The sequence below is a fragment of the Mesorhizobium sp. M0500 genome, assembly GCF_040321165.1.
GTDB lineage: Bacteria > Pseudomonadota > Alphaproteobacteria > Rhizobiales > Rhizobiaceae > Mesorhizobium.
The window spans coordinates 1-47,466 of the sequence record NZ_JAMYRB010000034.1 but is presented as its reverse complement, the minus strand read 5'-3'; the positions used below and the strand labels follow the sequence as shown (position 1 = coordinate 47,466).

The following is a 47,466-nucleotide window of genomic DNA, read 5'->3' as shown; positions in this document are numbered from 1 at the left end:
TCTCGACCACCTCCCCCCCTCTCCGGGGCGGGTCGGGCGGGTGCTTGTCTTTTGTCGGGGGCCTCCCACACTTTTGGCGGCGCGGGCCCGCGGCGGGGGGGGGGCGGGGGGGCCCCCCCCCCCCCCCCCGCCGCTCTTCGTGCTGTGGCTCGATGCGCACCCCGATTTTCATACGCTCGACACGACGACCAGCGGCAATTTGCATGGTGTGCCGCTGGCTTATGCCAGCGGGCAGCCCGGCTTCGAGGGCTATTTCCCCCGCCTTGCAGCGCAGGTGGAGCCGGCTCGCATATGCGCGCTGGGGATCCGCAGCGTGGACCTGGCGGAAAGGGATGCATTGCGCAGAGCCGGCGTGACGGTCCACGACATGCGTTCGATCGACGAGCACGGCATCGCGCAACTGCTTCGCGCCTTTCTCGAACGGGTGAGCGCCGCCAACGGCATGCTCCACGTCAGCCTCGACGTCGATTTTCTCGACCCGTCGATCGCCCCGGCGGTCGGCACCACCGTCCCAGGCGGCGCCACCTTCCGCGAGGCGCATCTGGCGATGGAAATGCTGCATGACAGCGGCCTCGTCACCAGTCTCGATCTGGTCGAGCTCAACCCTTTTCTCGACGAACGCGGCCGCACCGCCACGCTTTTGGTCGACCTGACCGCAAGCTTGATGGGCCGGCGGATCATGGATCGCCCAACGAGGGGGTTCTGAGCCATGACGGTCAATTTGAACATCGTTCCCTTCGTCAGCGTCGACCGCATGATGAAGCTGGTGCTTGCCATCGGCATCGAGCGCTTTCTGGTCGAGCTTGCCGCCTATATCGAAGAGGATTTCACGCGTTGGGAGCTGTTCGACAAGACGCCGCGCGTCGCCTCGCACAGCATTGACGGCGTCATCGAGCTGATGCCGACCAGCGACGGGCAGCTTTACGGCTTCAAATACGTCAACGGGCATCCGAAGAACACGCGTGACGGCCGCCAGACCGTGACCGCTTTCGGCGTGCTTGCCGATGTCGGCAACGGCTATCCGATGCTGCTTTCGGAAATGACCATCCTGACGGCGCTCAGAACCGCCGCAAGCTCGGCCGTCGCGGCGAAATACCTCGCTCCCGAGGCCGCCCGGTGCATGGCGATCATCGGCAATGGCGCGCAATCGGAATTCCAGGCGATTGCGTTCAAGGCGCTGCTTGGCGTCGACAGGCTGCGCCTCTACGATATCGACCCGGCGGCCTCGACCAAATGCATGAAGAACCTTGCCGGCATGGGTTTCGACATCAAGCTCTGCGCGTCGGCGCAGGAGGCCGTCGAAGGTGCAGAGATCATCACCACGGTGACCGCCGACAAGCGGTCGGCAACAATCCTGACCGACAACATGGTCGGGTCCGGCGTGCACATCAACGCGGTCGGCGGCGACTGCCCGGGCAAGACCGAGCTGCATCGCGACATTCTGCTGCGCTCGAATATTTTCGTCGAGTATCCGCCGCAGACGCGCATCGAAGGCGAGAGCCAGCAGCTCGATGCGGACCATCCGATCACCGAATTGTGGCAGGTGATGACAGGAAAGGCAGCAGGCCGGACGGACGCCGGACAGATCACGCTGTTTGATTCCGTCGGCTTTGCGATCGAGGATTTTTCCGCGCTGCGCTACGTCCGCGATCAGCTTCAGCGGACCGGCCTTTACGAGGAACTAGACCTTCTGGCCGATCCCGATGAACCGCGTGACCTGTTCGGCATGCTGCTGCGCGCCGAAAAAGTGGCCGGGCTGGCGGTTGCCGGCAGCTGAGCTGCGATCCTGTCGGTCAGTCCTTCTTTTCCTGGTACAGGCGCTCGGTGGCGCGGTCGCTTTCCCTGCGCTCCGCCGGGCCGCGACGGCGCTGCGTGAGCAGGGCGTAGGCGATCAGGATTGCCAGCAGCAGTGGACCGCCTGCAACAACGAGCAACCACAAACTAGTCTCAAACATCGAACCGTCTCCTTTCCTTCACAACCGGGAAGGACCAGAACCGTTCCTCCGTCTTATCGGAGGTCGCCCGCACGGCGTGGCGCGATTCAGGATTTAATGCTTCGAGCGGGGCGTTCCACGCCTTGTCTGCACTCAGGATGCCCTTATCTAGAGTCTTATCATTCGGTCACAGGCACTCTCTGCAAAGTGAAGGGAACCACAAGGGCTTTCCGACATTTGGTTGTTCAAGAGACAAACGTGCAGCCACACCGGCTCCGGGGCTAGGAATACCATGCGTGAGAATCAATCCGACGTCTTCGATCTGTTTTCCGAGGTTTACAAGAATGCGGCGCAGGAGGAGATAAGCCTCCAGCAATATCTGCTTGCCTGCCGCGAGGACAAGTCGATGTACGCCTCGGCGCCCGAGCGGATGGTCGAGGCGATTGGCGAGCCGACCTTTGTCGATACCAGCAAGGACGAGCGGCTTGGCCGTATTTTTTCGAACCGGACGATCAAGATCTATCCGACCTTCGCCGACTTTTACGGCATGGAGGATACGATCGAGCGTATCGCCGGTTATTTCCGCTATGCCTCGCAAGGGCTCGAGGAACGCAAGCAGATACTCTATCTCCTCGGCCCGGTCGGCGGCGGCAAGTCCTCGCTTGCGGAGCAGCTGAAAAGGCTGATGGAGCAGCGTCCGATCTATACGCTGAAGGTCGGCGGCCAGGTCAGCCCGGTGTTCGAATCGCCGCTCGGGCTGTTCGACCCCGACCGCATGGGCGACCTTTTGGAGGATAAATACGGCATCGCCCGGCGGCGGCTGAACGGCCTGATCTCGCCCTGGGCGGCCAAGCGCCTCGACGAATTGTCCGGCGACATCTCCAAATTCAGCGTCGTCAAGCTGATGCCGTCCAGGCTTCGCCAGATCGGCATCGCCAAGACCGAGCCGGGCGATGAGAACAACCAGGACGTTTCGGCCCTGGTCGGCAAGGTCGACATCAGGCAGCTGGAAAACTTCAGCCAGTCCGATCCGGATGCCTATTCCTATAGCGGCGGCCTGAACCGGACCACGCAAGGACTGCTCGAATTCGTCGAGATGTTCAAGGCGCCGATCAAGGTGCTGCATCCGCTGCTGACCGCGACCCAGGAAGGCAGCTACAACGGCACCGAGAATTTCGGCGCTTTCCCCTATCAGGGCATCATCGTTGCCCATTCCAACGAATCGGAATGGCTGCAGTTCAAGAACAACAAGAACAACGAGGCGTTCCTCGACCGTATCCTGGTGGTCAAGGTGCCGTATTGCCTGCGGGTCACCGAAGAGCGGCAGATCTACGAGAAGCTGTTGCGCGAAAGCGAATTGGCCTCCAGCCCCTGCGCTCCGGAAGTGCTCGATATCCTCAGCCGGTTCACCGTTTCGACCCGCCTGGCCGAACACGACAATTCGCCGCTCTACACCAAGATGCGCGTCTATGACGGCGAGAACCTCAAGGAAACCGATCCCAAGGCGAAGTCGGTCCAGGAGTACCGAAACGCGGCCGGTGTCGATGAAGGCATGACCGGCGTCAGCACCCGCTTCGCCTTCAAGATCCTGTCGCAGACCTTCAACTACGACACCGAAGAGGTGGCCGCCGATCCGGTGCATCTGATGTACATCCTGGAAGAGGCGATCAAGCGCGAGCAGTTCCCGAAGGAAACAGAGGCGGACTATCTCGATTTCATAAAGTCGGAGCTGGCGACCCGTTATGCCGAGTTCATCGGACACGAGATCCAGAAGGCTTATCTGGAATCCTATAGCGAATACGGCCAGAACCTGTTCGACCGCTACATCGCCTATGCCGATGCCTGGATCGAGGATCAGGACTACAAGGATACCGATACCGGCCAGATCCTCAATCGCGAGGTTCTGGACAACGAACTGTCGCAGGTCGAAAAGCCGGCCGGCATCGCCAATCCCAAGGACTTCCGCAACGAAGTGGTGAAGTTCACGCTGCGCGCGCGGGCCAGAAACCATGGCCGCAACCCATCATGGACAAGCTACGAAAAGCTGCGCGAAGTCATCGAGAAGCGGATGTTCGGGCAGGTCGAAGATCTGCTGCCGGTGATCAGCTTCGGCTCCAAGCAGGACAGCGTGACGGAGAAGCGGCATACCGAATTCGTGCAGCGGATGATCCAGCGCGGCTACACCGAGCGCCAGGTCCGCCGGCTGGTGGACTGGTACATGCGGGTGAACAAGGCGGGTTGAAGCCAGCCCGGGGTAACATATGCCGATCTTCATCGATCGCCGACTGAACCCGAAGGACAAAAGCCTCGGCAACCGGCAGCGTTTCCTGCGGCGGGCGCGCGAAGAGTTGAAGCGCACCATCCGCGATCAGATCCGCACCGGCAAGATCGCCGACGTGGACGCCGAGCATGCCGTTTCGATGCCGGCGCGAGGCACCGGCGAGCCGAGCTTCAAGGATGCCCGGAACAGCGGCAGCCGCCAGCACGTCCTGCCCGGCAACAAGCATTTTGCCCGAGGCGACCGGCTGCCTAAACCCGGCCAGGGCGGCGGCATGGGATCCGCCCCGGGGAGAACCGAATCGGAGGACGATTTCCGTTTCGTGCTGTCGCGCGAGGAGGTGCTCGACCTCTTTTTCGAAGACCTCGAACTGCCTGATATGGTCAAGCTCAACCTCAAGGAGATCCTCGCCTTCAAGCCGCGCCGGGCCGGCTTCGCCGCGACCGGCTCGCCGACCAACATCAATGTCGGGCGCACGATGCGCAACAGCCATGGCCGCCGCATAGCGCTCAGGCGCCCCAAGCAGGAGGCGGTCGACGCTGTCGCGCAGGAGATCGCGACGCTGGAGACGAAGCCGCAAAACGCCGAGATGCGGCAGCGCATCGTGGCGCTGCAGGAAGAGCTTGAGCGGCTGGAGCGCCGCCGCAAGCGGATCGCCTTTGTCGATCCGGTCGATATCCGCTTCAACCGCTTCGACGCCCAGCCGGTGCCGAACGCCAATGCGGTGATGTTCTGCCTGATGGACGTGTCCGGTTCGATGGGCGAACGCGAGAAAGATCTGGCCAAGCGCTTCTTCGTGCTGCTGCACCTGTTCCTGAAACGGCGCTATGACCGCACCGAGGTCGTCTTCATTCGCCACACGCACGAGGCGCAGGAGGTGGACGAGGAAACCTTCTTCTACAACACTCAGAGCGGCGGCACGGTGGTTTCCACGGCGCTCGAGGAGATGCACCGCATCGTCGAGCAACGCTATCCCAGCCGCGAATGGAACATCTATGTCGCCCAGGCCTCGGACGGCGACAATTTCGTCACCGATTCCGAGCGCTGCATCGCCTTGCTCGACGAACAGATCATGCGGCTTTGCCAGTATTTCGCCTATGTCGAGATCCTCGACGAGCGTGAGAGCCACATCTTCGGCGCCACCGACAACGGCACGTCGCTGTGGCGTGCCTACAGTGCGGTCAAGCTGAGGTGGTCGAACTTCCAGATGAGCCGCATCGCCACGGCGGCCGACATCTACCCGGTTTTCCGCCAGCTCTTCGCCAGACAGCCGGGTTATCAAAAGAGCGCTGAAAGAGGGGGCTGATGGCGAGCAAATCCGGGTTGCTGTTTTCCGGTTCCGACTGGGATTTCAGGACGCTGTCGCGTGCCTACGAGACCATCGAGGCGGTCGCCACGGAAGAGCTCCACCTCGACGTCTATCCGGTGCAGATGGAGATCATCTCCTCAGAACAGATGCTCGACGCCTATTCCTCTGTCGGCATGCCGCTGATGTACCGCCACTGGTCGTTCGGCAAGCACTACCTCTACCAGGAATTGCTCTACCGCAAAGGCGGACGGGGGCTCGCCTATGAACTCGTCATCAATTCCAATCCCTGCATCGTCTATCTGATGGAAGAAAACACCATGGCCCTGCAGGCCCTGGTGACGGCGCACGCGGCACTCGGCCATAACCATTTCTTCAAGAATAATTATCTGTTCCAGCAGTGGACTGACGCCAGCGCCATCCTCAGTTATCTGGACTTCGCCAAGGGCTACATTGCCCGCTGTGAGGAGCGGCATGGCGTCGATGCGGTGGAAGAGATCCTCGATGCCGCACATGCGCTGATGGAACAGGGCGTGTTCAGATATCACCGGCCGCCGAAACTGTCGTCGGAAAAGCAGCGCGAGGGCGTTCGCGAGCGCCTGGAATACGAGGAGCGTTCCTACAATGACCTATGGCGCACGCTGCCGCCTTCGAAGGACGGCACCAAGCCCCGCGAGACGGATACAATGGCGGAGCGCAGGAAATCGCTCAAGCTGCCCGAGGAAAACCTGCTTTATTTCCTGGAGAAGAACAGCCTGATCCTGGAACCCTGGCAGCGTGAGGTCATCCGGATTGTCCGCGTCATCGCGCAGTATTTCTATCCGCAGCGCCAAACGCAGGTGATGAACGAGGGCTGCGCCACCTTCGTGCATTACACGCTGATGAACCTTTTGTTCGACCGCGGCCTGATCGGCGAAGGCGCCATGCTGGAAGTGCTGCGCAACCATTCGAACGTGATCTTCCAGCCGGGCTTCGACGATCCGCGCTTTTCCGGCATCAACCCTTACGCGCTGGGCCTCGACATGATGCAGGACATCCAGCGCATCTCGACCGCGCCGACCGCCGAGGACCGCGACTGGTTTCCCGATATCGCCGGCAATGGCGACTGGCGCCAGACCCTGCTGGACGCCTGGGCCAACCATCGCGACGAGTCCTTCATCCGCCAGTATCTGAGCCCTACCCTGATCCGGAAATGGCGGTTCTTTGTGCTTGCCGATGCGGCCAACGATCCGCACTACGAAGTCGCCTCGATACACAATGAGCGCGGCTACGAGAGCATCCGCGCCGCACTCGCCCACAGCTACGACATCGGCGCCAGCCGGCCGGACATCCAGGTGGTGGACGTGGACCTGCTCGGCGATCGGCATCTGCGCCTGCAGCATAAGGTCAAGGACGGCATAGTGCTGGAAGGCGGCAGCCGCGACGCCACGCTGCGCCATATCCGCAAGCTCTGGGGCTACGAGGTCAGCATGGCTGCGGTCGACGCACAGACCGGCGCCACAGTCCACGAACGGTCGACCAGCCAGATCGGGGAATGACCGAACCGGACTTGCCGGCGAAGTCGGGTGTCGTTGCCTTTATAGGATCACCAACCACCCTAAGTACGCGCGCGCCACGAGGGCATCATTCAGGGAGCAGGAAAATGCGCGCATTGATGATCGCCACCCTTCTTCTGGTCGCCGTCTCGATGGCGCTCTCGCTCGCGCACGCACTGGAATTGCCCGGCAAGTTGCGCCTCAAGGAGGCCACCTACAGATCAGTGCAGGCGATCTACTATCCCGGCTTCACGATCGGCGGCTTTGCCGAGATCGGCGGCATCATTGCCCTCGCCATCCTGCTCTACCTGACGCCTTATCCAAGCGCTCGATTCTGGTGGACCTTGGCGGCGCTTGCCTTCTTGCTGGCGGAACATGCGACCTATTGGTTGATCACGCATCCCGTCAATAATTTCTGGGTGCAAGACGTTGCCATGCCGCAATCAGCCGCGACGTTTTTTTCAATGTTCTCTCGAAAGCAGACCGGCGACTGGAGAGACTTGCGCAACGTCTGGGAGGCTTCGCATGTCGCCAAGGCAGGCCTGGCGATGCTGAGCCTCGTCTCAATTGCTATCGCCGCGACATTTTTTGCTGAATAGCGCCAGGGATCAAGACGGCCCTCGTCCGCCAACTTGTCGCCACGAACGCTGCATCCGTCAGATCAGGGAACGGAACCGGCGTACTATCTTAACGTCAAGCGATCCTGCCGTTTCAGCGGTCGGTGCGATGCTTGTTGTGGGCGCTTTCCTGGTGCTCGCCGCGGATGATGTTGCGGTCGTCGGGATCGGCAATGTCCTTCGGGTCCGATCTGAGCTCGGCACCGCGCCGGAACGCCTCGCGCTCTTGCCTGGTCTTTTTCAAATCCGCTTCCGCGTCGAAATCCTTGCCGGCGTTTTTCGTGTTCTCGCGCTCTTCGATGACGCGCAATTGCTGCTCATGAGTCTTTTTTCCGGCCATCGGTGACCTCCTTCTTTTGATTTTCCACTTTCCCAGGGTCCAAATTCGCTACAGCCCGAAAGGATAGGTCTCGGGAAGGCCTGTCCCCGCATGTTCCGGCCCAAGCGGCGTCACGGCACTGGTTTCATCGAACCAGACGAAAGCATCGAACTGGCGGGCGAGCGAGGCGTCCGCATAATGGCTGTGGAGCTCGGTTTCGGGCCGGTAGATGACGCCGATAAAGCGTTCCAGCCGGCGCTCCAGAAGCCGTTCGCGCAGCGTGTCGTCGCGATCGAAATCGAGCAGGAAAGGCGAGACGCCGCTGTCGTGGCAAAGCCGCTCATAGCTGTCGTTGTGGGAAGGCCGAACCGGTTTCACTTCCATGTCGCCGTCCCAGTCGGTGGCGGCGGCCACCGTCCCGGAATGCGTACTGAGCCCGATCAAGGCAACCTCGTCGCCAAAACGCTGGCGGCAGAGCTGGCCGATATTCAGTTCGTCCCTGACGATCCCCATTTCGGTATAGCGGGCATCGCCGATATGGGAATTATGTGCCCACACCACCGCCTTGGCGTTCGGGCCGCGGGCCTGCAGCAGGTGCTCCAGCGTTTCGAACATATGGGTGTCGCGCAGGTTCCAGGATTGCGCGCCGCCGTAATACATGGTGCGGTAATAGCGCTCGGCGGAGGCGACCAGACGGGCATTCTGGCTCGCGTCGAGGAAATCGATGCCGTCCTGCTGCGCGTAGTCGAGCTCTCTGGAAAGCAGTTCCCGGCATTGCTCGAGCACGGCCTTCTCGCATTTCTGGTAACCGGAGGTGAGTGCGACACGGCCATAGGTGGCCGGGTCGTTCTGCCACGGCGTCAGGCAGCCATAGCGTTCGCGCGCGATCCTCGCCGCCTGCGGATCGACCCGGTCGAGATATTGCAGGACCGCCGCAATCGATCCACCCATATTGTAGATGTCGAGGCCATAGAACCCGGCCCGCCGGGAGGATAGCCTGATCCGCTCATTATGCTGTCGCATCCAGTCGACGAACTCGGCGACGTCGGTGTTGCGCCACATCCAGGTGGGAAAGCGCTGGAACGGCGGATCTGCGCCAGGCCGCGGCGGCCGATGGCGGACGTAGCGGTCGATCGCCGCGGCATCGGGCCAGTCGGCCTCGACCGCGGCGATGGTGAAGCCATGCTTCTCGATCAGCCTGCGAGTGATCGCGGCGCGCGCACGGTAGAACTCCGACGTGCCGTGGCTGGCTTCGCCGAGCAAGACGACGCGGCGGTCGGCAAACCGGTCGAACAGCGCACCGAAGGCCGGATCGTCGAAATCCGGAAGCGGTTCGGCGGCGGCCGCGATCATCTGCGGCAGGCTGCTCCTGCGCTGATGCCGGTGCGGAAGATCGGCCGCTATCTGGCTGTCGCTGCCTGGCTCGCCCCAGCCTTGCTCGCCGATCAGCGGAACAAACCGCACGCCGCCGAAATCCTCCTCAGTGTAGGTTGCGGCGCCGGTACGGGTGACCTTGAGCAGGCGCTGCGAGTCGAATTCATCGCCGACCGGGATGACAAGCCGGCCAGCGACGTCGAGCTGTTCCTGCAGAGCGAGCGGTGCGCCGGGTCCGGCGGCCGCAACCAGGATCGCATCGAAGGGTGCCGCCTCGGGCCAGCCTTTGGTGCCGTCGCCGGTGCGGACTTCGATATTGTCGTAGCCAAGCTTTTTGAACCGCTGCCTTGCCGTTTCAGCCAACGCGGCGTGGCGCTCGATCGTGTAGACGCGTTCGACGATCCGGCTCATTACGGCAGCCGCATAGCCCGAGCCGGTGCCAACCTCGAGGACGTGGTCGCCGGCTCCGACCTCGGCCATTTCGATCATGAACGCAACGATGTAGGGCTGCGATATCGTCTGACCTTCGGCGATCGGCAGCGGCCCGTCCTCATAGGCGAATTCTTCAAAGCCAGGATCGACGAAAGCCTCGCGCGGGACCTCGCGCATCGCCTGAAGGACATTGCGGTCGCGAATGCCACGGCGGCTCAAGTGGATGTCGACCATTTGGTTGCGGGCATGGGAGAGATCGAGCATCTTTTTGCTCCTCCTATGGGCCTCCGCTACAATCGCCCAAGCTGCTCAACGCCTCCTCGGCCGGCTCGTATCTCAGGGCCTCGGCAGTCCCTTTGGATCCAAGCAATGCGGTGCATCTCCCTAACCGTTGGCAAGCCCCGAGGTTCCCCAAAAGACCGACCCGCTTTTGTCCGGCGAGGCGGGTTGCAGGATCGGCAATCGCTAGCCACGCCGCCCAAACTTATTTCAAGGCAAATCCTTTCTCCGACGCGACGCCACTCCAGATAACGACGGACGAGGGTATTCCGGAGGCATTTCCATGAACGACGAGGTCCGCACCGCTGCGCACACGACCGGCCTTGACCAGATCGATCTGATGGACCGCTACTGGCGCGCCGCGAACTACATCTCGGTTGGCCAGATCTACCTGCTCGACAATCCGCTCTTGCGCGAGCCCTTGCGGCCCGAGCACATCAAGCCGCGGCTGCTCGGCCATTGGGGCACGACGCCCGGCCTCAATTTCATCTATGTGCATTTAAACCGGATTATCCGTGAACGTGGTCTCGATGTCCTGTTCATCTGCGGCCCGGGTCACGGCGGCCCGGCAATGGTCGCGAACAGCTGGCTCGAGGGCACCTACAGCGAAATCTATCCCGAGGTCGGCGGGGACGAAGACGGCCTGCGCAAGCTGTTCCGGCAGTTCTCGTTTCCCGGCGGAGTGCCGAGCCACGCGGCTCCGGAGACGCCCGGCTCGATCCACGAAGGCGGAGAGCTCGGCTATGCGCTGGTCCATGCCTTCGGCGCCGCCTTCGACAATCCGAACCTTGTGGTTGCCTGCGTCGTCGGCGACGGCGAAGCCGAGACCGGCCCGCTCGCCGCGGCCTGGCATTCCAACAAGTTCCTGAACCCGGCATCCGACGGTGCCGTCCTGCCGATCCTGCATCTCAACGGCTACAAGATCGCCAGCCCGACCATCCTCGGCCGCATGGAAGACGAGGCGTTGCGCAGCCTGTTCCTCGGCTATGGCTACGAAACCTTTTTCGTGGAAGGCCATGAGCCTGCCCCGATGCATCGGGAGATGGCCCGCACGCTCGATACCGTGCTCGGCCGGATCCACTCCATCCAGGAGCCCGCACGAGCCGCGGGCTGGAAGGGAGAGCGGCCGCTGTGGCCGTTGATCGTGCTGCGCAGCCCAAAGGGCTGGACCGGGCCGAAAGAGGTCGACGGCAAGAAGGTCGAGGATTTCTGGCGTTCGCACCAGGTGCCGGTGTCGAATGCACGCGGCGATGCGGCGCACCGGCAGATCCTCGAAGACTGGATGCGCAGTTACGAGCCGGAGATGCTGTTCGACGAAGGCGGCCATCTACTGGCGGAGCTTGCGGCGCTGGCGCCAACAGGACCAAGACGAATGGGCGCTATCCCCTACGCCAATGGCGGCCTGCTGAAACAAGACCTGGTGCTTCCCGACTGGAAAGGCCTGGCGCTCGACGTACCGCGTCCGGGCGGCACTGTCGGGGAGGCGACGCGGACCGTCGGCAGCTATCTTCGCGATGTGATCCGCTTGAACGCCGAGGCCAGGAATTTCCGGCTGATGGGACCCGACGAGACGTCCTCCAACCGCCTCGACGACGTGTTCGAGGTTACGGATCGGGTCTGGATGGAGCGGATCGAGCCTTACGACGTCCATCTTTCCCGTGACGGCCGCGTCATGGAAGTGCTCAGCGAGCATCTTTGCCAAGGCTGGCTGGAGGGCTATCTGCTGACCGGCCGCCACGGCCTGTTCTCGTGCTACGAGGCGTTCGTCCACATCATCGATTCCATGGTCAACCAGCACGCCAAATGGCTGAAGACCTCCGGCGAACTTGCCTGGCGCAAGCCGATCGCCTCGCTCAACTACCTGCTGACCTCGCATGTCTGGCGACAGGATCACAACGGCTTCAGCCATCAGGACCCAGGCTTTGCCGATTTCGTCGCCAACAAGAAGGCCGACACGGTCAGGCTCTATTTCCCGCCCGACGCCAACACGCTGCTGTGGATCACCGACCATTGCCTGAAAACCTACAACCGCATCAACGTCATCGTCGCCGGCAAGCAGCCGGCGCCGCAATGGCTGTCCGCCGAAGACGCGGAAGCACACTGCAAGGCCGGCGCCGGCATCTGGGAATGGGCCGGGACGGTTGCCAAGGGCGAAGATCCGGATGTGGTCCTGGCCTGCGCCGGCGACGTGCCGACGCTGGAGACGCTGGCTGCAGCCGATATCCTGCGCTCGGGCATTCCGGACCTGAATATCCGCGTCGTCAATGTCGTCGACCTGATGATTTTGCAGTCGAATTCCGAGCATCCGCATGGCTTTGCCGATGACAGGTTCGACGCACTGTTCACCAGGGCCAAGCCGGTCATCTTCGCCTATCACGGCTATCCCTATCTCATTCACCGTCTGACTTACCGGCGCGCCAACCACGACAACATGCATGTGCACGGCTTTCGCGAGGAAGGCACGACGACGACGCCGTTCGATATGGTGGTGCTCAACCAGCTCGACCGCTATCATCTGGCGCTCGCCGCGATCGCGCGTGTGCCGGGGCTGGCCGAGCGGGCGAAGGATCTTGCCGCGGCGTTGCACGGGAAATTGGCTGAGCACACGGCCTATGTCCGCGAACATGGCGAGGACATGCCCGAGATCCAGAAATGGTCTTGGCCGCAGGACGGCGCGACGAGGGCCGGCGATTGATGCGACGATCGATCCTTGCGTTGAATGCCGGCTCTTCCAGCATCAAGTTCGGGCTTTACGATCTTGAAGCGTCCGCCGAACTGGATCTTGCCTCGCGCGGTTCGCTGGATCTGGGCGATGCGCCAAGGCTGACCGCGAAAGCCGCCGATGGGGAGCTGCAGTGCGATCGGCCACTTGCCGCGGACGCATCACGCGACATGGGCATCGGCCAGATGCTGCAATGGATCGAGAACGAACTTGGCGGAAGGAAATTGATCGCCGCCGGCCATCGCATCGTCCATGGCGGGCGCGAGTTCGTCGAACCTGTCCGCCTGACGCCGACAATTATCGAGGCTCTCGACAGGCTGACCCCGCTTGCGCCACTGCACCAGCCGCGCAGCCTCGCGCCGATCCGGGCGCTTGCCGCGTTGCGGCCCGACCTGCCGCAGGTCGGATGCTTTGACACCGCCTTCCATCGGACCATCGAGCCTCTGGTCAGCCGTTTCGCGCTGCCGCGCCGCTATGAGGCAGACGGCATCCACCGCTACGGCTTTCACGGGCTTTCCTACGAATATGTCGCGGGCCGACTCGAGCAGATATCGCCCGATCTGGCGGCAAAAAGAACCATCGTCGCCCATCTCGGCAATGGGGCGAGCCTGTGCGCCATGCGCGACGGGCGCAGCGTCGATACGACGATGGGCTTTTCGGCGCTTGACGGCCTGGTCATGGGCACACGCTGCGGCGCCATCGATCCGGGCGTGCTTTTGTACCTGCTGCTGGAAAGAGGCGTTTCAGGAGAGGCGCTGCAAGACATGCTCTACGAGGAATCCGGCCTGCTCGGCGTGTCCGGTATTTCCGGCGACATGCGCTCGCTGGAGGCCAGCGACGACGGCCGGGCCCGCGAAGCGGTGGAGCTTTTCGCCTTCCGCGCCGCCAGGGAAGTTGCCGCCCTCGCCAACACGCTGGGTGGCCTCGAATGCCTGGTGTTCACCGCCGGCATCGGCGAGCACTCGGCCACGGCCCGTAAAGCGATTTGCGACAGGCTTGACTGGCTCGGCGTGGCGATCGACGAGGCCGCCAACAGCTCTCATGCCGCGCTGATGAGCCAGGCGGAGAGCAAGGTGGAAGTCCGCATCGTGGCGACCGACGAAGAAGGTGTCATCGCCCGCCACACGCGCAAGGTGATCGACGGCCCCGGCTGAGGCGGATGGCCTCGAATGGCGGCGCTTGCTCGACCGGCTACGCCGCGAGGGCGGCCGATCTGTTGAACACGATGGTCACCCGCGTTCCTTTGCCGGGGGCAGAATCCACCTCGAACCGGGCTTTGGCATTTTCGGTCAGCGATTGAGCGATCAGTGCTCCGAGCTTGCCGGGTTTCGGCCAGGTCTCGCCTTCGCTCGGTTTTTTCGGCTTCGGCGGACATTCCAAGCTTTCGATGTTTTCGGCGGGGGGATTATGGTCAATATCAGGTCACTCGCCAACTGCGAAGTCCGCTCATTGCGCCGTGCGGCCAGGAATGGCGGACAGCCGAGTTCATGAATGAGAAGCGTCTGAAAGTTCAGCTGGAGTGGCTCTGCTCGATCAGGTGGTATTTGTACCGGTCGCGAATATGCTCGTTGAAGAACCGGCCTTTTGATGAGGATTTGCGGAACGCGGCGTGGACCTGCGGCGGCACGTCCTCGTAATCATAGCGGTTTCCGCTCGGGACGAACCATACGGAGAGGATCCTCGTCGCCGGTTGGTAATCGATGCTTCTGATCGCAGTTGAAGGCATTCTCAACAGGTCCAATCCACGCCGTCGTGTGAATAACCCTGCACGGAGAGCGAAGTTCCTTGCTGCCGAAGCAGCCTTGCCGCTACGGGCCGGCTTCACCAAATACGGTTGATGCCATCGCCCAAGACATCGGCTGCAGCCCGCCAGGGCGATCTCTTTGCCGCCGCCGACGACCTGCCGGAAGGATTCCGCTACCGGCCCGAACTGATCACGCCGGACGAACAAGCAGCGTTGGCGAGCCAGCTCGCAAGCCTGCCTTTTCAGGCCTTCGACTTTCACGGCCATCTGGCAAACCGGCGGGTGGTCGGTTTCGGGCTGCGTTATGATTACGACCGGCGCGAAGTCGTCGAGGCACCGCCGATACCCGGCTTTCTGCTGCCGCTCAGGGAAAAGGTTGCAGCCTTCGCCCGCCTGCCCGCCGAGACCTTCGTGCAGGTGCTGATCAACGAGTACCGGCCGGGCGCCGGTATCGGCTGGCACCGCGACAAGCCTCATTTCGAGGCCGTCGCCGGGGTTTCCCTGCTGGCCGCCTGCAGCTTTCGCCTGCGGCGGAAAAGCGGCACGCGATGGGACCGCAAGACGGTCACCGTCGAGCCAAGATCGGCCTCTCTGATGACGGGTGCTGCGCGCAACGAATGGGAGCACAGCATTCCGCCGGTTGCGGAGCACCGCTATTCGATCACGTTGCGCACGCTGCGGCCGCAACGCGCTTAAAGCAGAGCGGTGAGGAAGCCCGAGCACTGCCCTAAGAACTGGGCTGAAACAAATTCATCCGTCGCCATGCCGGCCGGCAAAGTCCGCCAACATGGCGCGCTGGCCTTTCAGGATCTTGAGGTTGGCTTCAGGCAGGGAGAACCAGCCCGCTTTGTCGACTTCGGCAAATTCCTTCATCGAGCCGGACCTTGGCGGCCATTCCATGACGAAGGTGTTGCTGCTGATGGCGTCGCTGTCGAAATCCGTCTCGACGCACCATGCGATGACGAGCTTGCCGCCCGGCTGCCTGTAGCTGCCAAGGCTTTCGAAATCCCCGTCGATGGCAAGACCGAGTTCCTCTTCGGCCTCGCGTTTTGCCGCCGCCAGCTCGTCCTCGTTCTCGTCGACCAAGCCCTTCGGGATCGACCATGCGCCGTCGTCCTTCTTCGCCCAGAATGGTCCGCCCGGATGCACCAGCAAGACCTGGAGATGTCCTTCCCTTCGGCGAAAGATGAGCAATCCTGCGCTGCGTTGGGCCATTCCGCTATTCCCCTGACGAAAATGAAACAAACGTCCGGGCCGGCATATGGAACAGCCTGCCATGGCGGAACGATTTCCGCGCGCAGCCGTTCCGTCCGTTCGACAAATGAGTGATCGACATGGCGACGCCGCGAGCTGCCTGGAAGGGCTTTATGAAAGTCGGATCGGTTTCCTGTGGCGTCAAGATCATGGGTGCCGTCAGCGAGGCCGAGAAAGTGCATTTCAGGATCCTGAACCGCGAGGACGGTCTCCCGGTCAAGAGCGCCTATCTAGACGAGGAGACTGGCGACACGGTCGAGGCGGCCGAGCAGGTAAAAGGCTATGAGGTCGAAAAGGGTGAGTTCATCCATATAGAGCCGGACGAAATCAAGAAACTGAAGATGGTATCGCAGCATACGCTCGAGATCGGCGAGTTCGTGCCTGCCGCCGAAATCGACGCACGCTACCTCGAAAAACCCTACTATCTCGTTCCGGCCGACGCGCCCTCCACGGAGGCTTTCGCGGTGATCCGGGACGCCATGGCCAGGAAGAAAGTGGCAGCCCGCTCCTGCGTCGTGCTGTACCAGCGAGGCCGAGAGGTGCTGATCCAGCCGCTGGGCAAGGGCATGGTAATGACGGAATTACGCAACCACAATGAAGTGGTCGCGGCGGACGCGGTGTTCGAAGGGCTGAAGGCTCGCAAGGTCGATCCCGAGATGCTGGAAATCGCGCAATTGCTGATCGACAAGAAGCCCGCCAAATTCGACCCGTCGAAGTTCGACGATACTTATGAAAAGGCGCTGGTTGCAATGATCGAGGCCAAGCGCAAGGGCAAGAAACCGCCCAAGCCGGCACCTGAGCCCAAGACGAACGTCATCAATCTCGCCGATGTTCTGCGCAAAAGCCTGGCGCAGGAAGGCGGCAAGGCTCCCAGCAAAAAGCCGAGAACGGCCCCAAAACGCAAATCAGCCTGAATGTCCGAAAGCGGATCGAACGGAACCGAAAACGCTCGCGCGCATTTAGATGACGTAGCAATCCGTCGGCAAGCCAAGCGGAGCGGGGGACTGGTGGACGTCGTTGAACTAAGGACTGGCGGGATCCCGCAAGTTTCCTCCGCCGATCTGATGCAGGCGTTGCCTGTGGCCGTCTACACCACCGACAAACAAGGCTACATCACCTTCTTCAACGAACCCGCTGCCGATCTCTGGGGATATCGTCCGGTTATCGGCCAGGATCGCTGGTGCGGGTCATGGAAGCTTCGCCACCTCGACGGGCGGCCGATGGCGCATGACGAGTGTCCAATGGCCGTTGCGTTGCTCGAGGAGCGGGACGTTCGTGGGGGCCGAGCCATCGCCGAGCGGCCGGACGGCCAACTCATCCCGTTCAGTGCGCATCCGGTCCTGCTTCGCAATGAAGCCGGCGAGGTTGTCGGCGCCATCAACACCCTGCTCGACCTGCGCGTGCAGACGCTGGCCGACGACGCCGGCATAAGGCTCGCCGCCATCGTCGAATCCTCGATGGACGCCATCGTGTCCAAAGACCTGAACGGCATTATCACCAGCTGGAACGACGCGGCACAACGCCTGTTCGGCTATACGCCCGCCGAGGCGATCGGGCGCCCGGTGACGATCCTCATCCCGCCCGACCATCTGGATGAGGAAGCCATGATCATCAGCCGCATTCGCGCCGGCGAACGGATTCCCTCATACGAGACTATCCGGCAGCGCAAGGACGGCACCCTGGTTCCGGTTTCGCTCACCATCTCGCCGATACGCGACGGCATCGGGCGTATCATCGGCGCCTCCAAGATCGCGCGCGACATCAGCCCCCACAAGGAAAGCGAACGGCGCATCCGCACACTCATGCGCGAAGTCAACCATCGCGTTAAAAACCAGTATTCGGTGATCGTCTCGATGATCCGCGAGACCAGCAAGCTGGCGGGTACGCCAGAGGCCTTCCTTTCACGGGTCCGGGAACGCATCATGGCCCTTTCGGAATCGCACGACCTCCTGGTCGATGCGGAATGGCGTGGCGCGACCATCGGCGAATTGATCCATGCACAGACCAAGGCCTTCGCGACACAGGCCCGTCTGTCGATGAGCGGGCCGACGATCATGCTGCAGCCGAACGCCGTGCAATATCTCGGCATTGCCTTTCACGAGCTGGCCACCAATTCGGTAAAACACGGAGCGCTGTCGCACCATGACGGACGGGTCGAGGTCGAATGGACCGTGACCCCAGCCGCCGATGGCAGCGACGGCTTCCGCCTTGTCTGGCGGGAACTGGACGGACCATTGGTGGATGAAAACACGCGACGCGGTTTCGGAACGGTTGTGCTCAAACGCGTCACGCCGCAGGCGCTCAGCGGCACCGGCCGCCTGGAATTCGCCAGGCACGGCATCACCTGGACGCTGGAAGCGCCGCTGCGCTTCGTTCAGATGTCGATGGCTGGCATCGCGGCTGATTGAAGGCCGCTACACCGGCCGCGGCTTGGCGGCCGTGTGGCAACGCAATCCCTTTGGTAGCAATCAGGAGGAGCAGCGATGAGTTGGCTGGGCACCTGGCGGAATCAGTACGGGTCGGTGGTCGAACTGACCACCGAAGAGGGCGGACGGATCAGCGGAACCTTCAGGACGGCGCTAGAGGACAGCGCCTTCTTCGGCATGACCGTGCCGCTGTTCGGAGCCTGCCATGGAGACGTCATCGGCTTCACCTGCGCGGCCGAAGGGCGGGTCGGAGCCGCGGCGGTGAGCTATACCGGCATCCTCAGGAACGGGAAGCTGGAGATGCTGTGGCACACCGTTGCGGATGCCGCTCTGTCGGCGGAACAGGAAGGTGCCCCGGCCCGTGCCAGGAAACTCCCCGCCTGGCGCGCGTTTGGAACCAGCCTCGACAGTTTTGAACGCGTCTCCTGACTATCGCGCCCGCCGCCGCGGCATTCAGCTCGCAAGTGAGGCAGCAGGGTTCCCGCGGTGCATCGGAACTCGCGCTGACGATGGCGCGTTAGCCAGGACATGCGCTGTTCGTTACGGGGTCGACCCAATGAGCGTGCTTTATCGCGCAGCGAAAATCGCCGAACAGGCTCATGCCGGGCAGACGGACAAGACAGGGCGGCCTTATATCGAACATTGCCGCCGGGTCGTCGATGCCGTCGAAACGCTCGACCAGAAAGCCATCGCCTATCTTCACGACGTCGTCGAAAAAGGCGACGGCTGGAACCGCGACCGGCTTGAGGCGGCCGGGTTCGGGCCGTCCATCGTGTCTGCCGTCGACGCCATGACGCGGCTGCCAAACGAGGATGATGCCGCTTTCGTTCGCAGGGCCGCGGCCAATCCGTTGGCGTTGCCAGTCAAGCGCGCCGATCTCGCCGACAATCTATGGCAGGCACGGCAGATCGGTGCCTCGACAGCGAAATACGAAGACGGCCTGCGCATTCTCAGGGAAGAGTTCGCGAGCTGACGGACAGCTGGCGGCTGTCGCCGATGTGGGTTTACTCGGTGACGTGCGGCGTGTGCCGCTTGTCTTCCGCGGGATCGGCGTCGATCCGCGCCCTGCCGGGATCGAACGCACCATGGCGGGCGATCGCCAATGCCGGGGTGTCGGGCGTCTCGTAGGCCCACATGAAGTCTTCTGCCGACGAACCGACCGCATGAACACGCCAATAGCTTGCCGTGCCCTTCAGCGGGCCGTGGCTCGTCGTGTTCGTCTTCTCCAAGAGGTCGAAATAGATGTCCTCGAAGGGTATGTAGAAAACAGGATCATGGCCGTCTTCATAGAGCAGCTTTGCCCGCTCGCTCGACGCAATAATGGCATCGGAGAACCGGACGGTCACGGTTCCATCAAACGGGACAATCCTGAGCGGGCCTGGGCGGGGGGCGGAATCTGCGGCTAAGGACTGCATTCGACTTCTCCGTTGACTGCGCTGCCTTCCCGAAACGTGTTGTTGCCCGTCAGGGTTCCAGACCGCGGGCGCGCCGAGGCCGGGTGGTGGAACGGTTTTGCAAGGTCGTCGTTGTTTCAGACCTCCGCACGCGCCATAATCGCAATGGCCGCCACTCACCGACTCAACAGCAAATGGATAACATGCTGGATCGATCGCCTACCCTTCCAAGGTCGCTTGGCGCTGCGCTGCGAAGGGAAGTGCCGCGGTTTGCGGCACCCGGCAATGAAATTTCATGCACTACGGTCGCATCCTACAATGTGCATAAATGCGTCGGCACCGACGGCAGGTTCGATCCGGAGCGGGTCGCGGCCGTGGTCAAGGAACTCGACGCCGATATCATTGCTTTGCAGGAGGCCGACGAAAGAACCGGAAGCAGGCAGGGATTGCTGGATCTCGCAGCACTCGAGCGCGACAGCGACCTCGTCCCCACACACATCCCGGAAAACCGCCGCAGCCATGGCTGGCACGGAAATCTGATCCTGGCACGCCGCGGCGTGGTCGAAAGCGTGAACCAGATCCGGCTGCCCGGCCTCGAGCCGCGCGGTGCGGTTATCGCGGACTTGGAACTGAAGGGCGTCTCCCTCAGGATCATAGCCGCACATTTCGGCTTGCTGCGGCGGTCGCGCTCGCAGCAGGCCAACGCACTTGTCGAAGCCACGCACCCGGTTCTGCGGCCAACAATCCTGCTCGGCGACCTCAACGAATGGCGGGTCCGCAACAGGTCTTCGCTGCTGGCCCTGCTGCCGCATTTCGGTCCGATCGATGCGGTTCTGCCGAGCTTTCCGTCGCGCTTTCCGCTGTTTGCGCTCGACCGCATCCTGGCCAGGCCGCCGCACCTGATTTCCAGCATCGAGGTGCACAAGACGCCGCTGGCGCAGCGCGCCTCCGACCATCTGCCCATCAAGGCCCGCCTGAACCTTGACGCGATAAGGCAGCCGCGACTGCAACCAGAATGAACCTGGAGGGTTGTTAGTCAGATTCAGATCGTTTGCTTCGCTGATATTTGCCGGTGTATTTCATGGATACGGCCATTTCGCGGGTTGCCCGGGACAAGATCGCGGCCGGCGATAGCGGGCTGCTGCTGATCGCCGACAATTATGATGCATTTGCCGCACGAATCCTTGCCGCGCGCAGTGCCACCAGCAGCCTCGACTTGATGTACTATCTCTGGCACGACGACCATAGCGGCCGGCTGCTGATGCAAGAGGTCGTCAGGGCGGCGGAGCGCGGTGTCCGCGTCCGCATGCTGCTGGACGATATAAATCCGCGCAACAGCGACGCCGCTTACCTGGCGCTCAACAGCTACAAGAACATCGAGCTGAGGCTGTTCAACCCCAGCGGCATGAGGAACGGCAGCATCTTTCGCTCGCTGGAGATGGTCGCCCGGCTGTTTGCGATGACCCGCCGCATGCACAACAAGGCCTGGATCGCCGACGGGAGCCTGGCCATCGTCGGAGGAAGAAATATCGGCGATGCCTATTTCGACGCCGCGGAGACAAATTTCCGTGATCTCGACCTGTTGCTTCTCGGTCCTGCCGTTGGGCAGACGATGCAGATCTTCGAGGCGTTCTGGAATTGCGAGGCGGCAAAGCCGATCCAGCTGCTCAACCCGGCTGCGGTGGGCTCGCGCGCCGATTTCCTCGATAATCTCGATGCGTCGATGGACGGCCAGCTTTTGAACAGCCTCAGTGCCTGGCGCACGATCACGGAGTTCATTGCGGCGCATAACGAGGTCTGCTGGACGAAAGGCGTTCGCGTCATTTCCGATCCGCCGGAAAAGGTGCGCGGCAAGCGGCGCAGGAACTGGCTGACCAAGGAGCTGCTTCCCGCTATCGCGGCGACCAGACAGCGGCTCGAAATCGTCTCGCCCTATTTCATCCCCGGCCGCACCGGGTTGGCCATCCTGTCGAAGCTGGTGGACCGTGGCGCCGAGGTTGCAATCCTGACCAACTCGCTCGCCGCGACGGACGTCGCCGCAGTGCACGGCGCTTATGCCAAATACCGCCGCAAGCTGCTTAAAAAAGGTATCCAGCTTTTCGAATTGCAACCCTTCAACCGCCAGGCCAACATCTCCGTTTTCGGCTCAAAGGGAGCCAGCCTCCATACCAAGGCCTTCACGGTCGACGATACGCTCGGGTTTGTCGGTTCCTTCAATTTCGATCCGCGTTCGGTGTCGTTGAATGCGGAAATGGGCGTGCTTTTCCACGATGCCAATCTGGTGATGGAGTTGCGCCGGCTGTTCGAGCACGAAAAGTCGCCGCAGACGAGCTATCAACTGGTCCTGGACAAAGGCGCCGTGCGGTGGCTCGGCATCGCGGATGGCGAGATGCGGCAATGTTCGCGTGAACCGGAGGCCAGTCTCTATCGGCGTATCGTTGCAGCGTTGGTTGGCTGCCTGCCGATCGAATCGCAATTATAGAAGCGACGGATTTGTCGGAACGCAACTCTTTGTCGGAACGGAAATGCGGGACCACGAGTTGTAACCGTTGTCCGGAGCATGCCGATGAAGACCACGATATACAGTTTTCTTGCCGAGCTCTTGCCGTTCTGGATGGCGCATAAACGCAAAATGCGCGCCGACCGCGCCGCTGAGCGGCCGACACGACCGGCTGCTGCCGATGACGATGGTCGGCCGACAAGCGATCCGAATCGAGCAACACCGGCGCGTCGGCGCAACACGTCTTAGGGCGGGATGCTTTCAAATTAGATCCCGCTCCAACTGTCTGGTTAGACGCAATTCCGCGACGCCAAGTGATTCCATTTGGCTGCAGAAGCTCCAGTTCCTAAGCGATCACGCTATCGTCAAGTATCGCTACCCGAAATCCGGCGTTGCCAAGCATCCATTTTGCAACACGTACGTTAATGTGCACTACAGGGTTGCCGCTATAGGTGAGCGCCATGAGCGACAGTGCGATAGAATTCTTGCAGGACTGGATCCACGAAAACGTTCATGTGCCGCCGCCTCCGATCAAGCTTGAAAGGGAGGCGGAAATCCTCGCCAGGGAATGCAAGGAAGAGGCGGCCGACGCCGGCGTACCCATCGAAGACATCGAGGAAGAGGTTGGCGACCTCAAGGATCTGCTCGTCGCCAAGCTCGAAGACGCAGCCGAGGACGAGGCCAGGCAACTCAACGGCCATGGCCAAAAGATTTCTACGTCGGCGGCCGAGCAAATGCCGGCCCTGTAAGGCCGGTCCGAGCGCAGGCAAGGCATCACGAGGTGCGCCGCTTCGGCCTATTGTCCGATCAGCGTCAGCCCGAACAGGATCATCAGCCAAAACCCGGCAGCAGCGACCGCAAGACGCGGCAGGACGCCGTCGCTGGCCAGATGCATGAACAGGATGGCGATGACGGCGGTCTTGGCCGCGGCGATCACCAGATTGAGTGCCGAATTGAAGCCGCCGAGCGCGAGGAAGGACGAGCCGACGGTCAGGGCCAGCAAGGCTAAAAGCCCTATATAAGCAAGCGTGAGTTTGCGGAACTCGCTCATCTGTTGATCAGATAGAGGACGGGGAACAGGAAGACCCAGACGATATCGACGAAATGCCAATAGAGGCCGATTGCCTGCACGCGCCGGAACCGGCTGGCCTCGATCGTGCGTGGCCACAGCGCGAGGATGCCGCCGATGACGATTACGCCGCAAATCAGATGCAAGGCGTGCAGTGACGTCATCGCGAAATAGAGGCCGAAGAAGAATTCGGCATGAACAGTATCCGGGCCCTTATAGATGAAAGGTGCGCCGAGCACCGGCGCCAGCCCTTCGCTGAATTCCCTGGCGTACTCCGTCGCCTTGATCGCCAGGAAGACGACGCCGAGCAGCGCCGTCGCAGCCAATGCCCAGCCAGCGGCGCGCCATCGCCGCGCGGCCGTGTACATATGGGCGAGCGCCATAGCGAAACTGCTGGTGATCAGGACGACGGTGTTGGCCGTGCCCAACGGCAGCGACAGATGCTTCGCCGCGCCGGCGAAGGCGTCGCCATAACTCAACCGGGCAAACATGAAGACGAGCAGGATGGCGCCGAACAGCATCACCTCGGAGCCGATGAACACCCACATGGCGAAGCTGTCGGCTGCCGTTTCGCGAGCCGGCCGGTCGAAGGCGATGCTTGTCGTTGGTGACTTCAAACCAGATCCTCCACCGGGTCCGACCGTTTCTCGGTCAGGCCTTTCATCGGATAGTCGTAGGCTGGTCTGGTGACGGTCGGCATGCGATCGAAATTATGCGCTGGCGGCGGCGAGCTTGTTTGCCATTCCAACCCGGTCGCTCGCCACGGATTGGCCGGCGCCTGCGCGCCTCGAAACAGCGACCATGCCAAGTAGAGGAGCGGCATCAGATAGCCAATCGCCAGCACCACGGCGCCAGCCGACGACAGGATGTGCCAGAAAGCGAATTCCGGCGGATAGGTATGGTAGCGCCGCGGCATGCCCAGAAAGCCGAGCACATATTGCGGAAAAAAGGTCAGGTTGAAGCCGATGAAGGTCACAGCCGCGGCTATACGGCCCCAAACCTCCGAATACATTCGGCCGGTGAGTTTCGGCCACCAGAAATGCAGCCCTGCCATGTAGGCGGTCACCATGCCGCCTACCATGATGTAGTGGAAATGGGCGACGACGAAATAGGTGTCGTGAACGTGGACGTCGATGGCGAGCGCGGCAAGGAAAAGGCCGGCCAGCCCGCCGAAGGTGAACAATGCCAGGAAGAACAGCGCATAAAGCATCGGCGTCTCGAAGCTGATTTCGCCCTTGCGCAGCGTCAGGCTCCAGTTGAAGACCTTTATCGCCGATGGGATCGCGACGCAGAAGGACAGGAACGAAAACACCACGCCGGCATAGGCCGACTGCCCGCTGACGAACATGTGGTGGCCCCAGACGAGAAAGCCGAAGACGGCGATCGCCATCGAAGCCAGGGCGACGGCCTTGTAGCCGAACAGCGGCCGGCGGCTAAAGCAAGGCAGCACTTCCGAGACCACTCCCATGCCTGGCAGGATCATGATGTAGACGGCGGGGTGCGAGTAGAACCAGAACAGATGCTGGAACAGCAGCGGATCGCCGCCGAGGTCGGGATTGAAGATGCCGATGCCGAAGACGCGCTCCAGCACGATGAGGATCAGCGATGCTGCAAGCACCGGCGTCGCCAGCACCATCACCAGGCTGGTGGCGTACAGCGTCCAGACGAAGATCGGCAGCCGGAACCAGGTGAGGCCAGGCGCTCGCAAGGTGTGGACGGTGACGATGAAATTGATGCCGGTCATGATCGTCGAAAAGCCGACGATGAAAACGCCGAATGCCGCGGTCGAGACAAACCCGTTGGCATAGAGCGTCGACAGCGGCGTGTAGAAGGTCCAGCCGGTGTCGACGCCGCCCAAAACCACCGAGGCGAGCGCGAACAGGCTGCCGAACATGAAGACGTACCAGCTTGCCAGGTTGAGCCGGGGAAAGGCGAGGTCGCGCGCGCCGATCATCAGCGGCAGCAGGAAATTGCCGAGCGTTGCCGGGATCGACGGCACCAGGAAGAACCACACCATGATGATGCCGTGCAGCGAAAACAGCCGGTTGTAGACATCGTCGGAGACCAGGTCGCCGGCCGGCGTCGCAAGCTCGATGCGCATCAGCACGGCAAAGGTTCCGCCGAGGAAGAAGAAGGCCGTCAGCGAGACGAAATAGAGCCACGCCACCCGTTTGTGGTCTGTTGTCAGCAGCCAGGAGCGCGGCCCGGCACCTTCTGCGAGATAGCTTGCCGACGCCAAATCGCTGCTCATTGCGGCGCCTCGTTTTTTGCCGCCGGGAACGAGGGAGATTGGAGCGATAGGGATTTGAGATAGGCCATCAGCATCTGCAGTTCGGCTTCGTCAACGAGACCGTCGAAGCTCGGCATCACCGGCTGGTAGCCGGCGGCGATTTCCTTGTTCGGGACAAGGATCGAATCGCGCAGATAGCGTTCGTCGGCGATGACCGTCTGCCGGTTGGCCAACGCCACCGGCTGGCGGAAAACCCCATCGAGGCCGGGCGCCCGCACTTTGCTGGAATTGCCGTGACAGCCGGAGCAGCCGAGCGCGCGGAACAGTTTCCCGCCGCTCGTGGCAAGGCTTTCGCCTTCACCTTGACTGCCGAGCCATGATGCATATTGCTCCGGCGCCACCACCGTCACCCAGCCGCCCATCTCGGAATGCTGCGTGCCGCAATATTCGGCGCAGAACAGGTGATAACGCCCCGGCTGCGTGGCGATGAACCAGACATTGGCCGTGCGTCCGGGAACGGCATCCTGCTTGACCCGAAAGGCTGGCACGTAGAAGGAGTGGATGACGTCCTGTGATGCCAGCGACACCACCACCGCCTTGCCGACCGGCACGTGCAGCTCGTTGATCTCGCGCTGGCCGCCGGGATGGCGGAATTCCCACATCCATTGCTTGCCGAGGCCGGCGATCTCGACGGCGTCCGGTGGCGGACGGTCGCGCCGGACAAAAAGGACTGCGCCCCAGCCGAAGAAGATGAAGGCCATCACCAGGCTGGCAATGGTCCACGCCATCTCCAGCGGCAGGCTGCGGGCACGCGCCCCTGTACGGTCGGCTGCGGAGCCGATACGATATTTGACGGCGTAGCCGACAACGAGAACGGTCAGGAACAGGCCGAGCGCGACTGCGAAAGCCAGCAATGTGTAGAACAAGGCATCGACGCTGCCTGCGATGGACGAGGCTTCCTGCGGGAAAAACCGGATGCCGAAGCTCACGCCCGCCTCCCGCGCGCCAGCAGTATGGCCGTCGCCAACCCCACCACCATCACGATGCTGGCGAGCTTCAACGCAGCCCAGATCGCCGGCGTATATCGCCCCTTGGACGCATCGAAGCCGGCGCAGAGCAGGAAGACATGATCGGCGATCGAGCCGAGCCTGCCGGAAGATGCCTCGACAAGGGCAAGCTCAAGATCGCGCGGCGTGAAGCTCAGCGCCGGCAGCACCTGCGCTATCCGGCCTTTTGGCGTCAGCGCGATGACCGCGATCGGATGGGCGAATTGGTCGATCCGGGCGCGGGTGTCGAAACTGATGCCGGCTTCCGCGGCAAGGGCGCCGCCGGCGCCGTCGGCACTGGTCAGGAACCGCCACGCCGACAGGTTCCTCGCGTCGGCCGCCGCGGCGACCGTGGCTTGCGCATCGCCCGCATCTTCGGGCGTGTCGGCGGCATCGATCGAGACGAACAAAGCGCGATAGGTGTCGGGGTCGAGCGAGGTCTTTTTCAAATCCGAGGCGACCGCCTGTTGGGTCACACCACAAAGGTTCGGGCATTTGTCGTAGCCGAAAATCAGCAGCGCCGGCCGGCCGGCAAGCATTTGGCCGATCGTGCGCTGCTCGCCGGACGCATCGCGAAACACCCGGTTGAGGCTGAGCTGCGCGCCGATCTCGGGATCGAAGGCCGGGCGTGCGAAGGCCATGGCCGGCAGTGCCGCGAGAAGGGAAAAAGCGGTTAGCCAGGCCTTCACGGCCGGCCTCCCTGGGCTGGCGCGGTCCGGCAGCGAGCGGCCTGTGGCGCGCGTGGTATCTCGGCCTCGACCAATCGGCAGTCGGCGCCGGCGGCCGGCGCCGGCTGCCCCCAGTTCGGCAAACCATGGCTGACGATCGCCCACATGGCGTCCTCGATCGGAATGCGGGCAATGCCGGCGGTGCGGTCGACCCAGCCGACCTTGTTCAGCTCCTGCTCCTCCGCCTTGCGGAAGGCAGCGAGGTCGTCTTCTGGAAAGCGCTGCAAGGCTGGACTGGCCCGGTTGCCGACCGATGATGGCCCCGGCAGCGGCCCGAACGGCCTGGTGTCGAAGACGAGCCCGAGGACGATGACTGTTGCGGCCAGGAGCAGCAGCAGGCCGGCCGCGAAGGCAAGCAGCGCGCCCGGCCAGACGTCGCGCGTTTCGGGATGGCGGGCTGCCCTAGCCATGGACCGGCCTCCGGCACCAGAGGGCGATCCGGTCCGGCCGGCCAAGCACGAAAAGCAGCAGCGCAAGCCAGAGGCCGCCAGCTCCTGCCAGCGCGGCAAGATCGTACCAGAATGCGATCACATTGCCGTCCGCCAACGGCGGTCTGATCCGCCAAAGGACATCGACGTAGTGGCCAGCCAGCACGATGCCGCAGATCGACAGCAGGCCGGCATGGCTGCGCTTCAGATCCCGGCTGAGCAGCCCGGCAAAGGGGACCGCGAATTGCAGCGCAATCAGCAGCCAGAGCAGATACTGCCAGCCATTGCTGCTGCGGATGAGGTACCAACGGATCTCGTTTGGCAGGTCGCCGCCCCAGGTCACCAGCCATTGCATGAACGACAGGTAGGTCCACAGCAGCACGAAGCCGAACAGCATGTTGGCCAAATCCTCGCTGAGCGCGACATCCTCCTCGCCGCCCGCCATGACCTCGATCGAGCGGTTAACACACAGTACCGTCATCGCCAGGGCGTAAGCGCCGACGACTTCGGCCGACGCTTCCAGCAACGCATAGATGGTCGAGGAGAACTCCGGCTCCAGCGAGAGCATCCAGTCGATGGCAAAAATCGTCACAGCCAGCCCATGCGCAATCAATCCAGCGGCATAGGCCTTGCCGCGGCCGGCGCTGCCACGACCGCTATCGGTCGTTGTCCAGTCAAGCACGCGCCACGCCAGCACCAGCCAGATCGCGGCGCAGGCGGCAAAGCGCAGCAAAAAGAACGGAACGTTCAGATAAGAGAATTTCTGGCGCACCGTCTCGGGCAATGCAGCCGCGTCGGCACTCGCCCAGGGAAAGACCAGGTCGAGCCTGAGCAGAACCGGCAGCAGCAGAAGCAGCGCCAGCGGCAGCGTCGCGACGAGAGCGCGCAGCGGCTGGCGGATTGCCTCGCCCCAGCGGCCGCCGGTCAGCCCATGCACCATCAGGATGGTCAGCGCGCCGAGCGGCAGGCCGAGCAGGAAGAGCGCCGCAGGCAGCCAGCCGGCCAACATGGCTCTGAAGTCGAAGGCCAATCCCGTGGCGCAAAGCACAAGTCCGACGGCGGCCACGGCAAGCGCCGGCAAAATCAAACGTTCGGTGGCAAGCCGCATCATCGCCCGCATCATCGATCCGGCTCCGCATTGAGCTCGGCACGGAGGCTTTCCGGCAGCTCGGCAATTGGTGCATCGCGCGAATATTGCAGGGCGCGGATATAGGCGACGATCGCCCAGCGGTCGGCAGGCGGGACACGCGCCGCGTAGGAATACATGGCGCCATAGCCGTTGCTGATGACGTCGTAGAAATGCCTGTCGCTCGCCTTGCGCAACGCGTGCTGGTGATAGGTCGGCGGCGCCGGAAAGCCCCGCTCGACGATCATGCCGTGGCCGTCGCCGGCGCGGCCGTGGCAAGGCGAACAGAAGATGTCGAAGCGTTGCTGGCCTCGCCGCAGCAGCATCATCGTGACCGGATAGGGAAAAGTGTCGGGTACCGGCGAAAGATCGGCATCGCGTGCGACCGTGTCCTCGACCGGCGCCCGCGCCGACATGCCGTCGGCGAACTGGTTGCTGCTTTCGAGCGGATCGTAGCGCGGCTGGTCCTCCATGTCCTGCCGGCAGCCGGCGACCAGCAAGGCTGCCGACAGCAGGATCGTGCGCATGTTCACGCCTCCACCTCCTCGACGGTTTCGGCGCCGAGCCGTGTCAGCTGGCCCTTGGTCACGCCCTTGCGGAACTTCGGATCGGCGGCCTCGACGAGCAGATAGAACTTGCCGCCGCGCGCATAGGTGAAGCTCGTGGCGTTGAAGACCGGGTGGTAATATTCGGGCAGGCGATTGGCGGCCAGCATGCCGAAGAATGCGGCCAGCGCAGCGCCAAGTATCGCGGCCTCGAAGGCGATGACGAGAAAGGCCGGCCAGGAATGCAGCGGCCGGCCGCCGACATTGAGCGGAAAATCGATCTCGACCGAATAGAGGATCAGGCCATAGACAAACACCGCGCCGACGATGGCGCCGCCAAGGATGGTCCATGGCAAGCGCGTCTTGCGCATGCCGAGCATGTCGGCCAGCCCATGCACATGGAACGGCGAGAACGCGTCCATGCGCCGGTAGCCGCGCGCCCGCATGGTGCGGACCGCCTCGGTCAGCGCTTCGGGATCGGCGAAAGCCGCAATGACGCCGTAAAGGCTCATCTTGCGCCGCCCCTCTCCCCGGCCAGCTCCTCGACCTCGAAAATGGTGATGGCCGGCAGGACGCGGATGAACAGGAAGACCAATGCGAAGAAGGTGCCGATCGAGCCGAACAGGATGCCGAAGTCGAGCCATCTCAGTGATTGTTCGCCCCAGGACGACGGCAGGTAATCGCGGCTTGGCCCGGTGACGACGATGACGTAGCGCTCGATCCACATGCCGACATTGATGATCAGGGCAATGGCGAACAGCACTGGCATGTTGAGGCGCACCCGCCGGAACCAGAGCAATTGCAAAACAGCGCCGTTGCAGGCGAGCATGGTCCAGAACAGCGGCGCATAGGGTCCGAAGGCGCGCTGCCACATCATCGTGCGCTCATAGGTTTCGCCCGAATACCAGGCGAAGAAAGCCTCGGAGGCATAGCCGTAGATGACGATCATGCCGGCGGCGATCATCAGCTTGGCGGCATTGTCCATGTGCCGCAGCGTGATCAGATCCTGGACCGAAAACGCCCAGCGCAGCGGGATGGCGATGGTAAGCACCATGGCGAAGCCGGACAGCAGCGCGCCGGCAACGAAATAGGGAGGAAAGATAGTCGAATGGAAGCCCGGCGTGATGGCGAAGGTGAAGTCGAGCGAGACGATCGAATGCACCGAGACGACCAGCGGCGTGGCCAGTGCCGCCATCAGGAAATAGACCGTCTGGTAGCGCGCCCAATGAAAGGCCGAACCGCGCCAGCCGAGCGCCAGTATCCCGTAGAACAGCTGCGCCGGGCGCGATTTCGCCCGGTCGCGCAGGACGGCGAGATCGGGCAGCAGGCCCATATACCAGAACATCAGCGAAACGCTGGCATAGGTGGCGATCGCCGCGAAATCCCAGACCAGTGGGCTGCGCCATTGCGGCCAATGCATATGCGTGTTGGGTAGCGGCAGCAGCCAGTAGAAGAACCACGGGCGGCCGAGATGCAGGATCGGGAAAAGCCCCGCCATTGCCACGGCAAACAGCGTCATCGCCTCGGCAAAGCGGTTGATCGAGGCGCGCCATGGTTGGCGCAGAAGCAGAAGCACCGCCGAGATCAGCGTGCCGGCATGGCCGATGCCAATCCACCAGACGAAATTGCCAATCATCGTGCCCCAGACAACCGGAATGTTGACGCCATAGGCGCCAACGCCGACCGAGATCAGATAGGTAATCGAATAGAGAAAGATGAGGACGAAGACGAAGCAGGCGAAAAACGCGGTCCAGAAATAGCGCGGCAGCCTGCCGTCGAGGACGATCGCACTGATACGGCCGCTGATCTCCGGAAGGTCGTGCCGGCCGCGCAGAACGGGCAGTGCGCCCGGTTTCCCAGCAATAGCCTCAGCCATCGGCTTTCCCGCCTGGCGAGAGACGGCCGTTGATATTCCTGATCTTGCCGAGATAGGTGGTGCGGGGTCGCGTGTTGAGGTCCTCGAGCAAGGCGTAGTGTTGCGGCGCTGCTTTTTCCTGCACGACAGCGGCGCCCTTGCTGTTGAGGTCCCCGAAAACGATCGCCTGTGTCGGGCAGGCCTGCTGACAGGCGGTCACCACTTCGCCGTCGGCGATGTGGCGGTTTTCGATCTGCGCCTTGATGCGTTTTTCGGAAATGCGCTGGACGCAGTAGGTGCATTTTTCCATCACACCGCGCGAACGGACGCTGACGTCTGGATTGTGCGCGGCCTGTTCCGGTCCGGCCGCATCCTTGTCGAATTCCTGGAAGTCCAGGAAGTTGAAGCGCCGCACCTTGTAGGGGCAGTTCTGCGAGCAGTAGCGCGTGCCGATGCAGCGGTTGTAGACCTGCGCGTTCAGCCCGTCATGGGTGTGGGTGGTGGCGTTGACCGGACAGACGACCTCGCACGGCGCCTTCTCGCAATGCATGCAAGGCACCGGCTGGAAAAAGACGTCGGGATCGTCGAGCGGGCCGGAGTAGTAGCGGTCGATCCGCAGCCAATGCATCTCATGGCCGAGTGCCGACTCGTCCGGCCCGACGGTGGCGATGTTGTTTTCCGCCTGGCAGGCAGAAACGCAAGCCATGCAGCCGATGCATGCCGACTGGTCGATCGACATGCCCCAGGCTTCCTGGCTGTATTGCCAGTCGGGATAGAGCGATCCGGTTGGCGCGGGCGGGGCGCCGTCGCGCACGAAGTGTGGATTTTTGCGGAAGGCCTCGAGCGAGGCATGGCGAACGATCGCCCTGCCCTCCATCGCCTGATGGTGTTGCGTGGTGATGACCCGCGCACTGCCGTCCCGCGGCGCGACCGTGGCGCCATAGACGATCCAGGGAGCCTCGAGGCTTCGCAGCCTGTACGCGTCGTGGCCGTCGGCGAGTGCTGCCACCGAACCGAGCTTCCGGTCGAAGCCCAGAGCAAGTGTCACGGTCTCGTCGGGATGGCCAGGCATGATCCAGACCGGCGCATCGATGTCCGTGCCGTTCGAGGCGATATTGACGACCCGGGCGTTTTCCACCTGAAGCCGCCCCGCCGTCGCTGGCGATATCAGCGCTGCATTGCCCCAGACGATCTTGCTCAGTGGCCGCGGCAATTCCTGCAGCCAGGACGAGTTGGCATTGCGTCCGTCGCGCAGCCAGGGATCGGCGACGAAACGGATTTCGACGCCTTTGGCCGCTTCGACGCGCGGGTTCAGGCCGCGCAAATCCGCCGGCATCGCAACATCGACTGGAGTGCTGGCACTTCCGGATACAAAGCCGTCGCGAAGCGCCTTTCGCCACGCGGGATCGTCCAGTGCTTGCGCCCAAGTCGTTTGTGCCCATGTCCGGCGGACGAGCGGCAGCGCAGAAACAGCGAATTCACCGCCAAGCACGGCCAGGATTTCATGCACCGCCCGCCCCTGGTAAAGCGGCCTGATCAGCGGCTGCACGATCGACGCGGTTCCGTCATGGGCGCGCAGGTCACTCCAGCTTTCGAGATCATGCGCAGCAGGGACATGCCAGTGTGCGGCGAAGGCGGTTTCGTCGCGGTAGAGACCCCAGTGGACAAGAAGCTTCAGCTGCGAAAACACGTCGCGGACATCGAACCCCGCAGGTGCGGTGTGGAGAGGATTGGCGCCGAGTATGACAACGGTGTCGATATCTCGCGCGGCGATCGCCTGGCAAAGTGCAGCGAGGTCGCCCTCGATGGGCATCGCGTCGGGCGGCTCGATCAGTTCCACGGTGTTGCCAAGCGCACCAAGCCGCGCATTCATGGCAAGAGCCGCGGCATGGACGAACGGTGTTTGATGGACGCCCGGCACGATCAGCGCCGAGCGGCCGGCCGCCTTCAGATCGTCCGCAGTGGCAGCCAGCCAGGCCGGGTCCAGTGCCAAGGCGCTTGGCGCCGCTTCGCCGCCAAGCACCGCGCTCAGCGCCGCGGCGACGGCTTCGACCTCGCTCGGCCGCACCGGCCTGCGGTGATCGGCGGCAGCGCCGGTGATCGTCGGCGTCGATTCCACCGCATAGACCCGGCTCATCGTATCGTCCGCCCGGCGCACGCGACGCCGCGCGGCAAAGTCACGGGCGTAAGCGAGACGGCCGGGGCCCTCGCCCAGGAAATCCGCGTCGAGACTGACAATCGCGTCGGCGCGATCGAACCGGTAGACCGGTGCAAGCGCCCTGCCGAAAAGGGTCTGCGTGGCTTCGGCGCCGGACGGCGTTGCCAGGGGATCGTGCTGGAACAGCCTCAGCCTGGGGTAGCGCGCGCGCAGCGCCTCGAGCTGCGCCTTCATGGTGGGCGAGGTCGTCGCCTCGATCAGCAGCGCCGCGCCGGCACCGCCTGAGCCGGCCAGCCGCGAGGTGAGCTCGGCCATGTCGGCAAGGAAGTCGCCATAGGCCGCCGGTTCGCCGTGTTTCAGCGGCATGCGCGAGCGATCGGGGTCGAAAAGCGACAGCACCGCCGCCTGCATGATGGCGTCCGTCGCACCGCGCGAGGCCGGATGGTCGGGATTGCCTTCCACCTTGGTCGGCCGGCCCTCATGGCTTTCGACCACCGCACCGATACCGTAGCCATCGCTCGAAAGCGTGGTCGCGTAATAAAGCGGCTTGCCGGGAACGATGTTTTCCGGCTGGCGGATATAAGGCAGGATGTCTTCGGCCCGGCTGCAGGCGGCAAGCCCGGCCAGCGTCAGCGATGCACCCATCAGCTTCAGCAGCGTGCGCCGGTCGAGCCGCGGGATGCGGCGCTCGGCGATCGAGGGAAATTCGGCATCGACGAAGCGGCGGAATTCCGGCGTATCGGCGAGCTCGTCGAGGCTTCGCCACAGCTCCGGGCCGGGCGAAAGCCGTTCGCGCAGGCCGGCCATGTCTGGAGCCGCGATCGGTTTGTCAGCGGTGGCAGACATAACAGTCGGTCATGGTCTCGGGGTGGATATCGAGAAGGCTGATGAGTGACCGGCGGATTTCGGCGATGCCGGCCGGTGGCTTCCAGTGCATCAGGAACACGTCCTCCGGCGGACGCAAATTAGGCTCGGGATCGCGATGGCATGCCAGGCACCATTCCATCGATAGTGCGTGCGCCCGCCGCATCAGCGGCATGTCGTCGACCTCGCCATGGCACGTCTCGCAGGCGACGCCTTTAGCGATATGGATCGAATGATTGAAATAGACGAAGTCGGGGACACTGTTCACCCGCTGCCACTGCAATGGCTGCCCGGAAGCAAGGCTTGCCCGTATCGGCGCCAGCATGTCCACGTTGGTGAACAGCTGCGAATGGCAGGTCATGCACACCTCGGTCGCCGGCAGACCCGCCGATGACGAAGTCTCGGCGCCGCTATGGCAATAACGGCAATCGAGGCCGAGCTCGCCGACATGGTGCCTGTGGCTGAACGGCACTGGTTGCGCCAACGGCCGGCCAACGCCGGTGACGAAGTCCGAACGCAAGACGGCGGTACCGCCGAGAGCCGCAAAGATCGCCATGAAACACGCGCCCCACAGAGCGAAGCGTGAAATGCCGTTGGCACTCCTTGAAAAGACCTGCGGCATCCCCTCGCCGATTTCGCATCCAGCAAACCGTATTCACCCCCCAAAGTGCCTAACTAAGGCTGCGTGGGTAAGTTCCGGCTGGAGCAGCGGAGATCACAGAATGGTTACCCCGCCCTGGCCCATCAGGTCGGGGTGACCGGAAACCATCGAACCCTCCATACGTTCGGATGAGGTCACGTTCTGTTTCACCCGGATAAGCATCATGACCATCCCCCACCCCATCCCATTCGCCGCCGGTCCGGCGTTGCCTTCTGGTGGACGATGTTCGTCGGCGCGCTGCTGACGATCCTCGGCCTGCCGATCGGAGGGGGCGGTGCCTGGCTGATCGCGCTGGGCGGATCCTGGTACTATCTGCCCGCCGGGATCGCCCTGCTGGCCGCCGGCAGCCTGCTGCTTGCCGGCAATGCCGCCGGTGTATGGCTTTATGTCCTGACCTGGCTGGCGACACTTGCACCCGGCGGACACCATTTCATGGAGACCAGGATCGGCGACGACGTCATTGCCGACGTCATTGCCTACGCATTGCCTAAAAGCTGACGCCAGACGATGACGGCTTCGCGGGACGCTTCCATCCTGATCGTCGGCGCCGGCCCGACCGGGCTGACGGCGGCAGTCGAACTGGCAAGGCGCGGCATTGCACCTCGCATCATCGACCGCAAGGAAGGCCCGACGCCGCTCGCCAAGGCGGTCGGCATCAGTTCGCACAGCCTCGACATCCTTGAACCGTCCAAAGTCGCTGCCCGATTGCTCGCCGAAGGATTGAAAATTCGCCGAGCCCGTTTCTACTTCGAAGGACGAGCGCTCGGCGAGATCGATTTCTCGATCCTGCCGCACCGCCATAATTTTCTGCTGTCGCTGCCGCAGCGCGACACCGAATCGCTGATGACCGATACGCTCAAGGGATTTGGCATCGACGTCGAATGGCGAAGCACATTTGTCGGCATGGCCGAGCACAAAGGTCGGGCCGAGGTGCGGATCGAGGCGCCAGACGGCCGTGACGAGGCAAGTTTCGACCTTATCTTCGGAGCCGACGGTGCGCAAAGCACGGTGCGTGATGCCATGAGCATCGGCTTCGATGGCTACACGCATCGGCGGCAATGGAGCATTGCCGACGCCGACATCGACGATTGGCCCTATGAGCCGATGGCCGCCCACGCATTTCTTCACAGGAACGGCGACGTCGGTTTCATCATCCCGATCGGCGAGAAGCGCCATCGCGCGGTCTCCAACACCGAGGATGCGCTGGCCCGCATCCCCGGCAATTACCGGATCACGCGGTTGTTGGGGACCGACCGCTTCCATATTCCGGTACGACAGGCGCCGCGTTATCAAACCGCATGCGTCTTCCTGGGAGGCGATGCCGCGCATGTGAATTCGCCGTTGGGCGCGCGCGGCATGAATCTCGGCATCGAGGACGCCGCGTCATTCGCCAGGCGTTTCGTCGACGGCACGCTTGCCGGCTACACAAGCGAACGCCACCCGGTGGGGCAACGGTGGATCACGCTCAGCGAGCGCATCCTCTCGCTGGCCCAATCGGACAACGGCATCATGCAAGGCGTCAGGAACGCGGCCTTCAGCGTCGTCGGCCATCTGCCGCTGCTGCAACGGCCGCTGCTGGAGCGTGTCGCCGGGCTCAAGGAATGACGTGGTCGCATCAACCTTTTCGCTGGACATGCGTTGTTGGGTTTCAAGCCAGGGAGATGACCATGCAGATAAAATCGGAAATCGCCGGCGAGGCCGCCAAGCAGCGGCATATCCAGCGCCGTATCGACGAGAAGGACAAGTCCAAATCCAATGGCAAGCAAAAAGGCGCCATGCAGGCCGGCGCCCGCAAATATCCGGAGCCGCCCTTCCCCGAGCAGCACCAGCCGAAGCCGGGCCATGAATGGGCGATCGAGCCGGCGCCGCTTTACGATGCGCCATTTTATATCGGATCGAAAAAGCTCGACGGCAAAGTGGCCGTCATTACCGGCGGCGATTCAGGCATCGGCCGTGCGGTGGCCGTGCTCTATGCGCGTGAAGGCGCCGATGTGGCGATCGTCTATCTCTCGGAGGATAGGGACGCCAAAGATACCAAAAGGGCCGTCGAAGCGGAAGGCCGGCGCTGCATCCTGATCAAGGCCGACGTCAGCGAACGCAACCACTGCCACAACGCGGTGGCTGAGATCGTGCAGGAGTTTGGGCGGATCGACGTGCTGGTCAACAACGCCGCTTTCCAGATCCACTCCAGCGATTTCAGCGAGCTGACCGAGGAGCATTTCGACACGACGCTGAAGACCAACCTCTACGGCTATTTCCACATGGCGCAGGAGGCCGTGCCGCACATGAAACCCGGTTCGGCGATCATCAATACCGGTTCAGTGACCGGCATCGAGGGCTCGAAGCAACTGGTCGATTACTCCATGACCAAGGGCGGCATTCATGCCTTCACCCGCGCGCTCTCAGGCAACCTTGTCGACAAGGGCATAAGGGTCAACGCCGTGGCGCCAGGCCCGGTTTGGACGCCGCTCAACCCCTCGGACAAGGAAGCCGGCGATGTTTCGAAATTTGGCGCCGATACGCCGATGAAACGGCCGGCCCAGCCGGAGGAGATCGCGCCGGCCTACGTGTTCCTCGCCTCGCCACACTGCTCGAGCTACATCACCGGCGAGATATTGCCGATCGTGGGCGGCTACTGACGGCATGTATTTCATTGCCCTGGCCACTGACTATGACGGCACGCTGGCGCATGAAGGGGTCGTTGCCGAGAAGACGCTTGCGGCGCTTGAACGCTTCAAGAAGAGCGGCCGCAAACTCATTCTCGTCACCGGGCGCGAGCTGCCCGACCTGAAACGCGTCTTTCCCGAAGTCGCGATCTTCGACAAGGTGGTCGCGGAAAACGGGGCGCTGATCTACACGCCGGCCAGCGAGGAGGAGCGGACGATATCCCCGCCGCCCGCCCCCGAGTTCATCGCCAAACTCAGGAAACGCGGTGTCAAACCGCTTTCGGTCGGACGCTCGATCGTCGCAACCTGGGAACCGCATCAGGCTACCGCGCTCGAGGTCATCAAGAAATTGGGGCTGGAGCTGGAAATCATCTTCAACAAGGGCGCGGTGATGATCCTGCCCAGCGGCATCAACAAGGCGACCGGGCTGACAGCCGCGCTTCAGGACCTCAGATTGTCGCCGCACAACGTCGTCGGTGTCGGCGACGCCGAAAACGACCACGCCTTCCTGCGCGCCTGCGGCTTCAGCGTGGCCGTCGACAACGCACTGCCGGCAGTCAAGGATACGGCGGATCTCGTGACACGCGGCGCGCGCGGAAAAGGCGTCGAGGAACTGATCGCCAAGGTGGTCGAGCGCGATCGCGAGCTTGTGCCGAACCGCGACGGCATTCTGCTTGGCTCGGAGGATGGCAAGGAGGTGTATCTGTCGCCAACCGATACGGTGCTGATCGCCGGCAGCTCCGGCATCGGCAAATCGACCCTGGCGACTGCACTGACGGAGCGCTTCGTCGAGAGAAAGTTCCAGTTCTGCATCTTCGATCCGGAAGGCGACTATGACGGTCTCGAAGGCGCCGTCCGGCTGGGCGACGGCTCGAACGCGCCGACGAAGACGCAGTTGCTCGATCTCCTGGAGAAGCCGGACAACAATCTGGTCGTCAATGGCCTGGCGCTGCGCGTTAACGAGCGGCCGGACTTCTTTGCCGACCTGCTGCCGGGCCTTGGCGGTGTTCGCTTCCGCACGGCACGACCACACTGGCTGATCATCGACGAGGCGCATCACCTCTTGCCGAAGCGGCGCGACGACACGCCAATGGTGCTGGCCATGGAATTGCCGGGCACGATCCTGATCACGGTTCATCCGGACGCGATCTCAACCGAGGCCTGGTCACCGCCGTCATCGCACTCGGCCCCAAGGCGAAAAAGGTCATCAAGACGTTCTGTCACGAGACCGGCACCGAACCGCCAAAGGACAAGGACCTGAACTCTCCAAAAGACGAGCGCGTGCTGTTCTGGCGGCCGCAGGCGCGCAAGAAACCTGCCATGGTCGAGCCGATCGAACCGCGACAGTCGCTCAAGCGGCACAGCCGCAAATATGCCGAGGGCCAGCTGGACGAGAAGGGCAGCTTCTATTTCCGCGGCCCCGACAATGCGATGAACCTCCGCGCCCATAATCTGATGATTTTCGCCCAGATCGCCGAGGGCATCGACGACAGGACCTGGGAACATCATTTGCGCGCCGGCGACTATTCCGAATGGTTTCGCCACCAGATCAGGGACAAGGAACTGGCGCGCGAAACCGCCGAAGCGGAGAAAGACGGCACACTTTCGGCGCAGGAGAGCCGCAAGCACGTCCTGGACGCGGTGCGCCGCCGCTATACCGCGCCCGCGACCGCGCCGAAGGAATAGATGCAAACGGCGCCCAGCCGGTCCCAAGCCGGCTGGGTTCACCTCGTGGTCGATCTCCGTCCCACCTCGGCAGACGGCCGAGTCCCAGTCAGTTCCAACCGTCGATGGTCCATCGTGGAACCTCATCCGCCAAACGAAATTGTGTTCTATCGGGCGCCAGATCTATTCAATGCTGAATAATTGCTCGAAAGGAGACGATGGATGAGCAACGACCGGGACAAGGATGGTCCTGTCTTTTCAGCGGAACAGGCGCGGCAGGGCGAGATCATCCTGCGGACGCGGGCGCGCCGGATCATTTTCATCGCCGGCCTAGTGGGTCTCGTCTTGCTGGCATTGCTGGTGTGGTGGATTTGAATTCCTGACGGCTGGAGCGAAATCATGAAATCACAGCTTGTTGCCGAAAGCGCCGGACAGAGAACGTTCGTCGTTGTGCTTGATCCCGGCGAAGAGGCGTTTGCGCAGCTGACGTCATTTGCAGTCGACCGTGGCGTCGGCGGCGCGTCGCTGACCGCGCTCGGCGCTTTCGAAAGCGCAACCGTCGGCTGGTTCGACCCTGGAGAAAGGACCTACCGGAAAATCCCCGTCCGGGAACAGTGCGAAGTGCTGAGCGCGATCGGCGATGTTGCTATCGGCGACGACGGCAAGCCCAGCCTGCACGTCCACGCAGTCCTTGGATTGAGTGACGGCACCACGAGGGGCGGTCATCTGCTGGACGGCATCGTGCGGCCGACGCTCGAGGTCACATTGGTGGAGACGCCTGGCCATCTGCGCCGCAGGCACCGTCCCGAACTCGGCGTCGCCCTGATCGACTTGGAGGCTTGATCCGAGCCGATCACTTCGTTGATTTGACTGCGGCCGTTTCGGGTACGACCTCCCAACCGAAGACGCTGCGGCCGCCGAGCAGATGCGATTGCTCGAACTCCCCGGCGACGATTTCCTTCAGGCTTGGGCCGGTGACATAGCGCTCGACCTGCCTCGACTGGTCGTCCAGCCGCCGCAACGCGCCGATCTCTTCGTCACGGCCGAGCCTGGCCTTCTGGACAGCCGACTTCAGCACGCCGATCGTCTCGTCATAGACCTTCAGCGGCACGGGGAACGGGTGCCTGTCCTTACCGCCATGCGCCAGCGAGAAACGGCCTGGATCGGAAAAACGGCACGGCGCGCCATGCACGACTTCGGCGACCAGCGCCAGCGCCCGCACCGTGCGCGCGCCGACATTGGGCACCAGGAGAAGCCCGGCGAAATCTGTCGGGCCGCGCTCGGCCGCCGCCGCGATGTTGCCGTGCAGGCGGCGCATGACGACGTCGCTTTCGCGCACATCGTGGTGCGCCGGCATCACCAGATGCGGCAGCAGCTTTTGTGCCGGCTCCGGCGCTGGCGCCGAACCCCGCTCCAAAGCGGCAAGCTCCCTCACGATGCGATCCGGTCCAAGGTCGTGCAGAAGGTCCAGTTGTCCCTGGCGCGACGCTTCAGCGCGCCGGTCGGTCAGGTTGACGATCTCGCCCTGGTTGGCGCCCTCGATGGCAGCATGCGGCTGGTCGACAAAGCTCTTCAGGCCTTCGGACAGCCAGTGATAGCGGCGCGCCACCTTGCTGTCGCCGTTCATGCCCTGCTGCACCACCACCCACTTGCCGTCGTCGGTGACGATAAAGCCGTGCAGATAGAGATCGAAACCGTCCTGGACCGCGGCGCTGTCCACCTTGGCGACAAGCCGGCTGGCAGTCGCGAGGCCTTGCCCGTCGAGGCCGACACGCTCGCCGATCAGGGCAAGCTCGTGCGGGGTCTTGCGCGAATGCGCGCCGCGGCCGCCGCAAACGTGGATGCCGAGTTCGCCGGAAATCGGCGACAGACCGCGCTTCAACGCTCCGACGACGCTGGTGGTGATGCCGGAAGAGTGCCAGTCCATCCCCATTACGGCGCCAAAGGACTGGAACCAGAACGGATGCGCCAGCCGGCGCAGCAACTCATCGCGGCCGTAATGGTGGATGATCGCCTCGCACATGACCGCGCCAAGCCGCGTCATGCGGTCGCCGAGCCATTTCGGCACGCGTCCGCCGTGAAGTGGAAGATCAGCACTTCCCGATCGCTGTGCCACGCTCTTTTGCTTGCTCCTTGAGTCCTGCCTCCACAGATAGGTATCGAAAGCGCCGCGAAGAAGCGATGGCCTGATTCCAGGCCGCGATCGTTGCGAGCCGCTAGAGCAATTCCAGGAAAAGTGTGAAACGGTTTTCCGTCCGGGATTGCGCAGAAACAAAGAGATAGAGCGTTTCGGCGTTTCCGTGAAACGATGAACCGCTCTAGCGGGCAGGCTCGCTGAGGAGATCAAACTTTTGAATCTCGCAATGCTCGCCCACCGATGCCAGCAGATCCATTGGCGGTGCGCCAGTGTCGGGCCGCCTCCAACTGATCTCGAACGAGAACACAGGGTCCTTGAGATCTGGGCGCCTCTCTATTGCGACGAGGCGTGCCTGGTAGCCAAGCGGCCCGATGAGCGCATCGATCTCCTGTCGAGCCGCGGCCTTCCACGTCAGTGCCAACTGGGCATGGTGTTCGCGCGACATTCGAAGGTCCACCCATTTCAGGACCAGCAAGGTGGCCAGCGTCAGCGCCGTGCCGGCAGCGCCCAAGCCGTATTGGCCACCACCGAAAGCCAATCCGATCGCCGTCATCACCCACAATGTGGCCGCCGTGGTGACGCCGCTGACAAGATTGCCGCGGCGAAGAATGGCGCCACCGCCGATAAAGCCGACGCCGGTCAACACGCCCAGCGGAAAGCGCAAGACGTCCATCGATGCAAACGAATCCGGGTGCTTGCCAACGGTCTCGAGCAGAATACTGGCCTGGATCATTGTGATGGCGGCGGCCAATCCGACCAGCACGGTGGTGCGTAGCCCCGCCGCGTGCCCGCGCGCCTCGCGGTTGAGGCCTATCAACAGGCCGGCGAGCGCGGTCAGAAGCAGTCGTGCCGCGATGTCCTGCCAGACCGGAACAACGAGGAGCATCGCGGTCACCCGTCAGGCCAAGCGCTGCTGGCCAGGAATAGCGCCAGGGTCAAAGCGAACAAGGGCAAGAGCGTCTTCATCGCAAATTCTTTTCGTCGATAAGCAACAAACGATGCGCTTGGATTTTGGTTGCGCCGCCGACGATTCGCCCCGGCGATGGCCGCGGCGGAACAAAACCTTCGGCCTGCGGGTTGGTGGGTTCACGCCAACGAAGGATTTGCAGTCATGGTCCGCTTGCTGCTTGCCGGAGCCGTCGCTTATCTGGCCTATCGCATCACCAAGGAGATCGGTGGGTCCGACGAGGTCGATCCGCGGTCGCCTTCACCCGACCAAACCGGCCGCAAGGTGCCGAGGCGGGAAAGCGGGGCGCAGGGGAATGGCCGACGGCGGTAGCGAATGCCTCAGCGGCGGCGCGGACCAGCCATGACCGCATTTCCGTTGCCGCTCGACCTTCGTCCGATGGAAGCCAAAGCCGCCGACGCAATTCCTGGCGGCGACGGGCTTTGGCAGTACGAACCGAAATGGGACGGGTTTCGCTGCCTCGTGTTCAAGGGCGACGATGCCGTCGATCTGCGTGCAAAATCGGGCAAGCCGCTTGGCCGCTATTTTCCCGAACTGGTCGCGGTGCTGCGCGATTTGAGGTCGCGACAGTTTGTGGTCGACGGCGAGATCATCATCGAGGTCGACGGATCGACTTCATTCGAGGCCCTGCAAATGCGCCTCCATCCCGCCGAAAGCAGGATCCGCAAATTGAGCCTCGAGACGCCCGCCATGCTTGTCCTGTTCGATGTGCTGGCCGAACCCGGCGGCAAGGTCATCATCGAACAACCGCTCAGCGCCAGGAGACGGGCGATCGAGGCCTTTGTCGCGTCGGCGGCACGGCCCGAACTGCGCCTGTCCAAATGCACGCACGATGCCGCTGCCGCCGAGCGCTGGCTGCAGGGCTCCGGCCATGGCTCGACCGACGGTGTCGTTGCAAAACTGATCGCCGGGCCATACCGGCCCGGCGAGCGCGCCATGGTCAAGGTCAAGCGGCTGCGCACTGCGGATTGTGTGGTCGGCGGCTTTCGCTATCTCGCCGGCAGCAACGAAGTCGGATCCCTGCTGCTCGGCCTCTACAACAACGAAGGCAGGCTGGACCATGTCGGGTTCACCTCGACCATCGGCAAGGACGACCGCGCGACGCTGACCAGGCGGCTGGAAAAACTGCGGGCCAAACCGGGTTTCACCGGCAAGGCGCCGGGCGGGCCAAGCCGCTGGAGCACGGAGCGCAGCGGACAATGGGAGCCGATAAAGCCTGAACTGGTGGTCGAGGTTCGTTTCGACCATGTGACAGGCGACCGGTTCCGGCACGGAACCAAGCTGTTGCGCTGGCGGCCGGACAAAGAGCCCCGGCAATGCACGTTCGATCAGATCGAGTAAGCCCGCAGCGATGCACCGCTTCAAGGCTCTAGCTGCCCGCTCTACCGTTCATGACAGACCAATGCAGAATTCACCGGTTCACCGCGGCCAACCGAGCCTTGGCAACCATTTCCGAGGCTCGGTTGCGGTTTTGAAATCAAGCGGCTTCTTGCATTGCGCGTTCGTTGACACCGCTTTCGCCGAGCTTGGAAAGCGCTTCGTCGGTCGCGACCTCTTCCTTGAGAGTTGCCCTGAGCAGCTCGACAACGTCGCTCTTGCCGAGTTCTTCCGCCCACGCGATCAAAGTGCCGTAGCGAGCGATCTCGTAATGTTCGACGGCCTGCGCCGCGCCGACAAGCCCGGCGTCGAGCGCGGGAGCACCGTTATACTCCTCGAGCACTTCCGAGCCCTCTTCGATGATGCCGTCAATCGCCGGGCAGGTCTTGCCACGGGCCGGCTTGCCGAACTTCTCGAACACCTCCTCCAGGCGGTCGACATGTCCTTCGGTTTCCATGCGGTGTTTCTCGAAGGCGGCGGTCACTTCTTCCGACTCCGCGCCCTTGGCCATTTTAGGCAGCGCTCTCAGTATCTTCTTCTCGGCGTAGTAGAGGTCTTTGAGCCCGTCGAGGAACAGATCCTCAAGGCCCTTGCTTGCCGCCTTCGCGGCCTTTTTCGTGGTCGCCATGATCCTCTCCCGAATGGTTGGTGCCGCCTCGCAAAGTAGAGGCGTCCCATAACCCTCCGACGGGAAACAAGTTCCCTGACGGTCCGGGAGCCTTGAAAATTTTTCCGACCCGCCGTGTAGTGTCGCAAGGGGCCTCGACCTGCGGCAGCAATCGGCCAGGAAAGCGCCGTCAGCGCTCGCCGATATGCTCGACCAGGCGGGTATATTCGGCCTCGGCCAGGCCGTAGCCGCCATCCGCCAGTGCGACGAGACCATCGCGATCGCGAATGATAATTTCGCCGCGGCGGGACCGGATGAGCCCTCGCCCCTCGAGCAGCTGCAGCGCGACCGTGACACCCGGACGCCTTACGCCAAGCATGATCGACAGGAATTCGTGAGTGATCGTCAGCCGGCCGCCGTCCACCCGATCGTCACACATGAGCAGCCAGCGCGCCAGCCGGTCTTCAAGTTTCGATCGCGCGTTGACCAGCGCCGTATAGCCGGTCTGGACATGCAGATATTGCACGTAGCGCAGCAAGAACAGCCGCAGCGTCGGGCTTTGCGTCAGCGCCGCCTTGAACGGCTCGGCGTCGATCCTGGCGGCTTCTCCCGCCAGCTGCACATAGCAATCATGGACCGTACGGTCGTCGCCCATTATCAGGGCCGAGCCGGTCATACCTTCCAAGCCGACAAGGCCAACTTCCGCATCGCTGCCGTTCGGCATTTTCGCAACCACCGAACCGATGCCGTCCTCGAGGAAATAAATGGCCTCGATCGGGGATCCGGACACTTCGAGCGATTGCCGTAACTCCAGTGAACAGCGCTCGATGTGCGGCTCGAGAGATGCGAAATCGCCGGCGCTCATCCGGCGCAACAGCTTGTTTCTGTATCGATTTCTATTGGAAATTGCTGGATCAGACATAGCTAGCCCCAAAACAGGGCAAGAGCTTTTTTATCTCCCAGCCGTCCGCGCCCGGTATAACCTGCGGACGATAACGCTCATATAGGCACTGAAAGGTATGGAGCCTACTAAATAAAAAAATGAATCGATGCACGACAGTTTCTCCTGCCGCTTGCCTACGAAAACATCCGACTGAAAGTTAGAGTTGGAAACGTACCAAAGACGGTTTGGTACGAAAACGACAATTGAGGTCACCGGACGCGAAAGAGCCCGTCGCGAGGGATGCAACGGGCTCCATTCGGGCGTCGTGGGCTACGCCCAATGATCCAAATGAGGGGTGGGTTGGATCGCAGCAACAATGCAGGTGCAAGGCAGTCGTTCCCAAACTGTCTGTTTGGTAATTTCCGTACATTGAGTTTGGACGAGAGCGGCGCTAATTGAATTGGAGTCGTCCACACAGACATGGCGAGTGGACGCTTGAAAGACGCTTCGCGCTTTCGCCCTTTTTCAAGGGAGGATGGCATGTCGATGCAAGGTGCAGCAACTCCAGCCGAACTGAGCGTGCTGAAAAAAGCGCTCGACGACTGCTGCCGCGAGTTGGGTGTTGCGGACGACAGTCCTGTCCGCGAGCGGTTGGCCGCCCGTATCATGTCGCTGTTCAACGAAGGCGTGCTCAGCGCCGATCTGAAAGAAGCGCTGGCCGCCGATCGCCAACACTAAGCTGCTGCTATGGTGGTGTCCTCGGTGCCGAAAGGTTCGGCACCGGGTCGCCCTTTTTAGCCAGGGATCCTGGTTGGCCAAGGATCATGGAAATCTTGTCTCCAAAACGCCCGGCGCTTGTTACCAAGCGGCAGGCGTTTTTGTCGCGAGCGTGACACTAAGGCGCGTCGCGTTCGACTGGCCTCATGCGATGCGCGCTTTAGGTTCCTGTTTTATGCATGTCGCTATCACAAAACCGCTGCACACTTTTGCGCGACGTGCATCAAATGCGCCCAAGCAGGACCAGGATAATGACGATAAGCAGCACCAGGCCGAGGCCGCCACCACCGTAATAGCCGGTGCCATAGAACGGTCCGCCGCCCAAGCCGCTGAAGCCGCCAAGCAAGGCAAGGACCAAGATTATGATGAGAATGGTTCCAAGGCCCATGATGTCTGCTCTCCTTGTTTGCGCTGCCGCCATTCGCATCAGCGCGTCGCATTGTACAAAGGTATGAACTCGCAAGAAGCATTCCTGTTCCGGCGGAACGGTAAGGCGTACGCTCATGCGGCGAGCAAAATGCCGGGCTGTGCCGTTAGAAAAGTCCACAGATGCGTGCCCGCGGAGAATGGCATGGCGGCCACCTTGAACACCTGAGAACATGCTGAATTCATAGGAAATTTGTCGGAACCTTCGCTCGCCCGAACGGTTGTTTTCGTAGTCGCAACGCGACGACCCTCGTAAAAAGGAGAAGCATCATGCTCACGAAAATTCTCGCAGCTTCGGCGCTTACGATCGGTCTGGCTACGTCAGCGATGGCGCAGAACGTCGGCGACCCTTCCGGAGCCGCTGCCGACGGTAGCGGGCGGACGATCGTAGTCCCGGATAATGGCGGCCCTGACACCGGCACGGATTCGACCATCACCAATAGCATTCGCGATTTCTCAACGACGAATTCGAATGCCGACCGGAATTGCCCGCCGGGCCCGCAAGGGGCTCTGCCCGATGCGACCGGCAAGGCTCCGGGCACGATGGCGCCGACGGTGAACGACAACCACTGCGGCAAGTAAGCGCCCGGTCATCACAGCCTGACGAGGCCGCGGAGCTTAAGCTCCGCGGCCGGCTGGTTTTGCCGTAAAATCAGCCTAGCGGCCGCGGTGGTCGAAGCTGACCGCGATATCCCGACCGTCCAGCGCCCGAACGATGAAGCCAACCAGCTCCTCGTCGGTTTGCCGGAACCAGGGAAAGCGTTTGCGCAAATCGGCTATGACGACGGTGGTCGAGAGAATGTCGCCGGAATGATAGTCGGCCATGATGGTATGAACGGCAGCGTCGGTGTCAATACCGATTCCTAGCGGCGACTTGATCTGCCCCACGGAAGCCTCCACCCATCTCTCCCAGCCAACGATAGCAAGACTGCCGCAAAGCGAAAGAGCTTGTACGATTCCGTACGATCTCGTGGCTTGCGTTGCACTTTGCAGGACGCAGCCGGCGTCTTTTGTTTTGCGTTTCCAAACCATTGTCTGGCGTGGTGGGGGGGGGGGGGGGCGCCCCCCCCCCCACCCCCCCCCCCATGTGGGGGGTGGCCGGCCGGGGGGGGGGAGAAACACCGGGGGGAACCCCCG

Annotated in this window: 49 protein-coding genes and 2 pseudogenes; 26 read left to right on the top strand and 25 right to left on the bottom strand. The window is 62.6% G+C overall.

Annotated elements, in window-relative coordinates; all coding sequences use genetic code 11:
• On the top strand, positions 1-706 hold a 706-nt coding region (locus tag NKI70_RS30525), incomplete at its 5' end, for an arginase family protein (protein WP_502898950.1).
• A gap of 3 nt (positions 707-709) precedes the next feature.
• Positions 710-1,777, top strand: coding sequence for an ornithine cyclodeaminase (gene ocd / locus NKI70_RS30520; RefSeq protein ID WP_023677057.1), 1,068 nt, complete (start codon positions 710-712; stop codon positions 1,775-1,777).
• A gap of 16 nt (positions 1,778-1,793) precedes the next feature.
• Here ocd and NKI70_RS30515 read toward each other — a convergent pair whose 3' ends face one another.
• Positions 1,794-1,955, bottom strand: coding sequence for a hypothetical protein (locus NKI70_RS30515; protein ID WP_023677058.1), 162 nt, complete (start codon positions 1,953-1,955; stop codon positions 1,794-1,796).
• Between the two features lie 271 nt (positions 1,956-2,226).
• Here NKI70_RS30515 and NKI70_RS30510 point away from each other — a divergent pair, with 271 nt between their 5' ends.
• The 4 genes from NKI70_RS30510 to NKI70_RS30495 are packed head-to-tail and all read left to right on the top strand — an operon-like array spanning position 2,227 to position 7,652.
• The gene (locus NKI70_RS30510; protein ID WP_023677059.1) at positions 2,227-4,176 is read left to right on the top strand and encodes a PrkA family serine protein kinase; all 1,950 of its coding nucleotides are present in this window, start codon (positions 2,227-2,229) and stop codon (positions 4,174-4,176) included.
• Between the two features lie 19 nt (positions 4,177-4,195).
• Positions 4,196-5,518, top strand: coding sequence for a YeaH/YhbH family protein (locus tag NKI70_RS30505; RefSeq protein ID WP_023677060.1), 1,323 nt, complete (start codon positions 4,196-4,198; stop codon positions 5,516-5,518).
• Positions 5,518-7,056 carry a SpoVR family protein gene (locus NKI70_RS30500; protein WP_023677061.1) on the top strand — a complete coding sequence of 513 codons (1,539 nt, stop codon included), beginning with the start codon at positions 5,518-5,520 and terminating at the stop codon, positions 7,054-7,056. Before NKI70_RS30505 ends, NKI70_RS30500 begins: the two co-directional genes overlap by 1 nt.
• An 11-nt stretch (positions 7,057-7,067) precedes the next feature.
• The gene (locus NKI70_RS30495; protein WP_352620755.1) at positions 7,068-7,652 is read left to right on the top strand and encodes a DUF1772 domain-containing protein; all 585 of its coding nucleotides are present in this window, start codon (positions 7,068-7,070) and stop codon (positions 7,650-7,652) included.
• A gap of 112 nt (positions 7,653-7,764) precedes the next feature.
• Here NKI70_RS30495 and NKI70_RS30490 read toward each other — a convergent pair whose 3' ends face one another.
• Together NKI70_RS30490 and NKI70_RS30485 are read right to left on the bottom strand one after the other, a co-directional pair.
• Positions 7,765-8,010 (bottom strand): hypothetical protein, encoded by a 246-nt coding sequence (locus NKI70_RS30490; RefSeq protein WP_023677063.1) that lies wholly within the window; start codon positions 8,008-8,010, stop codon positions 7,765-7,767.
• A 48-nt stretch (positions 8,011-8,058) separates the two neighbouring features.
• Positions 8,059-10,059: a protein-L-isoaspartate(D-aspartate) O-methyltransferase gene (locus tag NKI70_RS30485; RefSeq protein WP_352725944.1), complete on the bottom strand. Its 2,001-nt coding sequence runs from the start codon at positions 10,057-10,059 to the stop codon at positions 8,059-8,061.
• A 298-nt stretch (positions 10,060-10,357) separates the two neighbouring features.
• Between NKI70_RS30485 and NKI70_RS30480 the strand changes: the two genes are divergently transcribed.
• Positions 10,358-12,769 (top strand): phosphoketolase family protein, encoded by a 2,412-nt coding sequence (locus NKI70_RS30480; RefSeq protein WP_352697317.1) that lies wholly within the window; start codon positions 10,358-10,360, stop codon positions 12,767-12,769.
• The gene (locus tag NKI70_RS30475; RefSeq protein WP_352697319.1) at positions 12,769-13,950 is read left to right on the top strand and encodes an acetate/propionate family kinase; all 1,182 of its coding nucleotides are present in this window, start codon (positions 12,769-12,771) and stop codon (positions 13,948-13,950) included. Before NKI70_RS30480 ends, NKI70_RS30475 begins: the two co-directional genes overlap by 1 nt.
• 37 nt (positions 13,951-13,987) lie before the next feature.
• Here the strand turns inward: NKI70_RS30475 and NKI70_RS30470 are convergent.
• Positions 13,988-14,143: pseudogene (locus tag NKI70_RS30470) on the bottom strand (histidine kinase); the annotation flags it as partial.
• A 163-nt stretch (positions 14,144-14,306) separates the two neighbouring features.
• Positions 14,307-14,522, bottom strand: coding sequence for a KTSC domain-containing protein (locus NKI70_RS30465; RefSeq protein WP_352697321.1), 216 nt, complete (start codon positions 14,520-14,522; stop codon positions 14,307-14,309).
• Positions 14,523-14,633: 111 nt separating this feature from the next.
• Here NKI70_RS30465 and NKI70_RS30460 point away from each other — a divergent pair, with 111 nt between their 5' ends.
• Complete coding sequence (locus NKI70_RS30460) at positions 14,634-15,236, top strand: alpha-ketoglutarate-dependent dioxygenase AlkB (RefSeq protein WP_352725942.1); 603 nt, start codon at positions 14,634-14,636, stop codon at positions 15,234-15,236.
• 54 nt (positions 15,237-15,290) lie between these two features.
• Here the strand turns inward: NKI70_RS30460 and NKI70_RS30455 are convergent, their stop codons facing one another.
• Complete coding sequence (locus NKI70_RS30455) at positions 15,291-15,755, bottom strand: NUDIX hydrolase (RefSeq protein WP_352684389.1); 465 nt, start codon at positions 15,753-15,755, stop codon at positions 15,291-15,293.
• A 119-nt stretch (positions 15,756-15,874) separates the two neighbouring features.
• On the opposite strand from NKI70_RS30455, the gene ku reads away from it, so the two are divergent.
• The 4 genes from ku to NKI70_RS30435 all read left to right on the top strand — a co-directional run bounded on the left by ku (position 15,875) and on the right by NKI70_RS30435 (position 19,193).
• Entirely contained in the window at positions 15,875-16,708 is an 834-nt protein-coding gene (gene ku / locus NKI70_RS30450; protein WP_352697323.1) for a non-homologous end joining protein Ku, read from the top strand.
• 93 nt (positions 16,709-16,801) lie between these two features.
• The gene (locus tag NKI70_RS30445) at positions 16,802-18,202 is read left to right on the top strand and encodes a PAS domain-containing HWE histidine kinase family protein (RefSeq protein ID WP_352684393.1); all 1,401 of its coding nucleotides are present in this window, start codon (positions 16,802-16,804) and stop codon (positions 18,200-18,202) included.
• 75 nt (positions 18,203-18,277) lie between these two features.
• Positions 18,278-18,649, top strand: coding sequence for an avidin/streptavidin family protein (locus NKI70_RS30440; RefSeq protein WP_352577667.1), 372 nt, complete (start codon positions 18,278-18,280; stop codon positions 18,647-18,649).
• Positions 18,650-18,776: 127 nt separating this feature from the next.
• Positions 18,777-19,193: an HD domain-containing protein gene (locus NKI70_RS30435; RefSeq protein ID WP_352697325.1), complete on the top strand. Its 417-nt coding sequence runs from the start codon at positions 18,777-18,779 to the stop codon at positions 19,191-19,193.
• Between the two features lie 31 nt (positions 19,194-19,224).
• Here NKI70_RS30435 and NKI70_RS30430 read toward each other — a convergent pair whose 3' ends face one another.
• Entirely contained in the window at positions 19,225-19,635 is a 411-nt protein-coding gene (locus tag NKI70_RS30430) for a DUF427 domain-containing protein (protein WP_023677075.1), read from the bottom strand.
• 182 nt (positions 19,636-19,817) lie between these two features.
• Between NKI70_RS30430 and NKI70_RS30425 the strand changes: the two genes are divergently transcribed.
• The 3 genes from NKI70_RS30425 (at position 19,818) to NKI70_RS30415 (ending at position 22,863) form a co-directional block, all read left to right on the top strand.
• A complete protein-coding gene (locus tag NKI70_RS30425) occupies positions 19,818-20,633 on the top strand; it encodes an endonuclease/exonuclease/phosphatase family protein (protein WP_023677076.1) in 816 nt (271 codons plus the stop codon).
• 62 nt (positions 20,634-20,695) lie between these two features.
• Positions 20,696-22,096, top strand: a complete 1,401-nt coding sequence (locus NKI70_RS30420; RefSeq protein WP_352637313.1) for a phospholipase D family protein — start codon at positions 20,696-20,698, stop codon at positions 22,094-22,096.
• Positions 22,097-22,575: 479 nt separating this feature from the next.
• Entirely contained in the window at positions 22,576-22,863 is a 288-nt protein-coding gene (locus tag NKI70_RS30415; protein ID WP_352577673.1) for a hypothetical protein, read from the top strand.
• 47 nt (positions 22,864-22,910) lie between these two features.
• Here NKI70_RS30415 and NKI70_RS30410 read toward each other — a convergent pair whose 3' ends face one another.
• The 12 genes from NKI70_RS30410 to NKI70_RS30355 are packed head-to-tail and all read right to left on the bottom strand — an operon-like array spanning position 22,911 to position 34,785.
• The gene (locus NKI70_RS30410) at positions 22,911-23,165 is read right to left on the bottom strand and encodes a cytochrome C oxidase subunit IV family protein (RefSeq protein WP_023677081.1); all 255 of its coding nucleotides are present in this window, start codon (positions 23,163-23,165) and stop codon (positions 22,911-22,913) included.
• The gene (locus NKI70_RS30405; RefSeq protein WP_352577674.1) at positions 23,162-23,800 is read right to left on the bottom strand and encodes a cytochrome c oxidase subunit 3; all 639 of its coding nucleotides are present in this window, start codon (positions 23,798-23,800) and stop codon (positions 23,162-23,164) included. Before NKI70_RS30405 ends, NKI70_RS30410 begins: the two co-directional genes overlap by 4 nt.
• The gene (ctaD, locus tag NKI70_RS30400; RefSeq protein ID WP_023677083.1) at positions 23,797-25,434 is read right to left on the bottom strand and encodes a cytochrome c oxidase subunit I; all 1,638 of its coding nucleotides are present in this window, start codon (positions 25,432-25,434) and stop codon (positions 23,797-23,799) included. Before ctaD ends, NKI70_RS30405 begins: the two co-directional genes overlap by 4 nt.
• Complete coding sequence (coxB, locus tag NKI70_RS30395; RefSeq protein WP_352697327.1) at positions 25,431-26,402, bottom strand: cytochrome c oxidase subunit II; 972 nt, start codon at positions 26,400-26,402, stop codon at positions 25,431-25,433. The genes ctaD and coxB overlap by 4 nt, the downstream gene beginning before the upstream one ends.
• Positions 26,399-27,148 carry an SCO family protein gene (locus NKI70_RS30390; protein ID WP_352577676.1) on the bottom strand — a complete coding sequence of 250 codons (750 nt, stop codon included), beginning with the start codon at positions 27,146-27,148 and terminating at the stop codon, positions 26,399-26,401. Before NKI70_RS30390 ends, coxB begins: the two co-directional genes overlap by 4 nt.
• Positions 27,145-27,597, bottom strand: a complete 453-nt coding sequence (locus NKI70_RS30385; protein ID WP_352577677.1) for a hypothetical protein — start codon at positions 27,595-27,597, stop codon at positions 27,145-27,147. Before NKI70_RS30385 ends, NKI70_RS30390 begins: the two co-directional genes overlap by 4 nt.
• Positions 27,590-28,738: a hypothetical protein gene (locus tag NKI70_RS30380; protein WP_352697329.1), complete on the bottom strand. Its 1,149-nt coding sequence runs from the start codon at positions 28,736-28,738 to the stop codon at positions 27,590-27,592. Before NKI70_RS30380 ends, NKI70_RS30385 begins: the two co-directional genes overlap by 8 nt.
• Positions 28,735-29,268: a c-type cytochrome gene (locus tag NKI70_RS30375; protein ID WP_023677088.1), complete on the bottom strand. Its 534-nt coding sequence runs from the start codon at positions 29,266-29,268 to the stop codon at positions 28,735-28,737. The genes NKI70_RS30380 and NKI70_RS30375 overlap by 4 nt, the downstream gene beginning before the upstream one ends.
• A gap of 2 nt (positions 29,269-29,270) precedes the next feature.
• Positions 29,271-29,798 carry a DUF3341 domain-containing protein gene (locus NKI70_RS30370; RefSeq protein ID WP_023677089.1) on the bottom strand — a complete coding sequence of 176 codons (528 nt, stop codon included), beginning with the start codon at positions 29,796-29,798 and terminating at the stop codon, positions 29,271-29,273.
• Positions 29,795-31,162, bottom strand: a complete 1,368-nt coding sequence (nrfD, locus tag NKI70_RS30365; RefSeq protein ID WP_023677090.1) for an NrfD/PsrC family molybdoenzyme membrane anchor subunit — start codon at positions 31,160-31,162, stop codon at positions 29,795-29,797. The genes NKI70_RS30370 and nrfD overlap by 4 nt, the downstream gene beginning before the upstream one ends.
• Positions 31,155-34,145 carry a TAT-variant-translocated molybdopterin oxidoreductase gene (locus NKI70_RS30360; RefSeq protein ID WP_352697333.1) on the bottom strand — a complete coding sequence of 997 codons (2,991 nt, stop codon included), beginning with the start codon at positions 34,143-34,145 and terminating at the stop codon, positions 31,155-31,157. The genes nrfD and NKI70_RS30360 overlap by 8 nt, the downstream gene beginning before the upstream one ends.
• Positions 34,129-34,785: a cytochrome c3 family protein gene (locus tag NKI70_RS30355; protein WP_502897371.1), complete on the bottom strand. Its 657-nt coding sequence runs from the start codon at positions 34,783-34,785 to the stop codon at positions 34,129-34,131. Before NKI70_RS30355 ends, NKI70_RS30360 begins: the two co-directional genes overlap by 17 nt.
• Positions 34,786-35,046: 261 nt before the next feature.
• On the opposite strand from NKI70_RS30355, the gene NKI70_RS30350 reads away from it, so the two are divergent.
• From NKI70_RS30350 to NKI70_RS30325, 6 genes and pseudogenes are all read left to right on the top strand, one after another.
• The gene (locus tag NKI70_RS30350) at positions 35,047-35,322 is read left to right on the top strand and encodes a hypothetical protein (RefSeq protein ID WP_051406139.1); all 276 of its coding nucleotides are present in this window, start codon (positions 35,047-35,049) and stop codon (positions 35,320-35,322) included.
• Positions 35,323-35,331: 9 nt separating this feature from the next.
• Positions 35,332-36,429: an FAD-dependent oxidoreductase gene (locus tag NKI70_RS30345; RefSeq protein WP_352588836.1), complete on the top strand. Its 1,098-nt coding sequence runs from the start codon at positions 35,332-35,334 to the stop codon at positions 36,427-36,429.
• 62 nt (positions 36,430-36,491) lie between these two features.
• Positions 36,492-37,463 (top strand): SDR family oxidoreductase, encoded by a 972-nt coding sequence (locus NKI70_RS30340; RefSeq protein ID WP_023677096.1) that lies wholly within the window; start codon positions 36,492-36,494, stop codon positions 37,461-37,463.
• 4 nt (positions 37,464-37,467) lie between these two features.
• Positions 37,468-39,176: pseudogene (locus NKI70_RS30335) on the top strand (HAD family hydrolase).
• A gap of 201 nt (positions 39,177-39,377) precedes the next feature.
• The gene (locus NKI70_RS30330) at positions 39,378-39,530 is read left to right on the top strand and encodes a peptide ABC transporter permease (protein ID WP_352457805.1); all 153 of its coding nucleotides are present in this window, start codon (positions 39,378-39,380) and stop codon (positions 39,528-39,530) included.
• Positions 39,531-39,554: 24 nt separating this feature from the next.
• On the top strand, positions 39,555-39,998 hold the full coding sequence (locus NKI70_RS30325; RefSeq protein ID WP_352637306.1) for a PPC domain-containing DNA-binding protein: 444 nt from the start codon (positions 39,555-39,557) through the stop codon (positions 39,996-39,998).
• Positions 39,999-40,008: 10 nt separating this feature from the next.
• Here the strand turns inward: NKI70_RS30325 and NKI70_RS30320 are convergent, their stop codons facing one another.
• Together NKI70_RS30320 and NKI70_RS30315 are read right to left on the bottom strand one after the other, a co-directional pair.
• Entirely contained in the window at positions 40,009-41,271 is a 1,263-nt protein-coding gene (locus NKI70_RS30320) for a DUF763 domain-containing protein (RefSeq protein WP_352697339.1), read from the bottom strand.
• A gap of 202 nt (positions 41,272-41,473) precedes the next feature.
• On the bottom strand, positions 41,474-42,178 hold the full coding sequence (locus NKI70_RS30315) for an MgtC/SapB family protein (RefSeq protein WP_352577685.1): 705 nt from the start codon (positions 42,176-42,178) through the stop codon (positions 41,474-41,476).
• A gap of 225 nt (positions 42,179-42,403) precedes the next feature.
• Between NKI70_RS30315 and NKI70_RS30310 the strand changes: the two genes are divergently transcribed.
• Together NKI70_RS30310 and NKI70_RS30305 are read left to right on the top strand one after the other, a co-directional pair.
• Complete coding sequence (locus tag NKI70_RS30310; RefSeq protein WP_023677102.1) at positions 42,404-42,571, top strand: hypothetical protein; 168 nt, start codon at positions 42,404-42,406, stop codon at positions 42,569-42,571.
• A 30-nt stretch (positions 42,572-42,601) separates the two neighbouring features.
• Entirely contained in the window at positions 42,602-43,600 is a 999-nt protein-coding gene (locus NKI70_RS30305; RefSeq protein ID WP_352697341.1) for an ATP-dependent DNA ligase, read from the top strand.
• A gap of 136 nt (positions 43,601-43,736) precedes the next feature.
• On the opposite strand, the gene NKI70_RS30300 is transcribed toward NKI70_RS30305, so the two are convergent.
• Both NKI70_RS30300 and NKI70_RS30295 read right to left on the bottom strand, forming a co-directional pair.
• Positions 43,737-44,264, bottom strand: coding sequence for a YciE/YciF ferroxidase family protein (locus tag NKI70_RS30300; protein ID WP_352571875.1), 528 nt, complete (start codon positions 44,262-44,264; stop codon positions 43,737-43,739).
• 169 nt (positions 44,265-44,433) lie between these two features.
• Positions 44,434-45,108 (bottom strand): Crp/Fnr family transcriptional regulator, encoded by a 675-nt coding sequence (locus NKI70_RS30295; protein WP_502894902.1) that lies wholly within the window; start codon positions 45,106-45,108, stop codon positions 44,434-44,436.
• Between the two features lie 558 nt (positions 45,109-45,666).
• Between NKI70_RS30295 and NKI70_RS30290 the strand changes: the two genes are divergently transcribed.
• Positions 45,667-45,864 carry a hypothetical protein gene (locus tag NKI70_RS30290; RefSeq protein WP_292655400.1) on the top strand — a complete coding sequence of 66 codons (198 nt, stop codon included), beginning with the start codon at positions 45,667-45,669 and terminating at the stop codon, positions 45,862-45,864.
• A gap of 262 nt (positions 45,865-46,126) precedes the next feature.
• Here NKI70_RS30290 and NKI70_RS30285 read toward each other — a convergent pair whose 3' ends face one another.
• Positions 46,127-46,291, bottom strand: coding sequence for a DUF3309 family protein (locus NKI70_RS30285; protein WP_023677107.1), 165 nt, complete (start codon positions 46,289-46,291; stop codon positions 46,127-46,129).
• A gap of 308 nt (positions 46,292-46,599) precedes the next feature.
• Between NKI70_RS30285 and NKI70_RS30280 the strand changes: the two genes are divergently transcribed.
• A complete protein-coding gene (locus NKI70_RS30280) occupies positions 46,600-46,911 on the top strand; it encodes a hypothetical protein (RefSeq protein ID WP_023677109.1) in 312 nt (103 codons plus the stop codon).
• A 75-nt stretch (positions 46,912-46,986) separates the two neighbouring features.
• Here the strand turns inward: NKI70_RS30280 and NKI70_RS30275 are convergent, their stop codons facing one another.
• A complete protein-coding gene (locus NKI70_RS30275) occupies positions 46,987-47,217 on the bottom strand; it encodes a hypothetical protein (RefSeq protein ID WP_156937349.1) in 231 nt (76 codons plus the stop codon).
• Between the last annotated feature and the right edge of the window lie 249 nt (positions 47,218-47,466).

Coding starts and splice junctions, on each gene's coding strand:
- ocd (WP_023677057.1), top strand. CDS start 710: ATGACGGTCAATTTGAACATCGTTCCCTTCGTCAGCGTCGACCGCATG.
- NKI70_RS30515 (WP_023677058.1), bottom strand. CDS start 1,955: ATGTTTGAGACTAGTTTGTGGTTGCTCGTTGTTGCAGGCGGTCCACTG.
- NKI70_RS30510 (WP_023677059.1), top strand. CDS start 2,227: ATGCGTGAGAATCAATCCGACGTCTTCGATCTGTTTTCCGAGGTTTAC.
- NKI70_RS30505 (WP_023677060.1), top strand. CDS start 4,196: ATGCCGATCTTCATCGATCGCCGACTGAACCCGAAGGACAAAAGCCTC.
- NKI70_RS30500 (WP_023677061.1), top strand. CDS start 5,518: ATGGCGAGCAAATCCGGGTTGCTGTTTTCCGGTTCCGACTGGGATTTC.
- NKI70_RS30490 (WP_023677063.1), bottom strand. CDS start 8,010: ATGGCCGGAAAAAAGACTCATGAGCAGCAATTGCGCGTCATCGAAGAG.
- NKI70_RS30485 (WP_352725944.1), bottom strand. CDS start 10,059: ATGCTCGATCTCTCCCATGCCCGCAACCAAATGGTCGACATCCACTTG.
- NKI70_RS30480 (WP_352697317.1), top strand. CDS start 10,358: ATGAACGACGAGGTCCGCACCGCTGCGCACACGACCGGCCTTGACCAG.
- NKI70_RS30475 (WP_352697319.1), top strand. CDS start 12,769: ATGCGACGATCGATCCTTGCGTTGAATGCCGGCTCTTCCAGCATCAAG.
- NKI70_RS30465 (WP_352697321.1), bottom strand. CDS start 14,522: ATGCCTTCAACTGCGATCAGAAGCATCGATTACCAACCGGCGACGAGG.
- NKI70_RS30460 (WP_352725942.1), top strand. CDS start 14,634: ATGCCATCGCCCAAGACATCGGCTGCAGCCCGCCAGGGCGATCTCTTT.
- NKI70_RS30455 (WP_352684389.1), bottom strand. CDS start 15,755: ATGGCCCAACGCAGCGCAGGATTGCTCATCTTTCGCCGAAGGGAAGGA.
- ku (WP_352697323.1), top strand. CDS start 15,875: ATGGCGACGCCGCGAGCTGCCTGGAAGGGCTTTATGAAAGTCGGATCG.
- NKI70_RS30440 (WP_352577667.1), top strand. CDS start 18,278: ATGAGTTGGCTGGGCACCTGGCGGAATCAGTACGGGTCGGTGGTCGAA.
- NKI70_RS30435 (WP_352697325.1), top strand. CDS start 18,777: ATGAGCGTGCTTTATCGCGCAGCGAAAATCGCCGAACAGGCTCATGCC.
- NKI70_RS30430 (WP_023677075.1), bottom strand. CDS start 19,635: ATGCAGTCCTTAGCCGCAGATTCCGCCCCCCGCCCAGGCCCGCTCAGG.
- NKI70_RS30425 (WP_023677076.1), top strand. CDS start 19,818: ATGCTGGATCGATCGCCTACCCTTCCAAGGTCGCTTGGCGCTGCGCTG.
- NKI70_RS30420 (WP_352637313.1), top strand. CDS start 20,696: ATGGATACGGCCATTTCGCGGGTTGCCCGGGACAAGATCGCGGCCGGC.
- NKI70_RS30415 (WP_352577673.1), top strand. CDS start 22,576: ATGAGCGACAGTGCGATAGAATTCTTGCAGGACTGGATCCACGAAAAC.
- NKI70_RS30410 (WP_023677081.1), bottom strand. CDS start 23,165: ATGAGCGAGTTCCGCAAACTCACGCTTGCTTATATAGGGCTTTTAGCC.
- ctaD (WP_023677083.1), bottom strand. CDS start 25,434: ATGAGCAGCGATTTGGCGTCGGCAAGCTATCTCGCAGAAGGTGCCGGG.
- NKI70_RS30385 (WP_352577677.1), bottom strand. CDS start 27,597: ATGGCTAGGGCAGCCCGCCATCCCGAAACGCGCGACGTCTGGCCGGGC.
- NKI70_RS30380 (WP_352697329.1), bottom strand. CDS start 28,738: ATGATGCGGGCGATGATGCGGCTTGCCACCGAACGTTTGATTTTGCCG.
- NKI70_RS30375 (WP_023677088.1), bottom strand. CDS start 29,268: ATGCGCACGATCCTGCTGTCGGCAGCCTTGCTGGTCGCCGGCTGCCGG.
- NKI70_RS30370 (WP_023677089.1), bottom strand. CDS start 29,798: ATGAGCCTTTACGGCGTCATTGCGGCTTTCGCCGATCCCGAAGCGCTG.
- nrfD (WP_023677090.1), bottom strand. CDS start 31,162: ATGGCTGAGGCTATTGCTGGGAAACCGGGCGCACTGCCCGTTCTGCGC.
- NKI70_RS30360 (WP_352697333.1), bottom strand. CDS start 34,145: ATGTCTGCCACCGCTGACAAACCGATCGCGGCTCCAGACATGGCCGGC.
- NKI70_RS30355 (WP_502897371.1), bottom strand. CDS start 34,785: ATGCCGCAGGTCTTTTCAAGGAGTGCCAACGGCATTTCACGCTTCGCT.
- NKI70_RS30350 (WP_051406139.1), top strand. CDS start 35,047: ATGTTCGTCGGCGCGCTGCTGACGATCCTCGGCCTGCCGATCGGAGGG.
- NKI70_RS30345 (WP_352588836.1), top strand. CDS start 35,332: ATGACGGCTTCGCGGGACGCTTCCATCCTGATCGTCGGCGCCGGCCCG.
- NKI70_RS30340 (WP_023677096.1), top strand. CDS start 36,492: ATGCAGATAAAATCGGAAATCGCCGGCGAGGCCGCCAAGCAGCGGCAT.
- NKI70_RS30330 (WP_352457805.1), top strand. CDS start 39,378: ATGAGCAACGACCGGGACAAGGATGGTCCTGTCTTTTCAGCGGAACAG.
- NKI70_RS30325 (WP_352637306.1), top strand. CDS start 39,555: ATGAAATCACAGCTTGTTGCCGAAAGCGCCGGACAGAGAACGTTCGTC.
- NKI70_RS30315 (WP_352577685.1), bottom strand. CDS start 42,178: ATGCTCCTCGTTGTTCCGGTCTGGCAGGACATCGCGGCACGACTGCTT.
- NKI70_RS30310 (WP_023677102.1), top strand. CDS start 42,404: ATGGTCCGCTTGCTGCTTGCCGGAGCCGTCGCTTATCTGGCCTATCGC.
- NKI70_RS30305 (WP_352697341.1), top strand. CDS start 42,602: ATGACCGCATTTCCGTTGCCGCTCGACCTTCGTCCGATGGAAGCCAAA.
- NKI70_RS30300 (WP_352571875.1), bottom strand. CDS start 44,264: ATGGCGACCACGAAAAAGGCCGCGAAGGCGGCAAGCAAGGGCCTTGAG.
- NKI70_RS30295 (WP_502894902.1), bottom strand. CDS start 45,108: ATGAGCGCCGGCGATTTCGCATCTCTCGAGCCGCACATCGAGCGCTGT.
- NKI70_RS30290 (WP_292655400.1), top strand. CDS start 45,667: ATGTCGATGCAAGGTGCAGCAACTCCAGCCGAACTGAGCGTGCTGAAA.
- NKI70_RS30285 (WP_023677107.1), bottom strand. CDS start 46,291: ATGGGCCTTGGAACCATTCTCATCATAATCTTGGTCCTTGCCTTGCTT.
- NKI70_RS30280 (WP_023677109.1), top strand. CDS start 46,600: ATGCTCACGAAAATTCTCGCAGCTTCGGCGCTTACGATCGGTCTGGCT.